The 57,671-nt window shown below is 39.3% G+C and carries 54 protein-coding genes (2 of these 54 cut by a window edge); 36 read left to right on the top strand and 18 right to left on the bottom strand.

Annotation, left to right across the window (positions count from 1 at the left end; translation table 11 throughout):
• Together LEP1GSC202_RS15500 and LEP1GSC202_RS15495 are read left to right on the top strand one after the other, a co-directional pair.
• A protein-coding gene (locus LEP1GSC202_RS15500; protein WP_015678599.1) for a tetratricopeptide repeat protein crosses the window boundary here: on the top strand, positions 1–698 show its 3' portion. The gene continues 988 nt to the left of window position 1, outside the view; the window shows 698 of its 1,686 coding nt (coding positions 989–1,686); its start codon lies off the left edge, out of view; it ends in the stop codon at positions 696–698.
• Positions 695–1,864: a tetratricopeptide repeat protein gene (locus tag LEP1GSC202_RS15495; protein WP_015678733.1), complete on the top strand. Its 1,170-nt coding sequence runs from the start codon at positions 695–697 to the stop codon at positions 1,862–1,864. The genes LEP1GSC202_RS15500 and LEP1GSC202_RS15495 overlap by 4 nt, the downstream gene beginning before the upstream one ends.
• On the opposite strand, the gene LEP1GSC202_RS15490 is transcribed toward LEP1GSC202_RS15495, so the two are convergent.
• Positions 1,861–2,835, bottom strand: a complete 975-nt coding sequence (locus LEP1GSC202_RS15490) for an alkaline phosphatase family protein (RefSeq protein ID WP_015678661.1) — start codon at positions 2,833–2,835, stop codon at positions 1,861–1,863. The genes LEP1GSC202_RS15495 and LEP1GSC202_RS15490 overlap by 4 nt on opposite strands.
• 51 nt (positions 2,836–2,886) lie before the next feature.
• Here LEP1GSC202_RS15490 and LEP1GSC202_RS15485 point away from each other — a divergent pair, with 51 nt between their 5' ends.
• From LEP1GSC202_RS15485 to LEP1GSC202_RS15470, 4 genes are read left to right on the top strand one after another with little or no spacing between them, the layout of a single operon-like run.
• Positions 2,887–5,658, top strand: a complete 2,772-nt coding sequence (locus tag LEP1GSC202_RS15485) for a hypothetical protein (RefSeq protein WP_015678631.1) — start codon at positions 2,887–2,889, stop codon at positions 5,656–5,658.
• Positions 5,630–6,238, top strand: a complete 609-nt coding sequence (locus LEP1GSC202_RS15480; protein WP_039929184.1) for a tetratricopeptide repeat protein — start codon at positions 5,630–5,632, stop codon at positions 6,236–6,238. The genes LEP1GSC202_RS15485 and LEP1GSC202_RS15480 overlap by 29 nt, the downstream gene beginning before the upstream one ends.
• Positions 6,238–6,429 (top strand): CopG family transcriptional regulator, encoded by a 192-nt coding sequence (locus LEP1GSC202_RS15475; RefSeq protein ID WP_015678660.1) that lies wholly within the window; start codon positions 6,238–6,240, stop codon positions 6,427–6,429. The genes LEP1GSC202_RS15480 and LEP1GSC202_RS15475 overlap by 1 nt, the downstream gene beginning before the upstream one ends.
• Positions 6,426–6,815 carry a hypothetical protein gene (locus LEP1GSC202_RS15470; RefSeq protein WP_015678655.1) on the top strand — a complete coding sequence of 130 codons (390 nt, stop codon included), beginning with the start codon at positions 6,426–6,428 and terminating at the stop codon, positions 6,813–6,815. Before LEP1GSC202_RS15475 ends, LEP1GSC202_RS15470 begins: the two co-directional genes overlap by 4 nt.
• On the opposite strand, the gene LEP1GSC202_RS15465 is transcribed toward LEP1GSC202_RS15470, so the two are convergent.
• From LEP1GSC202_RS15465 to serC, 4 genes are read right to left on the bottom strand one after another with little or no spacing between them, the layout of a single operon-like run.
• A complete protein-coding gene (locus LEP1GSC202_RS15465) occupies positions 6,777–8,516 on the bottom strand; it encodes a concanavalin A-like lectin/glucanase (RefSeq protein WP_244147745.1) in 1,740 nt (579 codons plus the stop codon). The two genes, LEP1GSC202_RS15470 and LEP1GSC202_RS15465, sit on opposite strands and share 39 nt — an antisense overlap.
• Positions 8,447–8,884 carry a ribose 5-phosphate isomerase B gene (rpiB, locus tag LEP1GSC202_RS15460; RefSeq protein ID WP_015678717.1) on the bottom strand — a complete coding sequence of 146 codons (438 nt, stop codon included), beginning with the start codon at positions 8,882–8,884 and terminating at the stop codon, positions 8,447–8,449. The genes LEP1GSC202_RS15465 and rpiB overlap by 70 nt, the downstream gene beginning before the upstream one ends.
• Positions 8,881–9,519 (bottom strand): hypothetical protein, encoded by a 639-nt coding sequence (locus LEP1GSC202_RS15455; RefSeq protein ID WP_015678639.1) that lies wholly within the window; start codon positions 9,517–9,519, stop codon positions 8,881–8,883. The genes rpiB and LEP1GSC202_RS15455 overlap by 4 nt, the downstream gene beginning before the upstream one ends.
• Complete coding sequence (gene serC, locus LEP1GSC202_RS15450; RefSeq protein WP_083930037.1) at positions 9,512–10,609, bottom strand: 3-phosphoserine/phosphohydroxythreonine transaminase; 1,098 nt, start codon at positions 10,607–10,609, stop codon at positions 9,512–9,514. The genes LEP1GSC202_RS15455 and serC overlap by 8 nt, the downstream gene beginning before the upstream one ends.
• A gap of 123 nt (positions 10,610–10,732) precedes the next feature.
• On the opposite strand from serC, the gene LEP1GSC202_RS15445 reads away from it, so the two are divergent.
• Positions 10,733–12,412: a P83/100 family protein gene (locus LEP1GSC202_RS15445; protein WP_015678725.1), complete on the top strand. Its 1,680-nt coding sequence runs from the start codon at positions 10,733–10,735 to the stop codon at positions 12,410–12,412.
• Positions 12,413–12,476: 64 nt separating this feature from the next.
• On the opposite strand, the gene LEP1GSC202_RS15440 is transcribed toward LEP1GSC202_RS15445, so the two are convergent.
• Positions 12,477–13,583, bottom strand: a complete 1,107-nt coding sequence (locus LEP1GSC202_RS15440; RefSeq protein ID WP_039929210.1) for a tetratricopeptide repeat protein — start codon at positions 13,581–13,583, stop codon at positions 12,477–12,479.
• A gap of 112 nt (positions 13,584–13,695) precedes the next feature.
• Here LEP1GSC202_RS15440 and ilvB point away from each other — a divergent pair, with 112 nt between their 5' ends.
• From ilvB to LEP1GSC202_RS15425, 3 genes are all read left to right on the top strand, one after another.
• Complete coding sequence (gene ilvB / locus LEP1GSC202_RS15435) at positions 13,696–15,402, top strand: biosynthetic-type acetolactate synthase large subunit (protein ID WP_015678611.1); 1,707 nt, start codon at positions 13,696–13,698, stop codon at positions 15,400–15,402.
• Positions 15,399–15,887 (top strand): acetolactate synthase small subunit, encoded by a 489-nt coding sequence (ilvN, locus tag LEP1GSC202_RS15430; protein ID WP_015678648.1) that lies wholly within the window; start codon positions 15,399–15,401, stop codon positions 15,885–15,887. The genes ilvB and ilvN overlap by 4 nt, the downstream gene beginning before the upstream one ends.
• A gap of 62 nt (positions 15,888–15,949) precedes the next feature.
• Positions 15,950–17,686, top strand: coding sequence for a peptidase MA (locus tag LEP1GSC202_RS15425; RefSeq protein WP_039929181.1), 1,737 nt, complete (start codon positions 15,950–15,952; stop codon positions 17,684–17,686).
• 131 nt (positions 17,687–17,817) lie between these two features.
• Here LEP1GSC202_RS15425 and trxB read toward each other — a convergent pair whose 3' ends face one another.
• Together trxB and LEP1GSC202_RS15415 are read right to left on the bottom strand one after the other, a co-directional pair.
• A complete protein-coding gene (gene trxB / locus LEP1GSC202_RS15420) occupies positions 17,818–18,759 on the bottom strand; it encodes a thioredoxin-disulfide reductase (protein ID WP_015678619.1) in 942 nt (313 codons plus the stop codon).
• 60 nt (positions 18,760–18,819) lie between these two features.
• On the bottom strand, positions 18,820–19,341 hold the full coding sequence (locus tag LEP1GSC202_RS15415; protein WP_015678687.1) for a tetratricopeptide repeat protein: 522 nt from the start codon (positions 19,339–19,341) through the stop codon (positions 18,820–18,822).
• A gap of 97 nt (positions 19,342–19,438) precedes the next feature.
• Between LEP1GSC202_RS15415 and xerD the strand changes: the two genes are divergently transcribed.
• From xerD to hslU, 4 genes are read left to right on the top strand one after another with little or no spacing between them, the layout of a single operon-like run.
• Positions 19,439–20,347 carry a site-specific tyrosine recombinase XerD gene (gene xerD, locus LEP1GSC202_RS15410; protein WP_015678684.1) on the top strand — a complete coding sequence of 303 codons (909 nt, stop codon included), beginning with the start codon at positions 19,439–19,441 and terminating at the stop codon, positions 20,345–20,347.
• Positions 20,347–20,778: an ATP-binding protein gene (locus LEP1GSC202_RS15405; RefSeq protein ID WP_039929179.1), complete on the top strand. Its 432-nt coding sequence runs from the start codon at positions 20,347–20,349 to the stop codon at positions 20,776–20,778. The genes xerD and LEP1GSC202_RS15405 overlap by 1 nt, the downstream gene beginning before the upstream one ends.
• A gap of 46 nt (positions 20,779–20,824) precedes the next feature.
• Positions 20,825–21,358 carry an ATP-dependent protease subunit HslV gene (hslV, locus tag LEP1GSC202_RS15400; protein ID WP_015678681.1) on the top strand — a complete coding sequence of 178 codons (534 nt, stop codon included), beginning with the start codon at positions 20,825–20,827 and terminating at the stop codon, positions 21,356–21,358.
• Between the two features lies 1 nt (position 21,359).
• Complete coding sequence (hslU, locus tag LEP1GSC202_RS15395; RefSeq protein WP_015678707.1) at positions 21,360–22,778, top strand: ATP-dependent protease ATPase subunit HslU; 1,419 nt, start codon at positions 21,360–21,362, stop codon at positions 22,776–22,778.
• Here the strand turns inward: hslU and LEP1GSC202_RS15390 are convergent.
• Both LEP1GSC202_RS15390 and LEP1GSC202_RS15385 read right to left on the bottom strand, forming a co-directional pair.
• On the bottom strand, positions 22,768–24,633 hold the full coding sequence (locus LEP1GSC202_RS15390) for a bifunctional chorismate-binding protein/class IV aminotransferase (RefSeq protein ID WP_015678710.1): 1,866 nt from the start codon (positions 24,631–24,633) through the stop codon (positions 22,768–22,770). The genes hslU and LEP1GSC202_RS15390 overlap by 11 nt on opposite strands.
• The gene (locus LEP1GSC202_RS15385) at positions 24,630–25,466 is read right to left on the bottom strand and encodes a hypothetical protein (RefSeq protein ID WP_015678649.1); all 837 of its coding nucleotides are present in this window, start codon (positions 25,464–25,466) and stop codon (positions 24,630–24,632) included. The genes LEP1GSC202_RS15390 and LEP1GSC202_RS15385 overlap by 4 nt, the downstream gene beginning before the upstream one ends.
• An 89-nt stretch (positions 25,467–25,555) precedes the next feature.
• On the opposite strand from LEP1GSC202_RS15385, the gene LEP1GSC202_RS15380 reads away from it, so the two are divergent.
• The 5 genes from LEP1GSC202_RS15380 to LEP1GSC202_RS15360 all read left to right on the top strand — a co-directional run bounded on the left by LEP1GSC202_RS15380 (position 25,556) and on the right by LEP1GSC202_RS15360 (position 28,965).
• A complete protein-coding gene (locus LEP1GSC202_RS15380; RefSeq protein WP_015678591.1) occupies positions 25,556–25,798 on the top strand; it encodes a biotin/lipoyl-containing protein in 243 nt (80 codons plus the stop codon).
• The gene (locus LEP1GSC202_RS15375; RefSeq protein WP_015678722.1) at positions 25,795–26,658 is read left to right on the top strand and encodes a metallophosphoesterase family protein; all 864 of its coding nucleotides are present in this window, start codon (positions 25,795–25,797) and stop codon (positions 26,656–26,658) included. Before LEP1GSC202_RS15380 ends, LEP1GSC202_RS15375 begins: the two co-directional genes overlap by 4 nt.
• 10 nt (positions 26,659–26,668) lie before the next feature.
• Positions 26,669–27,721 carry an Mrp/NBP35 family ATP-binding protein gene (locus LEP1GSC202_RS15370; protein ID WP_015678667.1) on the top strand — a complete coding sequence of 351 codons (1,053 nt, stop codon included), beginning with the start codon at positions 26,669–26,671 and terminating at the stop codon, positions 27,719–27,721.
• Positions 27,722–27,768: 47 nt separating this feature from the next.
• Positions 27,769–28,461, top strand: a complete 693-nt coding sequence (locus LEP1GSC202_RS15365) for a hypothetical protein (protein WP_015678727.1) — start codon at positions 27,769–27,771, stop codon at positions 28,459–28,461.
• Positions 28,462–28,578: 117 nt separating this feature from the next.
• Positions 28,579–28,965: a peptide chain release factor family protein gene (locus LEP1GSC202_RS15360; protein ID WP_015678737.1), complete on the top strand. Its 387-nt coding sequence runs from the start codon at positions 28,579–28,581 to the stop codon at positions 28,963–28,965.
• Positions 28,966–28,979: 14 nt separating this feature from the next.
• Here LEP1GSC202_RS15360 and LEP1GSC202_RS15355 read toward each other — a convergent pair whose 3' ends face one another.
• The 4 genes from LEP1GSC202_RS15355 to LEP1GSC202_RS15340 form a co-directional block, all read right to left on the bottom strand.
• The gene (locus LEP1GSC202_RS15355; protein WP_039929174.1) at positions 28,980–29,159 is read right to left on the bottom strand and encodes a hypothetical protein; all 180 of its coding nucleotides are present in this window, start codon (positions 29,157–29,159) and stop codon (positions 28,980–28,982) included.
• A 29-nt stretch (positions 29,160–29,188) separates the two neighbouring features.
• The gene (groL, locus tag LEP1GSC202_RS15350) at positions 29,189–30,838 is read right to left on the bottom strand and encodes a chaperonin GroEL (RefSeq protein WP_015678656.1); all 1,650 of its coding nucleotides are present in this window, start codon (positions 30,836–30,838) and stop codon (positions 29,189–29,191) included.
• 18 nt (positions 30,839–30,856) lie between these two features.
• Positions 30,857–31,147, bottom strand: coding sequence for a co-chaperone GroES (gene groES, locus LEP1GSC202_RS15345; RefSeq protein ID WP_015678658.1), 291 nt, complete (start codon positions 31,145–31,147; stop codon positions 30,857–30,859).
• A 138-nt stretch (positions 31,148–31,285) separates the two neighbouring features.
• Entirely contained in the window at positions 31,286–32,869 is a 1,584-nt protein-coding gene (locus LEP1GSC202_RS15340; RefSeq protein ID WP_015678601.1) for a helicase HerA-like domain-containing protein, read from the bottom strand.
• Between the two features lie 180 nt (positions 32,870–33,049).
• Between LEP1GSC202_RS15340 and LEP1GSC202_RS15335 the strand changes: the two genes are divergently transcribed.
• Positions 33,050–35,461 (top strand): hybrid sensor histidine kinase/response regulator, encoded by a 2,412-nt coding sequence (locus LEP1GSC202_RS15335; protein ID WP_015678650.1) that lies wholly within the window; start codon positions 33,050–33,052, stop codon positions 35,459–35,461.
• 3 nt (positions 35,462–35,464) lie between these two features.
• Here the strand turns inward: LEP1GSC202_RS15335 and LEP1GSC202_RS15330 are convergent, their stop codons facing one another.
• Positions 35,465–36,085 (bottom strand): response regulator transcription factor, encoded by a 621-nt coding sequence (locus LEP1GSC202_RS15330; RefSeq protein ID WP_015678622.1) that lies wholly within the window; start codon positions 36,083–36,085, stop codon positions 35,465–35,467.
• Between the two features lie 189 nt (positions 36,086–36,274).
• Here LEP1GSC202_RS15330 and LEP1GSC202_RS15325 point away from each other — a divergent pair, with 189 nt between their 5' ends.
• From LEP1GSC202_RS15325 to greA, 5 genes are all read left to right on the top strand, one after another.
• Positions 36,275–36,745, top strand: coding sequence for a cyclic nucleotide-binding domain-containing protein (locus tag LEP1GSC202_RS15325; RefSeq protein ID WP_015678718.1), 471 nt, complete (start codon positions 36,275–36,277; stop codon positions 36,743–36,745).
• A 154-nt stretch (positions 36,746–36,899) separates the two neighbouring features.
• Positions 36,900–37,136 (top strand): PurA ssDNA and RNA-binding domain protein, encoded by a 237-nt coding sequence (locus LEP1GSC202_RS15320; RefSeq protein ID WP_015678642.1) that lies wholly within the window; start codon positions 36,900–36,902, stop codon positions 37,134–37,136.
• A gap of 11 nt (positions 37,137–37,147) precedes the next feature.
• A complete protein-coding gene (flaA2, locus tag LEP1GSC202_RS15315) occupies positions 37,148–37,864 on the top strand; it encodes a flagellar filament outer layer protein FlaA2 (protein WP_015678734.1) in 717 nt (238 codons plus the stop codon).
• Positions 37,865–37,880: 16 nt separating this feature from the next.
• Positions 37,881–38,867: a flagellar filament outer layer protein FlaA1 gene (gene flaA1, locus LEP1GSC202_RS15310; protein WP_015678654.1), complete on the top strand. Its 987-nt coding sequence runs from the start codon at positions 37,881–37,883 to the stop codon at positions 38,865–38,867.
• A 204-nt stretch (positions 38,868–39,071) separates the two neighbouring features.
• The gene (gene greA / locus LEP1GSC202_RS15305; RefSeq protein ID WP_015678677.1) at positions 39,072–41,837 is read left to right on the top strand and encodes a transcription elongation factor GreA; all 2,766 of its coding nucleotides are present in this window, start codon (positions 39,072–39,074) and stop codon (positions 41,835–41,837) included.
• Here the strand turns inward: greA and LEP1GSC202_RS15300 are convergent.
• Positions 41,810–43,624 carry a M23 family metallopeptidase gene (locus LEP1GSC202_RS15300; protein ID WP_015678668.1) on the bottom strand — a complete coding sequence of 605 codons (1,815 nt, stop codon included), beginning with the start codon at positions 43,622–43,624 and terminating at the stop codon, positions 41,810–41,812. The two genes, greA and LEP1GSC202_RS15300, sit on opposite strands and share 28 nt — an antisense overlap.
• A 124-nt stretch (positions 43,625–43,748) precedes the next feature.
• Here LEP1GSC202_RS15300 and LEP1GSC202_RS15295 point away from each other — a divergent pair, with 124 nt between their 5' ends.
• From LEP1GSC202_RS15295 to LEP1GSC202_RS15265, 7 genes are all read left to right on the top strand, one after another.
• Entirely contained in the window at positions 43,749–44,300 is a 552-nt protein-coding gene (locus LEP1GSC202_RS15295) for an LPS assembly lipoprotein LptE (protein ID WP_015678671.1), read from the top strand.
• A 64-nt stretch (positions 44,301–44,364) separates the two neighbouring features.
• Positions 44,365–44,802 (top strand): Fur family transcriptional regulator, encoded by a 438-nt coding sequence (locus tag LEP1GSC202_RS15290; protein WP_238761753.1) that lies wholly within the window; start codon positions 44,365–44,367, stop codon positions 44,800–44,802.
• Positions 44,802–45,917: a tRNA guanosine(34) transglycosylase Tgt gene (tgt, locus tag LEP1GSC202_RS15285; RefSeq protein WP_015678736.1), complete on the top strand. Its 1,116-nt coding sequence runs from the start codon at positions 44,802–44,804 to the stop codon at positions 45,915–45,917. Before LEP1GSC202_RS15290 ends, tgt begins: the two co-directional genes overlap by 1 nt.
• Before the next feature lie 93 nt (positions 45,918–46,010).
• Positions 46,011–46,346: an STAS domain-containing protein gene (locus LEP1GSC202_RS15280; protein WP_002975418.1), complete on the top strand. Its 336-nt coding sequence runs from the start codon at positions 46,011–46,013 to the stop codon at positions 46,344–46,346.
• Positions 46,347–46,409: 63 nt separating this feature from the next.
• Entirely contained in the window at positions 46,410–47,813 is a 1,404-nt protein-coding gene (locus LEP1GSC202_RS15275; RefSeq protein WP_015678673.1) for a lipoprotein LipL71, read from the top strand.
• Positions 47,814–47,884: 71 nt separating this feature from the next.
• Positions 47,885–48,748 (top strand): carboxylating nicotinate-nucleotide diphosphorylase, encoded by an 864-nt coding sequence (nadC, locus tag LEP1GSC202_RS15270; protein ID WP_015678592.1) that lies wholly within the window; start codon positions 47,885–47,887, stop codon positions 48,746–48,748.
• Positions 48,748–50,802 carry a RelA/SpoT family protein gene (locus tag LEP1GSC202_RS15265; RefSeq protein WP_015678702.1) on the top strand — a complete coding sequence of 685 codons (2,055 nt, stop codon included), beginning with the start codon at positions 48,748–48,750 and terminating at the stop codon, positions 50,800–50,802. The genes nadC and LEP1GSC202_RS15265 overlap by 1 nt, the downstream gene beginning before the upstream one ends.
• Here the strand turns inward: LEP1GSC202_RS15265 and LEP1GSC202_RS15260 are convergent.
• Positions 50,792–52,087, bottom strand: coding sequence for an alpha-amylase family protein (locus LEP1GSC202_RS15260; protein ID WP_244147743.1), 1,296 nt, complete (start codon positions 52,085–52,087; stop codon positions 50,792–50,794). The genes LEP1GSC202_RS15265 and LEP1GSC202_RS15260 overlap by 11 nt on opposite strands.
• A gap of 87 nt (positions 52,088–52,174) precedes the next feature.
• On the opposite strand from LEP1GSC202_RS15260, the gene LEP1GSC202_RS15255 reads away from it, so the two are divergent.
• The 4 genes from LEP1GSC202_RS15255 to LEP1GSC202_RS15240 are packed head-to-tail and all read left to right on the top strand — an operon-like array spanning position 52,175 to position 57,421.
• The gene (locus LEP1GSC202_RS15255) at positions 52,175–54,022 is read left to right on the top strand and encodes an extracellular solute-binding protein (protein ID WP_015678662.1); all 1,848 of its coding nucleotides are present in this window, start codon (positions 52,175–52,177) and stop codon (positions 54,020–54,022) included.
• 30 nt (positions 54,023–54,052) lie between these two features.
• Positions 54,053–55,114 (top strand): hypothetical protein, encoded by a 1,062-nt coding sequence (locus tag LEP1GSC202_RS15250; protein ID WP_244147748.1) that lies wholly within the window; start codon positions 54,053–54,055, stop codon positions 55,112–55,114.
• 7 nt (positions 55,115–55,121) lie between these two features.
• Positions 55,122–56,690 (top strand): hypothetical protein, encoded by a 1,569-nt coding sequence (locus LEP1GSC202_RS15245; RefSeq protein WP_015678698.1) that lies wholly within the window; start codon positions 55,122–55,124, stop codon positions 56,688–56,690.
• Positions 56,687–57,421 (top strand): purine nucleoside phosphorylase YfiH/LACC1 family protein, encoded by a 735-nt coding sequence (locus LEP1GSC202_RS15240; RefSeq protein WP_015678637.1) that lies wholly within the window; start codon positions 56,687–56,689, stop codon positions 57,419–57,421. Before LEP1GSC202_RS15245 ends, LEP1GSC202_RS15240 begins: the two co-directional genes overlap by 4 nt.
• Here LEP1GSC202_RS15240 and LEP1GSC202_RS15235 read toward each other — a convergent pair.
• Positions 57,402–57,671, bottom strand: the 3' portion of a protein-coding gene (locus LEP1GSC202_RS15235; protein WP_012389278.1) for a response regulator. The gene runs 141 nt beyond the window's last position; the window shows 270 of its 411 coding nt (coding positions 142–411); its start codon lies beyond the right edge, outside the window — the gene reads right to left on this strand; its stop codon occupies positions 57,402–57,404. The two genes, LEP1GSC202_RS15240 and LEP1GSC202_RS15235, sit on opposite strands and share 20 nt — an antisense overlap.

Here is a 57,671-nt window from a genome sequence, read left to right as displayed (position 1 = left end):
CTACTATTTATTCTTTATATGCATCGATCAAACCGTTAAACCAAGGGGCTTCTTCATTTAACCAAGGTACGGTGGTAAAGGTTGCAACTGTTGTACATCCTAAAACTAACTTTTTTATCAAAGAATTAAAAGAAATTGATGAACTTTACTTTGGTGTGACTGCCAAATCTAGCTCAGTTCCTGAGGACTATAATCTGAAGGAAAATGTTTCCTATTTTAAATATGATTTTACAAAGGATAATCTTCCCAAAGAAGAAACAAATATTGTCGCAGAATCAAAACCACAAAAAGAACCAGAAAAACCAGAAATTTATAAAAATGAACATGTGGTGACGCCAACAGAAATTGCACCTCCAAAAGAAAACAATGAACCAGTGAATGATTTTAAAGAAGAACATTCTGCTACTGTGACTTATGATTTGGGGCAAACGGAACTGAATCGTATCATCAAAGAAACAGTGATCCAAAAAAAATTTGAAACGGCAGTCTATCGGTTGGAAGAATATTTGAAGTATGAATCTAATTCATACTTAAGAGGAAAGGCTATGTTTTTCTTAGGTGTTAGTGCCTTAAAAACCGGTGACACAAAAAAAGCCTTAAAATGTTTTTTAAAAAAGGAAACCAAATCCTATTCTCCATCAAGAGTTGAATTTTGGACGAATCAAACCCTAAATCAAGTGGGTAGAGGTACTATATGAGTCGAGTGATCGTTTCCTTAGCAGGTTTGTTATTCATTGTAGCAGGCCTCTCCACTGCTTATTACCAAACCAATATTTCTGCAAAAGAAGACCAATCGCAATTGGTATTGGAAAGAATAGCAGAAGGTGAAGAGTATTTAAAACAAACAAACCCACATAGCAAAGAGAAAGCAATTGCCATCTTTTCTGAATTGGCTGGGAAACGTGGTTTGGAGAAATACGAGTTTCAAATTAAATACAACCAAGCAAGAGCCCTTGAAAAAAACTCCGATTTTTATCCAGCACTTGATATTTACAAAGACCTTAAAAAAAATTCCAATTGGAAACCTGAAGAAAAAGATAAACTCAGTTATTCTCTTGGAAACTTGTTATTAAAAATTGGAAACGAAGCAGAAGGTAAGGCACATATAGAAACTGTTTTACAATCAAGCTCAGATAACAAACTCAGATCTAAGTCATTTATGGCTTTAGGTGATCATTATTATAAAATTGGTCAGTATGAATCTGCACGCAAAAATTATGTATTGGCCTTACAAGAAGATCCTAACCATACCGAATCTAGAATCGGTTGGGGAAGATCATTACGAAAATTAGGAAAGGACTGGGCATCCTTTGATGTATTTGATGAGTACATTGAAACCCAAGACGGACTCGCTGGTGCTGATGAAAAAGTTGTGGGAGAATACAAGGATTCCGTATTCAAGGAAGCAAAAGAAAGTTACACTAAAAAACAATACTTTCGGTCAATTGAACTATTTCAAAAATCTTTATCGGTGAATCCTTCTCCTAAAAAAGAAGAAGAAGCATTGTATTACATTGCTTTAGCGTATGATGCATTAGGAAAACAAACCGAATCACTTACTTACATAAATAAAGTGTTGAATAATAGTGATTATTCACTCGACCAGGCATCCCTATATAAAAAGGGCACCATTTATTTCAGACAAGGTAAATTTGAAAAAGCAGCAGGTATATTCCAGACAATTGTAGATAAATACCCTAAAAACCAGATTACCGACAAGGCGATTGCATGGAAAAAAGAATCTCTCGATCAGTTTACTGACCACAATGATTTAGAAGATTCTGATGTATCGTCGGATTCTAATTCTAATAAACCGAATTCGTTTTCACAAAAACCAGATTCGGGGAATGACTTAGAATTTTAGTTGGTTTCCATTAGAAACTCATTCGTGTGGGTATTGTGTAGAGCTTCTTCTAACCCAAAAGTTTTATAAACTTCTGGTACAATATCAGCTAACGAGTGTATATTTTCTGCGAAGCGGTCAGCATCCTTTCCATACAGGATGGTGGCCGCCGGGTTTTCCGTATGATTTTTTTGGCTAAGATCTTCCATATTCCCATGATCACTGGAAACGATCAGCAAATCCTTTTTTGGATCCATAGTTGTTAATAACCCTTTAAAAAATAACTCTAAGTTATGAATTACTTTCTCTGCTTTCTCCCAGTCCATGGCATGACCTACTTTATCTGTTAAAAAGTATTCATACAATGTGAGTTGGTAATGAGAAAATCTCTGAAAACATTTGGTGCCAAGGAGATACGGATCTCTTTTTTCAAGTAATGGATCTCCAGATTTTAACATATCAATCCCGAGAGTTCCCATGATTTCATGAGTTAGGTCCATATACAGTCCTCGTTCTCCGCGAAGGTCTTCAAAGTTTTTGAGAGGTCTACCGCTGGCTAATTGAACGAGAGTGGATGCAGAAACAAGTTTTGGTTTTTCCTCCACATGTTTTAGGTAAGGTGGGGAAAAACAGTTTAAAAAATCACTTAAGATCCCATTTTCATTTAGCACCTTGATCATGGAATACTTGGCAATGATCTTGCGTAAGGTAATGGTGGGAAAACCGCTGACATGGCGTCCAAGGACTTTGGGACCAGGGATTCCCGTCCATAGTGCGGTTTGTCCAGTGGCCGATTGGGGGAGTCCCGGTACTCCCATATGAGCATCCGTTTTTAGGTAATGGATGTTTGAGGCAGCAATGGGTAAGTCCAAATCTTCTTTGGAAATCCCACCCAGGGGTGCTAAAAATCCTTTGGCATACCGGCTAAAGGGATTGGTGTTTGGGTCATAATTTGTGATCCCAACCCCATCCAAAAATACATAAAAAATCATTCCTTTCCTTAGACCGATTGGTTTTTGCCTTATGGCAACCCGATAATAAGAATGATGAAACGAAATTTCGGAAACCTGTCTATTCTTTTTGGTCTCATTTCCGTTTCATTACTTGTCACCTTTGTTTTGTTTAGTTATTTCCAATGGATTCGGCCGGAAAAACAAAAAGCCAATTTGATCACTGCATTAGAACGGTACGATGAAAACAGAACAAATGAGTATTTGAATACAATTGAATTTTTTTTACGAAATTCTGCCTTACCATTCCGAGCCGACCAAGTTTCCATTCAAATCCAAAAGACTCTGCAATTGGAATCTGTGAAATTATATGATGATTCGCTTCGGCTCATCCATAGTACAAAGGAAAATGCAGAAGTGTTTCACGAAGAATTGAGACAAGACCCTTCTGGACTTCTTGCAGGCAAAGTGAAAGTATTGGCAAATGGAGATTTCGTATACCGAGACCTCTCAGGAAAGTTTTTTGTTATCTTTCCCAAATACAATCAAACGATAAGTTCAATACAAAATCCTAATTTAGAATATGGTTATTTGTATTGGGTATTCCAACCGAGTGTTCAAAAAATCATTTATACAAATGATGATTCCATTTTGTCAGGAGACCGCGAGGGTAGTGAGTTACTTAGTTTTCTACAAGGCAAAGAAGGAAGTGAACTTACATGGCAATTGGACGGAGAGTTTTCAAAATTACAATTGGAAACAAAAGACCGATTTTCGATTTACCTTTTAAAACAAACGGATTCAGAAGTTGAAGAAATTCGATTTGGTTGTTTTTTACTTTTTCTTTTTACATTCACTGGACTTTTTTACATTCGATTTGTTTGGATGATCCTCCATCATGATGGTTTCCATTTCAAACGAAGGATCGTATTTCCAATCATTGTATATATTCTTTTACTTTTCTTTTACCAAAAATCATGGGAACTCTTTCCCGATTACCGTTATTACCAACCTTGGACAAAACATAGATTAAACCAAATCGAAGAAAATTTAAATGGTTTAGAAAAAAATCTGAAGTCCACTTACCAAAAAAATGCAAATGGATTTGCACTTGATGAAACATTGGTAACGGAAATCTACGAATGGAAAAGTGGTTTGTCCAATCAAACCATCCAAAATCGATTTGGAACAGAGATATTCAATATCTTAGAAAAAATGAAAGAGAGTCCAAAATCGATTTTGATTGAATCTGAATTGGATTTGGTCTATCTTATCCCAATCCAGAATTCAAATTTAGAGTTTGATACTATTTTACTCACAGTGATCAATCCAAATTTATTATATGCTAAGAAAGAAAAAGATAAGGATGAGTTCTATTTTCCATATGTTGCGACAAAACTTTCGGACAATAAAAGTAAAGAACAAGTTTTGTTTAATCCAAGACATTGGAATGAATCTCATCTGACAAAATTACGCCATACGGATGCGAATAAAGAATCAGTTGGCTTTTTGCACCACAAGTTTCATTCGTATTCATTGGAAAAAGAAAAAGGGATTCCCGGTAAACTTGCTGGCTTAACGGTGTATCGTTATTCCTCATTTCCTCCTTATCTTTTGAGTTTTGGATTATGTTTTATTTTGCCTTGGGTCTTTTTTGTGTTTTGGGTCCAACTTAAGCGGAAATGGACGACTACAAGTATGTTAGGGGAATCCCCTTTGGTTCCTTGGGAGAAACACGAACCAGAAGTTGTGATAAAAAATTTAGAAATGCCAAAAGAAGGAATTGAAACAAAAACAGAACCCATTATAAAGAATCAAATTCCTGTGAAAAAAACGAGTTTTAAAATATTACCTCCTGCTACTTGGAAACGTGTTGCCATTTTGGATGCAGTCCAAAAGAAACGGGAAACCATTTTTAATCCTGAGTTGGAAAAATTAGTTTCCACTGTTACGAAAAGGGAAGTGGAGAAATCAACTAACAAACCTTTTGTGGCGGAAAATGTTTTTACTTCAGTCCCAGAAGAAAAACGATTTGAATACAGTTTGCTCGATAAAATATACAGAGAAAATGAAATATCCTATGATGGAATTGTTGGATACACAAAAAATTTTATATCAAGATTGGGTTCTCCTCGTTTTTCCTACTTGTTCTTAAATGATTCATTGGGTTCTTTTCATAACCAAATTTCTACTGGTCTTGACTATAATACCCGTTCCAATTTGATTTTTTTGCATCACGATCCCTATTTACAATTTGATGAACATGGGTTTGCCTCGTTGGAAGTGGATGAATCTGTTCGATTGGATCGATTCATAGCGAAAAAATTTTCTTGGGAAATCTTATTGCAAACAGAAACAATCATTGCCTTTCATATGGAAACACTTGGTTTCCCAGGAATTTTCCTCGTTCTTTTGAATAAAGAAGAGAGGGGTAAGTTTTTAGAATCCCACAAACGGATGATCCAGGAAAAATTGAAACAAGTGATTCCCGCATTGCATGTGTTGGTTGACAAAGAAGAACGAAAACCTGAGTTTTTAAAAGATAGTTTGTCTTGGATGATTCGTTCCTTTATGCAAGCTACATTTGGTGGAAAACGATCTGCTTCTGTTTTGCGAATCCATTGGCCGGAATACCACCCCTCACCTGAATGGGAACGAAGTAAAAAACACTTTTTGGATTCCATTCAAACCTATTTAGAAAGTAAAGACCGTCTCATAGAAACCTCACCCAATTCTTTGATGGTGGTTTCGGCAAAAGATTTGTATTTAACCGTTGTCCAAAAACTACAAGAATTACCTTTTTCTCACGAACTTAAATCCATGAAGTTTCCAGAAGATGGACAAAATTATTATTTGTATTTCTAAATTCTGTTTCCTTTTTATGTTTATCGCTTTACCATTGTTTGGTGGTGGAAGTAAAAAAAAAGAAGAAACGATTGCCTTAAAAAAACAAATTTACGGTTTGCACAAGGTTGACGATGAAACTACTTCCATTCCTTATTTAGAAAGGTATTTAGAACTAAGTCAAAATGAATTGTATTTTAAATTATTGTATGCAAAGGCTCTTTTGTATCGAAATGATATGTCGGTTCCAAAACCAGAAGAGCCTGCCGAAGATCGAATCAACAAAGCCAAAATCATTCAAAAAAATTATAATTTAGCATCAAAGATTTTTCAAGAAAATGTATTACATTTGGAAAAGGTGAGGCCAAGAGATCCCAATTTAGGTCGTTGGTATTACCTTTGGGCATTCAGCGAATGGTTCTCTGATAATAAAGAAAAATCAATAAAACTTTTTTTGAAGGCAGTGAAACTTGATTATCGATTAACAGAATCGTATTATAATGTTGCATCTTTATATGAATCACTTGGTCAATGGAAGGACGCAAGTTTGTATTGGCGAAAGTATGAAAAGGCCGAAAAGGAATTGGAAGAAGAAGATTAATGGCAAAGATTGACAAACGTTTTCAAATTTTACTTTCTGAAGAAGAACAAATTTTATTAAAAAATGAAGCGACAAGAAGAGGGATTTCGCAAGGTGAACTCATTCGTTTGGCATTAAAGAATGAAATCATTCAGAAGTCGGAACTGCTTCGAAGGAAAGCGATTCAAAATTTATCGGAGATCCTTTCTTGAAACTTTATTTAGATGCTTCCTTTTTAGAAGCCCTCATTCGGTCTGAAACAAAAGAAAACATACAACAAATTCTACTAGGGGAAATGGATTCTCATACGCGTTTTTTTACATCTGCTTATTCCATACACCTACTATTTGTATCCTTAGGATCCACAACAGTGGAACAAAAAAGAATGATCCTTCGTAACATTGAAGATCTTACTGATGGAATCTTTTCAATTTCTATGGATGAAATTCGTTCGGAATTATTACTTGAGCAAGGGCTTGGCTTAGAGCAAGTAATTGCCCTTAGCCAAGGAATGGATGTGTTTTATGAGTATTCAAATCAAAAAAAGACAACTCATCCTTTACTTAAGGTGAGAAACTTCTTTGGGGAAACTAAATGAAATTGGTGCTGAAAGAGCACTCCTTTGGTCTTTCGAATCCCATTCATTCAAATAACGGTTGTATGCCGAAATTCTAAAATAATAGGTAAGTCCAGGTTGGAACAAATGCCCACGTTTTTCCTTTCTGGAAATATCAACTTGGTCACTTAAGTGTCTAAATTCTTCTGATTCAAGTTGTCCTTCTGGAATATAAATATTGGTAATCAATGTTTCTTCATCGATACAAAAACGTTTGTTACGAAAACCAGAATTTTCTTCCTGTCCATCAATTTTAGTCAATTCATTCTGTTTGTCTTTTTTCACAAAAACAGAACCAATCATTCGATTGGGAAGTAGTCCAAAATGGATGATGTATCCGCCACCATTTTGTACCTCTTTTTCATGATTCGAATTCCATAAAAAACAAACTGCATTGTTTTTTTGTTTAGATGGATTAGGATCCAAACGAAAGAGAGTTGGGACATCTGGAGGAGACTGTTCCATATAATCGAAGCTAAGCGATTGAACGCTCGGAACCGTTTTTCCCATGGGATCTGGCCGAAACCATACTTTCCATTGGTAAAATTTGAATTTTTGTTTTGGCAAATCGGAAACAAGTGAACGAATCCTCGTCCATTCAAGGGAACTTGATTCATTAAATTTTTGATTGGAACCTCGAAAGTACAATTCAAGAATTGTATCTTTTGGTTTGTCTATATTCCAAGTGATTTGTTGTAAACTGGAGTTACTATATTTGGTTTCTAAAACAGGAGAAATAGCATAATTTCCTTCCATATTAGCAATTTTTGAATCATCATCATAGCGAACTGATTCAAATTTTGTGTAAATAATTTCTGGTTCACCTTTGTGGATATGAAACCCATCTAAATTCCCGTAAAATGATTTTCCTAAAATTAAAGGAGTAGGGTCATTTTCTGGAAATCCAAAGCCAATGGTATCACTTGTTTTATTTTCATATTCTGCAGTTTCGATCCCGTTTTGGTATAACACATAACGGTGATTTAACGTATCAAAATAGATGGAAATAACTTCCCAAGTTTGGCGTTTTAGTTTTTGCGAAGATTCTAAAACAAAACTAATGGTTCTCGATTCTGTTTTTTGTAATAGGTTATTTACATATAATGTTGGTCGGCCTTCGTTTAACTCAAGTGAGATGCCATATTTTTTCCCTTTTACATACACTGTGCGGTCAAGGATCACTGATCCTGTTCCTTGTTCTCCCATCCGAAGTGGAATTGAGATGCTAAATGGATCGGGGTGGGTTCCAAACAGAGGGTTACCGGAAACAGAAAGATGGATTTGGTTTCGTCTACCTGAAAAATAAGCAGATTTCCTTCCAAAAAAATGGGTATTTTTGTCTTCGAGGTAAGACGATGCGGTGACTGAAATGGATTTAGATGGAAACAAATGCCCTGATTCGGTGAGGGAAGGTTCGTTAGGTTCCCCTTCAAAATCAAAAAACAATTCTCCGCGTTGGGGGATGTTCTCTTTGGGTTTTAAGCTATTTTTTTTGCCAGGTTCTTTGTGTTCAACAACACCTATTTTTTTCCATAGGTTTAGGTTGACGGTCTCCTTTTTGGGGACTTCCCAAGAGAATAGGGAACTTCCACCAAAAAGGAAAGTAAGGGATATTAAGACTGCTCTTCGATAAGACCCAATCGTTTTTGGTGCCTTCCACCTTCGAACTCTGTTTCGATCCATTTTTTCACAATTCTCAGAGCTAAATCTGTTCCGAGAACTCTTCCCCCTAAAACCAATACATTGGCATTGTTATGGCGTTTGGACATTTCCGCCGTAAACTCATCATGGCAAAGGGCCGCTCGAATGCCTTTCAGTCGGTTTGCAGCAATGGATGCTCCAATGCCCGTTCCACAAAGGGCGATGAGTCTTGGGACTTCATTTGAAAGTACCTTTCGGCAGGCCTCTCCAATGATGGTTGGATAGTCAACGGACTCTTCGCTCTTAGTACCGTAATCGACCATTTCATAGGTTTCCTCGAGACTTTTCCTGAGGAATTCTTTGAGAGCAAATCCTCCATGATCAGAGGCGATTCCAATTTTTTCTTTCATTCGGATGTTTCCTTTCTTTGTTTTAGGGCTTCGGTGTAAGATGTATAACTTTCAATGGATAAGGAGAGTAAAAACTTATCTCTTTCTCGTAACAAACTTCCATAATAACCTGTGAATAAATCCAAATACCGATCCCGTTTGGATTTTGGATTTTTTTCCGAAAGGTATTCTATGGTGAGATTAAAAATTTCACGTTTGATTTCTTTATGTGATTCCAACCATTGTTTGGCTAAAGATAGTTCACTTGGAGTTAACGGATAAGGTCGATTTTCAGAAAGTAGGATCCTCCATTCCGATTGGAAAAAAAGATCTTCCAATTGAAATCCTGATTGGAGGGAAGGGGTTAAGATTTCCCCAATTCGCATTTCAGATTCTGTTTGTTTTATGTTTTCTAATATACAATCCAAAGAACTCAAACGTAATTCTGCAGACTCTTTTGCATAAACCGCCATCTTTGCCCGGTCCAAATTTTGGATGTTGGGGCTAATGGCTTTTGTGATCGTTTCACTGCTGAGTGGTTTGTAACAGTCCCTTGAAACTTCAAATCCAAAGTTCCCTTCCGGTATCCAAACAGAATGGGAATACACCTCACAAACGATCGTGAGGGTAAATAATAGGATCGTAAACTTAACCATTGGTCCTTTCAAATTCTTTGATAAAAGAAATTAGGGCATCTACACCTTCTTCAGGCATCGCATTGTAGATACTGGCTCGAAATCCTCCTACATCACGGTAACCTTTTAGTCCAGCAAACCCTTGTTCTTCGGCGAGTTTTAGGAATTTAGGATCCAAACTATCGTTATGACTTCGGAAAACTACATTCATCGCTGACCGGAAGGCTTCTGGTACGGGAGCATAAAAAAGAGAAGAAGAGTCGATCGCTTCATATAACTTCTTTGCTTTCCTTTCATTCGTTTCTTCCATAACTGCAAGTCCACCCTTTCGTTTTAGATACTTAAAAACAAGACCTGCAATGTAGATCGAGTAAGTTGGAGGAGTGTTGTACAATGATCCATTTTTTTCCATTAAGGAAAAATTCATTAGATTGGGAATGGGGTGGGAAAGTTGGGGCAGATTGTCTTTGTCATAAATGACAAGAGTAAGTCCGGAAGGACCTATGTTTTTTTGTGCTCCTGCAAAGAGAACGGAAAAGTCTTCTATATTGAGTTTACGGCTGAGTAGTTCACTCGTCATGTCTGCGATGAGAGGAGCTTTTTTTAATTTAGGAAATGTTTTGTAACGAGTTCCATAAATCGTATTATTGGAAGTGATGTAAACATATTTGGCACCATCATTCACAGATGCATCGGTGATGGTAGGAAGTTCCATGTATTTGGAATCAGCACCATTAAAGATGGACTTAACATTCGGATAGAATTTTTTCGCCTCTTCAAAGGCTTTTTTTGCCCAAACACCAGTTAATGCAAAATCTGCTGATTCCCCGGAAGATAAATAATTGAAAGGAATGGCAGAAAATTGTAAAGTTGCGCCACCAGGAAAGTAAACGACCGCATAACGAGATGGAATATTCAAAAGTTCACGTAAATCGGCAATCGACTCGTCGAGGATGGTTTGGAAATGTTTCTCTCGGTGGCTCATTTCCATGACGGACATGCCAGTGCCTTTGAAATTTAGGAATTCGGACTTGGCTTCCTCCATGACTTCTGTGGGGAGCATGGCGGGACCCGCATTGAAATTGTAGATTCTATGAGTAAATGTAGGCATTCTCCCACAGAATTTTGAATTCCACCCCCCTGGTAAATAGATTTTTATTCTAAAACTTGCTTTGCAGAATCGGAAAGGTTGTTAATCTTGTGGGCATCTGAAACCTAATTTCGTGAGGAAACAATGAGAATCTCTCGTTCCATCATTTTATGCCTAATTGTTGTCGGTTTTTCTCTGACAGCCCAATCCAAAGCCCCACTCGGTGAATCCGAAATCAAGGGTTCCAAAAAAATTGAATTCATCAACCGTTCCTTACGAAAGGCTTCTGATGACATCATCCAAGAAAATACAGAAACGGGTAAAAAACTCGCAGAAACACTGTCCAAAGAAGATACGGCAAATGTTGACGGTGTGAAAATCCAAAGGATCCTTCCAGGCCCTGATGGAAAATTGGGAGCAGATATCCTTTCCATTTCAGAAACCCAAAGTTTTGATCACGTAAATTCGATTGCACGTATCCTTGCATCCTACATCGAAAAGTCTTTCCAATACAAAACAAGTAACGCCGAAACTCTCGCACAGTACATTTTGTACTACAATGCCACACATCGAAAGGATGCAAAGTTTTTTGGGAAAAAATACACTGCTGCTGTAACAGCTGCTACATCCCCTGATAAATTAGGAATTGATACGGTTTATAAAAATTGGCCAGGAAAAACGCAGATCATCATTCCCATCGAAGGGAACATCTTAAAAGACAGTGGAAAAGATGTGACCACGGATGAATTGGAAAAAGATGTAAACAAAACGGTAAAGGACAAAGAAAAAGATCCTGCTACCAAACAGAAAATGGAAGACGAAGCCAAAAAAATGGACAAGTTGCAAACCGATAAACTAAAAGAAGAAAAAAAGGTATTGCAAGATAAAAAAGACGAAGTGTCCAAGGAAGGAAAAGAACTCCAAGACAAAAAAGATGCTCTTAAAAAACAGGAAGCAGAAGCAGTTGCGAGTCTTAACGAATTAAAAAAAGATCCAGTGAAAAACAAAACTGAGATCGAGAAAAAAACAGAAGAAATCAAAAAGATCGAACAAGAAAAAAAAGATACGGATCAAAAAACACAAGCTGTTGAGGCAAAAAAAGAAGAGTTAAGTAAAAAAGAAGAACAAATTGCCAAAAAGGAAGAAGCAAGGACTGGAACCACCACTTCAGGTGACGGTGCTAAAAAAGAAGACGCTGTCCAAAAGGTCGAAGCGAAAGTTGAAGAATTAAAATCGGAACTAGCGCAAACGAAAGAAGAACTTAAGAAAAAAGAAGAACAAAGTGATAATGTTGTGAACAACAAAATCCTTTTTATGAAGTTCATCAAGTACGATACGGATGGCCACTATTCCAACGAACTTTGGGCGATTGATCCAGCCAAAGACGATGCTCTTTTCAAAAGCCCTTACAATAATATTTGTTCAAAAGAGTTTAAGGAAATCGCAAACCAAGGAGTTTTAGTCCTAGGATATGACGGTGAAAAAGTAGAAACTCGTAAACACAAACTCGTGTTACTTGATCCAGATAAGTTGGGTGTGAAAAAAACCAGTGAATCTGCTGATATTTTTTGGCGAACACCAATGATCAACCGTGAAGATAAAATTTACGTCATCGAAAAGGTGAAAGATAAATACCATGTATCACGATTTAAATCAGACCTAACGTTTGAAAAGAGAACCGAAGAACCTGTGGAAGAAAATTCCGAACTCACATTCTTTGGTGATAAAATTTACGTCACAGGAAAACCAAAAGAAGGCGACAAAACCACAATCAAAGTGTTCAAAAAAGAAGACTTGAGTTTGTTAAAAACCATTGCTCCGTAAGGGGCTGTGGTTTCATCCAAACCATTGCTCTGTAAGGGGCGTGGTTGGAAGGTGTACTTGGAATTTAATCCTTTAGGTATTCAATCCTTTCACGTATCGCTTCATTCGATGGATTTTTCTTTGCCAAATCTTCCAGAAGTTTGATGGCTTGTGGTTTTTTCCCCATAATGTCCCAAAGGTCAGATAGTTCAAGAGCTGGCCTTGGATCATTTGGAGACTTAGAAAGTAATCCTAAATAAATCTCTTCTGCTTTTTCCAAATCACCAATCAGGCGTAATGCTGCTGCTTTTCCAAGAAGTGCAAAGTAGTCATCACCACTCGCTAGAATTTTATTAAAACATTCAAGTGCTTTGTCATAATTGCCAAGGCCTCTGGGAGAGTCCGCATAACGGTTGATAATGAGTTTGTTGTCTGGATCCGATTCGAGGATTTTTTCCCAATACGTAATGGCAGTTTTAAAATCCTTTTTTCCGCGATAGGATTCTGCAAGTCCGTAGAGTGCAAAAAAGTTTTTTGGATCGAGTTCTTTTGCCCTTTCATAATAAAGAACTGCTTTGTCAAAATCTTTGATTTTTCGGTAACTGTTTCCAATTTCAGTGAGAATTTTAATATTGTTTGGTTGGCTCCCGAGGAGTTTTTCCCACCAAAGAATGGCATCTGCATACCTTTGGCAGGCAAAATACAAATGGCCAAGACCCACGATCACATATTGGTCATTGGGATTGATCTGAAGTGCTTCCATATAATACACTTCTGATTCTTTGAAGTTTTTTAACTTTCTATGTGCATCAGCAACACGTGATAAAATACTCGCGTCTGTTATGGTTATGTGATGGAACTCTTCAGCTACTTCAATGATTCGTTTCAAACTATTGAGATCGCGGTATGCATTCATCAGTCCCATAAGGGAAAACTTATTTGTGGAATCTCCACTCAAACATTTGCGATAGTATTGGATGGCTTGTTCTGGTTGTTTTGTTTTGGCATAATAATCGCCAAGGCCAACAAGCCCATAAGTATTGGAAGGATCTTCATCAAGTAATATGTCTAATCGTTCTTTTGCTTCTTTAAAGCGACCTTGATCGAGAAAACGATACGCTTCTTTTGCAAGAGCTTTTATTTTTGTGAATTTTTCATCTTCTTGTGTTTTTTCAATCTCGGCGTTTTCCATATTAGGTTCCATTTTTCAGCATTCCTTTTTAGACAGTAAAAATCGACTCAAAAACGTGAGAACATTGACAACAGGCTCTTTTTTGCAGAAATGACAATGAGGGGGGAAAGGAATGACATCTACAACCGAAGCGATTACAGGCGGCCGGCTCATGGTCGAATTATTGGAAGAAGCGGGTGTGGAAATTGTTTTTGGATACCCAGGTGGTGCCATTCTCCCTTTTTACGACGAACTCTATCATAGCAAAAAAATCAAACACATCCTTGTCCGTCATGAACAAGGTGCCATTCATATGGCGGAAGGTTATGCTCGTTCCACAGGTAAGTTAGGTGTTTGTATTGCTACCTCTGGCCCTGGTGCCACGAACCTGATCACAGGGCTTACCGATGCCAAAATGGATTCAGTCCCCATCCTTGCGATCACAGGCCAGGTAGCAACGGATGCCATAGGCACTGACGCTTTCCAGGAAGCTGATATCTTTGGGATCACGATCCCGATTACCAAATACAATGCTCTCATTAAAAAAGCCGACGACCTTGCCCGTCACTTTGAAGAAGCCATCAAAATTGCCATGGGTGGTAGACCTGGTCCCGTACTCCTTGATTTTCCAAAGGATGTCCAATTGGGTAAAACAACAGTTAGGAAAGCTCAAACGCTAAAAATTGCTCCCCACCATTACGAGAGACCAAAGGTGAAAGGGGACCCACAAGAATTTGCAGAAGCATTGAATGCAGCCAAACGCCCGTTACTCTACGTAGGTGGTGGTGCCATCAACTCTTTTGCCTCTGCAGAAATTAAGGCACTTGCTGAGAAAGCAAATGCTCCTGTGACCACAACTCTTATGGGTCTTGGTGCTTTTCCTGGAACCCATCCACTGTCTGTGGGAATGCTTGGAATGCATGGAACGGCATACGCCAACAAAGCAGTGTTAGAATGTGATTATATTTTAAATTTAGGTGCCAGGTTTGATGACCGTGTTGCCAAATACCAAGACTTTGCTCCGAATGCGGTTCGTGCCCATATTGATATAGATGCAGCTGAGTTTAACAAACGAATCAATGTGGACTATATTTTGCATGGTGATTTAAAAGATGCCATTCGTGAAATCCTTCCTTTTGTAAAAGGAGGAGATCGTGGTGAGTGGATCCAGAATATCCAAACACTCAAACAAAACCACCCACTTGATTATGACAACAGTGGGGAAAGTATCAAACCCCAAGACTTTTTACATCGAGTGTACACAAAAACGAAAGGGGAAGCCATCGTTTCAACTGATGTAGGCCAACACCAAATGTGGGCAGCACAGTATTATCTATTTGATAAACCAAACACATGGCTCACATCCGGTGGACTCGGTACAATGGGGTATGGACTACCTGCTGCCATTGGTGCAAAATTTGGAAACCCAGACAAAACTGTGATTTGTGTGACAGGGGATGGTTCTTTCCAAATGTGTATCCAAGAACTTGCAACAATCGCACAGTCAAAGTTAGGTGTGAAGATTTTACTTTTTAATAATAACTTCCTTGGTATGGTGCGTCAGTGGCAGGAACTCTTTTATGAAGAAAGGTTTAGTGAGTCACAATGGACTTACAATCCAAACTTTGTAAAACTTGCCGAAGCCTATGGCATCCCAGCGATGCGAATCGAAAAAAAGTCTGAGATCGACAAGGGAGTTGAATTTTTCTTAAAAGATAGTGGTGCTGCTCTCATTGAAGTGATGATCCCTGCGGAAGAAAAAGTATTTCCAATGATCCCTGCTGGAAAATCACAACAAGACCTCATCGAATTCAAAGACTTGGGGAAGTTGAAAAAATGAAACATACACTGAGTATTTTAGTCAATAACCATCCAGGTGTGATGAGCCATGTCTCTGGTCTCTTTACTAGGCGTGGATATAACATTGATTCGATTGCAGTTGGAGTCACTGACAACGTGGAAGTTTCTTCTATGACAATTGTTCTCAACGGGGATGATTTTGTTGTGGGACAAGTGAAAAACCAACTCCTCAAACTCCCGGATGTCCTAAAAGTGCAAGATATGGCATATGCAAGTTCTGTACAAAGGGAACTTGTTTTAGTTTCTTTTTCCATTACGGAAAGCAATCGAAGTGAAGCTCTTACAATTTGTAATGGTTTTGATGTAAAAATTTTAGAGATGACGGAAGATTCCCTTCTGATTGAATTTTCAGGCAATTCTCGTCAGGTAACAAATATCATCACAGTTTTGAAACCATTTGGGATTCGTGAGATCTCTCGCACCGGCCAAATTGCCATCGCCTATCGCAACCAAAACGTTGTTTAGAATCCTCTTGACAGTGGTCTAAAAACAAACGATACTTGGGGACAAAACATTGTTTGGTTCCCATGAAACGTTTCCTTCTTACCACATCTTTTTTATTACTTTCCTCCTTCGTTTACTCTGATGCAGAAAGAAAACCTGTTCCTTTAAAACGAGGGAGCAGTGCGGAAGTTTTGTATTTTGATTTTGGGGAAACCGCGCCAAAAAGTTTTTTCCAATCAGAAAAACTCCAAGAACCAAAATTAGAAGATTTAAAATTAGGATTTTTAGATGCAGCTCCTGGGTATTATGCAGGTCCGGATGGGGGAGAAGTGTACCAATGGGCCAAAAACCATTACCAATGGAAACGTGCTGATGGTAGTGTTTTTACCGAATGGCCAACTGGGATTTTTAAATTGGATTTTCCAACAGGAATCGGTTTCGTTTATGCTCCTGCTCCACCTAACTGTAACGGATGTTCGCCGACACTAGTATGGAACTATCCTGACCATACTAAAATTACAAAGTATTGGATCGCCAATCGAAAAGAATACGATACCATTTTTCAAAAACCAATCGATTTTCAAAATTTCCTATTAGTAAATGAATCCAAATTTGGAAAACCAAAGTTAGAAGTGGAAAATCTAGTCTTTTATGGTTCTGAGAAATGGAATGAGTTTTTACGTGTTTTTGGTGATGAAGGTAAAACAACATTCTTATTCACCTACCTTCAATATGAATTTGGCTTAACAAATCGCGGAAAAGTTCCAGTTCTACTTTTTGATGAATACCAATCTGCGAAAGAATATGTTGGGTTTGACCTCCCAGGTGCCAACCAAACGGAATTGGGCCTTGGTGGCAAAGATGCGATTGTTTTGTGTTGTGGCGACCAGATGCCAGAAAAAACAGGGAATCCAAAATTTGATGCCGATTCACTCCGTCGCGTTAACTTCAGTATGGTACTCCAAAAACTCACAAGAAATATCGAACAAGTATCTTGTTTGAAGGCCATTGCAGAAACAGGAAAATCTCCCACAGAAGAAATCGTGGACCCATGGTTTGAAGAAGGATTTCCTTCTTATGTTGAATCTAGGTTTAGTGATCGCAAAAAAATTTGGATGTATTCGGAAACGGAAAAGCTAATCAGAGAAAACAAAGTCCCCAAAAGTTTTAAATCATTATTAGATGCCAAATACAAAGACAACCTTCCTTATTTGATTGGTGCCATTCTCGTAAAACATTTACATGAAGTATATGGAAAAGAATCGATTATTTCTTATCAAAGGGAAACTTGTTTAGGACTAGATTCCATCCTCGCCTTACAAAAAATAACGGGGAAAAGTCCGGATACACTCTTAAAAGATAGCATCAAAAAATTTGAAACAGATGATATCGGACTCTTAAAATATGCAAAACCACTTTCTCTTATGGGAATGACGGTTATGGAACCAAAATTCCCCAATGAATTCAATGGCTTTTTGGAAAAAGGATTTTCTTTAAAAGAGTCAGCAAAAGAAGTCAAATCCTATGACGAAATTCCTAACTTATCTCGTATCTTTACTGCAAACGTCGAAGATTTTTCTGGAAAACGAGAAGGGGATTTTTTAGGTCCAGGCCGTTCTTATTTTTACCTTTGGAAAAAAGGAAATTACCGTTGGTATGGCGAGGGTTGGGAAGCCAATGTATTCCCTGGGAATCAAATTGTCTATCGGGGTTCCAATTTCACAATTGTGGAATGGGAAAATGGAAAAAAACAATATGTGGCACCAAACGGTGATTCAGTGATCTTCCAAAACAAAGAAACAATGCAATATTCTGATTGAAGTTTGTTGGTTGGATTATGGTTCAATGTAAGGAATGATTCCAAGAGGTCAGAACATTTAAAAAGAAACCAGTCGGTGGATCAAACACCAAACTGATTTCCTAACGAGAGAGTGACGATTTTTTACATTTTCTAATGGCCTTCGAGCCATCGTTCGGCTTCGAGTGCTGCCATACATCCACTACCTGCTGCGGTAATGGCTTGTCTGTACACTTTGTCCTGAACATCACCGGCAGCAAACACTCCTTCTACATTGGTTTGTGTTGTCCCTGGTTTTGTGATGATGTAACCTGTTTCATCTAAATTCAATTGGCCTTTGAAGATTTCCGTATTCGGAACATGGCCAATCGCATAAAAGAGTCCACCCACTTCCAAATCCTTCTGAGATTTGTCCTTTGTGTTTTCGAGGACGATGGATGTAAGACCACCAGCGCCACCTTTTGCTTCGACCACAGTTTGGTTCCAAAGGATTTCGATTTTTGGGTGTTCCAAAGCTCGTTTTTGCATGATTTGGGAAGCACGGAGTTGGTCACGTCTTACCACAAGATACACTTTGGATGCAAATTTGGTTAGGTGGTTTGCTTCTTCCACTGCTGAGTCACCACCACCCACTACCGCCAGGGCTTTGTTTCGGTAAATGGGAAGGGCACCGTCACATACCGCACAAGCAGAAATACCACGTTGCCAAAAAACATCTTCTCCCTTAACAAACATACGTTTGGCGGTAGCACCGGTTGCAATGATAATGGATTCTGCTTTGATTTCTTCATCATCAGACCAAATTGTAAAAGGGCGTTTGGATAAATCCACTTTGGTGATGGTTTGGGTGTGGATGGTTGTGCCATACTTTACCGATTGTTCTCGGAAAAGTTGGGTGAGTTTGGTTCCATCGATCCCTTCTGGGAATCCCGGGAAATTTTCCACTTCGGTTGTGGTTGTGAGCTGTCCCCCCGCGGCGACTCCTCCTGCCATAAATCCTTCATACATCACTGGGTTTAAATTGGCTCTTGCAGCGTAGATGGCTGCTGTGTGTCCTGCAGGCCCTGATCCAATGATGACAACTTTGTGGTTCATAATTTCTCCTATTCTATATCTTGTTCGTTATTTCTTAGACTCGGTCTAAATCAAACTTGTTTATTTTGTTTCGCAAGCCCGTACCCAAGGGGCATAATAGGGGTCCCCGGAAAGTGGGCTTTTTTCTAAACTTTGGAGGTATTCTTTTTGTTTCCCCCCTCTCGTAAGACAGAGATAACTGGCTTCGAAAAATTCCAAGGTTTCTTTTTTCCCTTGGAAACGAATTTCCTCTAAAATTTCCAATGCTTCTTTTTCATACCCTGTGGTAAGATAGAGGCGGAAGAGTTCTCTTTGTACTTCCGTGTCGTCTTTTTTTTGCCTATGGTACTTTTCCAAATAAAAGATGGCTGTGGCAATTGATTCCACACTGTCCGCAAGGAGGAGTCCCATCCGTTTGAGGACAGGATCGTATTCAGGATTTTCACGGAGCGAAAGTTCGTAATAATATAGGGCTTTTGTTTTTTCTCCCACCATTTCCCATTTTTTCCCTTCTTCAAAAAGAGTTCGTTCTTTTCGGCCGCAATTAACGACTAACAGTAGAGAAAGGATGAGTAAAAAAACAGGAGTGATTCGATAAGTCACATCTCCTTTTTTCCTGACATAGCCATTTGTGGCAAAAAAAATAATAAGTCTCTTTAAGCTTTTTGTCCGACTCTTTAAGTAACATAAGAGAGTAAAGATGGGTTCCAAATTGCCAGTTTCTCAAAATCAGCTTTTACAAACATTCCAAGAATACCTGTCCGTAGAAAAAGGACTGAGCGATAATTCTATATATTCCTACGGATACGATCTAAACAAGTTCGCCATCTTCTTGGAAAAAGAACACATCAACTTCTTAGAAGTAAAAGCGAACGACATCATCCGTTTTCTGGAAGAAGAAAGAGAACGTAAAATCTCTGCAAAAACGCTAGCAAGAGAAGTTGTGGCAATCCGTCAGTTTTACAAATACCTAAGAGACGAAAAGCGACTTGATTCCAATCCAACGGAAAAAATTGAAACACCTGAAGTTGCAAGGACGATTCCGGATTACCTCACACAAACTGAAATAGAAGAATTATTTCGTAACATCAAAGAAGACAATTTGTACGAACTTCGTGACAAATGTATCTTTGAACTCCTTTACTCTTCTGGCCTTCGGATCTCGGAAGCCTGTAACTTAAAAATGTCTGACATTGATATGGAAAATATGACCATCACTGTAGAAGGGAAGGGTGGAAGACAACGCCTCGTTCCTTTTGGTGAAAAATCTTTGGAAATTTTAAAACGTTACCTCACAGAAAGTCGAACTGAAATTCTTAAAAAAAGAACCTGTGACTTTGTATTTGTTTCCAAAAAAGGATCGTATATCAACCGTAAGTCGGTTTGGAGACTTTTAAACCACTATATCAAACGAACAAAGATTAAGAAAAAAGTCACTCCTCATACTCTGCGTCACTCGTTTGCAACACATCTTTTGGAAAATCATGCAGATCTCAAATCAGTGCAGGAGCTTCTTGGTCATATCGATATTTCTACGACACAGATTTATACACATATGGCCAATAAAACTCTGAAGGAAGTTCATAAGAAATTCCATCCGAGAGGATAATGTCGAACCCCACGAAACATGCGGACTATGGAAAAGTAGTCCGTATTCAAATTCCTTCTAACCCCCGCTTTGTATCACACACTCGTAATTATTTTTTTAACTTATGTTTAGAACATGGATTCTCACTTTTTGATTCCATGGATTTAAAATTAGTGATCGGAGAAGCGATCACTAACATCATCAGACATGCTTACTCTGGCAGGACAAACAAACCAATTTTCATTGAAATCCAATTTGATAAAGACCGAGTGGAAATCAAACTGCGTGATTACGGAATCAAAGTAGAACCAAAAGACCTTCGTAGTTTTGATGTGAGTGATTACAGAGAACACGGCATCGGTCTTTTTATGATCAGAGAACTCACCGATTATTATTTTTTAGACCAATCCTTCGAGATTGGAAACCAGATGGTCCTCATCAAACGAAAGTAAACTCCATTTTTCTCGACAACGGTTTCCCTTCTGGAAATTTATCCTTATGGAAACAATTCACGCAACCACCATCCTTTCTGTACGTAAAAACGGAAAAATCGCAGTTGGAGGGGATGGCCAAGTTTCGATGGGAAATACCGTCATGAAACATACTGCCAAAAAAGTACGCCGACTTTACAATGGTAAGGTGATCGCTGGTTTTGCGGGAAGTGCAGCAGATGCCTTCACTCTCTTTGAACTCTTTGAAAAAAAATTAATCGAACATGGTGGATCAGTTTCTCGCGCGGCAGTCGAACTTGCACGTGAGTGGCGAATGGACCGGATGTTAAGAAGGCTTGAGGCACTACTGATTGTTTGTGATGCCAATGAATCCTTTCTCATTTCAGGAACTGGGGATGTGATCTCACCTGATGATGGGGTGCTTGCGATTGGTTCGGGTGGTAACTTTGCACTCAGTGCCGCAAGAGCACTTGTTGAAAATACTGATTTAGAACCAAAAGAAATCATCACAAAAGCGATGAAAATTACAGCTGAGATCTGTATTTATACAAACCATAATTTGGTAATAGAGGAATTATAATATGACATTGAAAACTATTTTAGCAGAAGTTGCAACTGTTGGGAATGGAACTGAAGAACTCACTCCACGCCAAATTGTGGAAAGGTTAGATGAACATATCATTGGGCAAACCAAAGCAAAACGTGCTGTCGCAGTTGCCCTTCGCAATCGTTCCAGGCGAAGGAAACTCGATGAATCTTTGAAAGAAGAGATTTACCCCAAAAACATCATCATGATTGGACCCACAGGAGTAGGGAAAACTGAAATTGCTCGTCGTTTGTCAAAGTTATGTGGAGCACCTTTCATCAAAGTAGAAGCAACCAAATACACGGAAGTGGGTTATGTAGGTCGTGATGTGGAATCTATGGTACGTGATTTGGCAATGGGTGCTCTCAATATGGTGAAATCGGAATTTAGAGACCGAGTGAGAGACAAAGCAGAAGAGAGAGCAGAAGAAATCATTTTAGATGCCATCCTTCCTCCGATTTTCCATAAAAAAGAAGAAGATTTAAATCCAGAGGAAAAAGAAAGATTTCAAAGTTATAAAGAATCCAGAGAAAAATTTAGAGATAAGTTGAGAAAAGGGATTTTAAACGAACAAGAAATTGAAATCGATATCCCAAAACCTTCAACCCAAACAGGAATGCCCATGTTGCAAGTGTTTGGTGCTGGTAATATGGAAGAAATGGATAACCAAATCCAAAACCTTCTTGGGGATCTCATGCCAAAAAAATCAGGCAAACGTAAGGTAAAAGTTTCAGATGCACAAAAGATTTTACTCGAATCCGAAGCAGAAAAACTCATCGATTCAGATAAAATCCAATCGGAAGCAGTGCGCCGAGTGGAAGAAATGGGTATCATCTTCTTAGATGAAATTGACAAAATTGCAGGAAGAGAAGGAAGACAAGGGGCAGATGTTTCTAGGGAAGGGGTACAACGAGATTTACTTCCGATCGTAGAAGGTTCCACCGTAAATACAAAACTTGGCCCCATCAAAACCGATCACATTCTTTTCATTGCGGCTGGTGCCTTCCATATGACAAAACCTTCTGATTTAATTCCAGAATTACAAGGAAGGTTTCCCATCCGCGTGGAATTAGAAACCCTTACGGAACAGGATTTTATTAAAATTTTAACCACTCCTAAATCTTCGCTCACCAAACAATACGAAGCCCTACTTGCGACAGAAGGTGTGAAGATTGAATACACCAAGGATGGGATTGCTGAAATTGCAAAACTTGCCTTTCAGATGAATGAAAAAAATGAAAATATTGGAGCGCGAAGGCTCAATACCATCATGGAAAAATTATTAGAGGACACAAGTTTTGATGCACCAGACCTGCCAGATGACAAAAAACATGTGGTGATCAACGAGTCTTATGTTTCCAGCCAATTGAAGGGCATCATCGAAGACAAAGACTTAAGTCGATTCATTCTCTAACAAGGATTACACGTTCAAACCCTCGAACAGAATTGGCAGTAAGGATGTCCGAGGCATGGACCAGGTCATCCTTTGTTGTGACTTTTTCTTTGACCCAATTTTTTCGAAGTAAATACTCTCGAAAAACTCCTGGAAGCCCTCCCGTTTCTAAACTGGGAGTGAACCAGATTCCACTTAGCCTATAAAACAAATTGCGAATGCTTGTTTCAAGGACGTTCCCATCTGTATCAAAAAGAATACAATCATCGACTTTCCTTTCTTTACATAGGTCTGTAAGTTTTTCGTATTCAATGCGATTTGTTGTTTTGTGGTAGAAAAAAATATTTTTAGAATCGATTGCTTCTTTAGCAAAACAAAGTTTGATTGTGGGTCTTTTTGTACGTTTGGGTAAAACAGTGGATTCGAAATGGAATTCTCCTGTTTCATTGAGTAAAAGCCTGACTCTCGACTTCGAGGGAATTTTAGATTCCATCTCTAAAAAGGTTTCCTCCAGTTTTTCTTTCGAAAAAGAAAATCCGAAACGATTTGCCGTTCCTTCCATTCGTTTGGTATGAAGTTCTTTCAAAAAGATTCTGCCATTGCAAACACGTAAGGTTTCTAAGATTGCAAACTTAGGAGGAATGGGATTGGTGAGCACTCTCAGTTTGGATAAACATTCTGCGTATTCTTCATTTGGTTTGGAAAGCACTGTCACTCCACTTCCAATTCCATACACAGCGTGGTGATTGTTCCCTTGGGATTTGATTTCTAAAGTACGGATCGTAACACTTGCTCGGATCAAGGGAACATCATTTTTTTCTTCAGAAGTGAAAAAAGCTCCCGTATAACTCCCTCGATTCATTCCTTCCAAGGTACGTAACAGAGAAAACGACCTTTGTTTCGGGGCACCAATCACGGATCCTGACGGGAACAAAGCGGAAAGCACTGCTTTCCATTGAAATGGTTGGTTTAATTTGGCACGAACTTTTGAAACCATTTGCCAAACGGTGCTCAATCCTTGGATTGAAAACAGTTCCTCTACTTCCACTGTCCCTTGTTTGGCGATTCTTCCCAAATCGTTCCTGTACAAATCGGTAATCATTACATTTTCAGCTTTTTCTTTTTCGGAAGTTTGTAGGTAGTTAAAGTTCTTTTGGTCTTCTTTCTTTGTATTCCCTCTTAGAATAGTACCTTTCATAGGTTCCGTTTTGATTTCGTCACCGTTTACTTCGAAAAATAATTCAGGAGAAACAGAGAGGATGGTTTTGGAATTTTTTTCCATTGGGTAATACACGGAATACTTGGTTTTTTGTTTTGTTTTTAAACCTTGATAAATGGAAAACAAATCCCCTTGTAATTGCAAATGGACTGGAAAACATAAATTCAATTCATAACTTTCCCCAAGTATTAAAAACTCATTAGTTTGTTTCCATTTTTCCATATACTCTGCTTCCAACCATTTTGGTTGTAATTCTGTGATGGAGTGTATAGAAAGTTGGTCTTTATCTGGATTTTTGTATTGGATTCTTCTTTTTTTTTGAAAAAGGGTGATATGGAGTAATTGAGTTCCTTCTTCTAAGTTGGAACTTAAAAGTTCCAATCCTTCGATGAAATGATAACCTAACTCATAGTATAGGATGCCACAAGGGTAGAGTCCTTTTTTTCGTTCTATATCAAGCCTATCAAATAGGGATGAAATCTGTTGTTTTAGATTTTGATGTTTTTCGTAACTCAGACTGATGGTTTCTTTTGCATCATAATAATGATCCGAGATGGTAAAACCAGGATGGGAGAGAGTATCTTCGAAGAGAAGGCCACCGAGTGTTCGGTAGTTCTCTTCAAAGGATGAATACGGTATCGATTCGATAAGAATCAAAACTCCATTTTTTGTAGGGCATCGAGAGGGTAGTTCAAGTACACTGTGGTGGTTTTTTTACTGGTTTGGATGTCAAAACACTCTAATGGATCAAGGCCTAAATTATAAAACCCTTCATCAATCATTGCAATTCCAAAGCCTGCACTTTCTTTTTCATCCAAGAAATCTGGGCGAAAAAATTCAGCACTGTTTCCTTGTTTAGCCAGTTCGGCATGGCGTTCTCTACTTTTACGAATCCGATTTAAATCCATTCCCATAATGGGTGAATCGTTCCGTATCCGAATGTATACGGATGTAGGTCGAATTTCAATTTTCATAGATATCTTCAAATCGTATTTTTTCACTTTTTCCTTAACAATGGTTAGGAAGTCTTTTTCATCCTCTGAAAGATTGTGTTTTTTGGTTCGTTTTTTGTCAGAGAGTGTGAGTATCTTTTGAACTACTTTTTTGATTTTATCGGGCACAATGTAACGTTGCATTGCATCTCGAAGAGGTTCCGTTTCTAGGATGATATCGAGTAACTCTTCTGCTTCCTCTTCAGGGGTTTGGCCTTGGGCTTTGAGTTTATTTAAGAGTTCGTCTTGGAAAATGACAAATCGTGTATTGGCTTTGACTGCATTGAGGAGAGCCTCCATAAGACCACTGAAAAGATGGAAGGAAGTGAGAGGGTTGGCACCCACACGGTTGAGTATCCCTTGCACCACTTCGTTTACAATGTCTCGGGTTGATTTTGTCAGACCTTTTAATTCAAAATGGAAATAATCCTTTTGGATGAGTTGGTCTAAGTTTTGTAGGATTTCGGAGCCTTTGTATTTGATTTTCTCGTTTGCCATTGAGGTTCGCTAAACTTTTATGTTAAAAAAACGGGAAAACATGGTTTTGTAAACCAGTTTTCCGACCGAGTGAGCAGGTTTGTTTGTTTATGAAAGAATTCCTTCTAAAAACTCCTGATTTAGGTGATACGGAAAAAATTGAACTGGTCCGTTGGCTTTGCAAAGAAGGCCAAGACGTAAAAGAAGGGGATGAAGTGATTGAACTTGTCACGGATAAAGCTGCATTTCCAGTGGAATCTCCCTATAGTGGCACCTTAAAAAAAATCCTAAAAGAACAAGGATCGGTAGTGAAAAAAGGAGATATCCTCGGAATCATGGATATTAACGAATGAAAATCCTTCATATCTCCGATTTACATTTCCCGAAGAAACTTTCATTGTTTTCTCTTCGAGGAAAAGCAATTGTCGGATACCTCAATTACCATGTGAGGAGAAAGTCAAAACACCCTGTGGTGCTCATTGCGGCGATGGTGGATACCATCAAAAATTTAGAATATGATGCACTAGTGATTTCTGGTGACCTAACAAACGTTTCACACCCTAGTGAATTCCAAAACGCAAAAGATATCTTAAAACCAATTCTTACGAACAAAACGTTCCTGATCCCAGGGAATCATGACCGATACCAAAAACGTGCCATGGGACCAAATCCTTTGTTTGAAAAAGCATTTGAAGAGTGGATGGGAGAATCCGTTCATCCAAACTTTTACCTCCGAACGAAACGCATTGCGGGTAAACTCTTTGTTGGTTGGGATTCCAATCTTGCCATCCCAAGGATCACTGCCAATGGGTACGTAGCAAAAGAAATTGTAGAAAAAACCGTTGGGATTTCAAAAGATCCTTATGTACTCGTCGGGCACCACCCGCTTTGGAATCCCAACACAGAAGTAGAATCGGCTTCCCACCGAATGTCCAATCGAAAAGAAGTGGTTCTTGGATTACAATCGAACCCACCCGAATTGTACTTACATGGGCATACACATACCAATTGGGTGAAACTTCCTGGCAAAGAAACTCCTTTTACGATTGTGAACTCAGCATCGAGTACAAGGTTATCCGATTCCAAACATGAGTGTGGTTTCCATTTGATTGAACTAGGGAAACAAACTCACTATCGTCGTTTTATCTATTCAGAAAACAAATTCACAGAGACAAATCCCATTCTATACGAAGAGACTGAAGGAGTCGTCTAAAGGACATACCATGGCAAATGATAAAATTGATTTAACTTCCATCCAACGGCAACTCATGCAAGTGAAACACCCAGAACTCAAAAAAGACATTGTGAGTCTTGGTATGGTTGCAAAGGTCACACCTACTGAGGATGGAATCGAAATCCTCATCAAAACTCCGAATGCAGACCGTCGTTTGCAAATTGGTTTGGAAGCACAAACAAGACAGCTCATTTCCAAAATCGAAGGTGCTGGAAAAGTCAAAATCAAATTTGAAGTCGACCAAAACTTAAAAATGGAAGACGGAAACCGAATCTTTGGCGTAAAAAAAGTCATCGCTGTTGGATCGGGAAAAGGTGGTGTTGGAAAATCAACTGTCACTGCAAACCTTGCCAGCACCCTTGCACTTAACGGAAAGAAGGTGGGGATCATGGATGCTGACATCTATGGACCATCTCTTGGTAAAATGTTTGGGATCAATGGCCGTGTTGCCTTAAAGTCTGAAGAAGATAAAATATATCCAATTGAAAAACATGGAATCAAACTCATTTCCTTTTCCTTCCTCGTCACAGAAGACCAACCTGTGGTTTGGCGTGGACCCATGCTTGGAAAGGCCATTGAACAGTTCTTATACGATGTGGTTTGGGGAGAACTCGATTACCTATTCATTGATTTACCTCCAGGAACGGGGGATGTACAATTATCCCTTGCCCAACTCATTGACCTTGATGGAGCTGTGATTGTGACAACTCCACAAGAAGTGGCAGTCCTTGATGCAGGTCGTGCAGCTGCCATGTTCAAACAAGTGAAAGTACCAATCCTTGGGATTGTCGAAAACATGAGTGGTTTTGCATGTCCGAAATGTGGGCATGTCACCGATGTATTTTCGAAAGGGGGAGGGGAGAAACTTTCCAAACAAGTGGGAGTTCCGGAACTGGGAGCAGTCCCTCTCACACTCGATGTGATGAGTTCGGGTGAATCGGGCAAACCGGCCTTACTTGACGCAAAAGACTCTCCTTTGAAAGAGGCGTATTTTAAGATCGCCAAGAATTTAGAAGAACAAATTGCGAATTGGGAAGAGTAAAAATCACTTGTTTCTTCACTGGCTTTTCTTAGTCTAAAGGATACACTATGAATTTTGAACGCGGTTCCAAACCAAATCCAACAGGGAATTTAATCGCATACTGCCATGTATTCGGAGAGAATCCGATTGCACCAGGTGGGAAAATCATAGCCTCCAATGTGGTGGTGAGTTTCTTAAAAATCGGAGACAACTACCCCGTGGTGACATTTCCTCCTGTCGCACTTCCTTCCAAAGAGGAGCTCATGAAAATCCTCTCGGACAATATCCATCTGTATGATGTGGTGCAACTTCCTGACTTCCAAATGCCTGAAAACAAAGAACAAGCGAACCAATACATCCAGGAACGAATGGAGCAGTTCAATTCGATGGTGATGCGGTATGTGGAATTCTGTAAGGCAAAGGAAAAGAAAACGCAAAACCAAAACTTGAGTGACCAACTCGAACCAGTGAGTGAACCATTGGAAACTTTGGCAAACCTCTCCATCGAATTCCGAAACACTTCTGGGATTGCCAGAGAAGCGACAAGACTCAAAATGGAACGCATTGTGGACTACTTCCATAACAACCACCCTACACTTGATATCGATAACTTCAAAAAAGCGTTGTCGGTTCCTGGCAAAGTAGGGGATGAACTGGTAGGCCTTTACATCCAAAAATTCAATGCCATCCAAATCGAAAATTACGAAACGGCTTCTGATTTGCGTAAACGCATTTTGGAAATTGAATCCACTGCCACTTAATCGTTTTGAGTCGAAGATAAATCGATCCAATGCCCTTCGTATAAGGAAGGGTATTTTCCAAAGCTAACCAGCCTAAGACCAAAATACATAACACTACACACGAAAGCTCAAACGAACATGGCGCTTACTTTCCCAGTTTCACCAGAAAAAAATGCCTCCCTGAAAAAACGGATGGAAGTTGTTGGCATCCACGAATCTGATCTCAAAGAACAGTTTGTGAAGGCCAGTGGCAAAGGGGGGCAGAACGTGAATAAGGTGGCAACTGCTGTTGTCTTACTCCATATCCCCTCTGGCAAACAAGTGAAGTGTTCGATGTATCGGACACAAGGACTGAATCGTTACAAAGCGAGAGATATACTCTGTTTGGAAATGGAGAAGGATTTAAAACCGGAAACGTTCCGCCACAAACTCGATGCCATTCGCAAACAAAAATCCAAACAAAAGAAACGGGCAGTGGAGAAATATAAGAAGTCAATTGTAGAGACCCACGAGTCGGAAGATTGAATCCTAGTGAACACTCACAGTTCACTCCAATCGATCAACGGTTTGATCCGTTTTGTTTCAGTCGAGGTGAGATTGGCAATAGGATGAGCGGATGGAACAATCCGTTTTGGGAATGGATTGGCTTTTTCCCATAAAAAAAGGCCTTGGATGTCACTCACAAGGCCTTTTGGTGTTAGGTCTCTTTGGATCACCAAACAGACCTAAGGTGAAATGAGGGGATGATTTACATCATGCCGCCCATTCCTCCCATACCACCCATTCCTCCCATGCCGCCCATTCCAGCACCTGCAGCATCTTTTGGCTCAGGTTTGTCTGTAATGGTCACCTCAGTAGTGAGGATCATGGCTCCGATAGAAGCTGCATTTTGAAGGGCAGATCGAACCACTTTCGCAGGGTCAACCACACCAGCTTTGATAAGGTCTTCCCAAACCATAGTGAGTGCGTTGAATCCTTCGTTTCCTTTACGGGCACGAGCTTGTTCTACGATGACAGATCCTTCAAGACCTGCATTGGAAGTGATCATGCGAATTGGCTCTTCTAATGCACGTAAGATGATGTTAGCACCTGTTTGTTCGTCACCAGAAAGTTTTAATGCTTTCACTGCATCTTGTGCACGGAGCAGTGTGAGTCCACCACCAGGAACAATTCCTTCTTCCACAGCAGCGCGAGTTGCAGAAAGAGCATCTTCTACACGAGCTTTTTTCTCTTTCATTTCGACTTCAGTTGCAGCACCAACATGGATCACCGCCACACCACCAGCAAGTTTTGCAAGGCGTTCTTGGAGTTTTTCACGATCGTAATCAGATGTAGTATCTTCGATTTGTTTTTTGATTTGGTTCACTCGGCCTTGGATGTCTTTAGAAGCACCAGCACCTTCGATGATCGTAGTGTTTTCTTTATCAACCACTACTTTTTTCGCACGACCAAGCATCTTCACATCAGCGTTTTCGAGTTTCATTCCGAGGTCTTCAGAAATCACTTGTCCACCAGTGAGGATGGCGATGTCTTCGAGCATTGCTTTCCTTCTATCACCAAACCCAGGAGCTTTCACAGCCACACATTGGATGGTTTTGCGAAGTGTGTTGACAACGATTGTTGCAAGAGCTTCCCCTTCCACTTCTTCTGCAATGATGACAAGTGGTCTTCCCGCTTGTGCAATTTTTTCAAGCACTGGGAGAAGGTCTTTCATCGAAGCAATTTTTTTGTCGTAAATTAAAATGAATGGATCGTTAAAAGTAGCGATCATTGCTTCTGGATCTGTTACCATGTAAGGTGACACGTATCCACGATCAAATTGCATCCCTTCTACGATATCAAGAGTGGTTTCAATTGATTTTGCTTCATCAACCGTGATAACACCTTCTTTACCAACTTTGTCAAAAGCTTGTGCAATTAGGTTTCCGATTTCAGGATCATTGTTTGCAGAGATCGTAGCAACATTTGCATATTCTGCTTTGCTATTGATTTTGATAGCGTGTTTTTTAATTTCTTCCACAGCTGCAAGAACTGCTTTATCAATCCCATGTTTGAGTGCCATTGGGTTTGCACCTGCAGTTACGTTTTTCAAACCTTCGTTGATGATGGCTTGGGCAAGGATGGTTGCAGTAGTGGTTCCATCACCAGCGATGTCGTTCGTTTTGGTGGAAACTTCCTTCACCATTTGAGCGCCCATGTTTTCAATTGCATCTTCAAGTTCGATTTCTTTTGCAACTGTCACACCGTCTTTTGTGATGGTAGGAGATCCAAATTTTTTGTCGATGACTACGTTACGACCTTTTGGTCCAAGAGTCACTTTCACTGCATTCGCGAGTTTGTTCACTCCGCTAAGAAGTTTTCTACGTGCTGATTCATCAAATTCTATTGTTTTAGCCATGATTCTTTCCTTTTAGATTTAGTTTGTCACAACACCGAGGATGTCGCTTTCACGGATGATGAGTAATTCTTTTCCGCCTTGTTTGATTTCTGTTCCGGAATACTTACCGTAAAGGACTGTGTCCCCCACCTTTACTTCTAAAGGAACGAGTTTCCCGTCTTCGTAACGGCCTTGTCCCACAGCGATGACTTTGCCTTCTTGTGGTTTTTCTTTGGCAGTGTCTGGTACGATGATGGATCCGATTTTTTCTTCTGACTCATTCTTTGGCTCTACGACTACTCGGTCGCCTAAAGGTTTGATTGATGCCATGAGTGACTCCTTGTATGCAATCTACTTAATAATACTAAGTTTAGCACCATTTCAAAAAGAGTGCTAAACTCAAGTACCATAGAATGTTTGTAGGAGAAAGAGGTCAAGCACTTTCAAGTGAAGAGTGCTAAAAAAGAGTTAGAACCCAAATAACCCTGTTTTTTTCCTGCGAGAACCTCGTTTTGGTGTTACCCCAAGCATTCCGAGAAGGCCGCGCGTGACTTCCTTGGCAACTGTCCTTCCGACTTCCCGAGCAAGAGGATTTTTCGAAAGAGTTTCCACGAAACTGGGGTCTTCTTTTTCCTGGGCTCGTTTGGATTTGGGTTTTTTTGATCCGGATTCCTCTTCTGCCGATTCTGTTTCTTCGGCAATGGTTTCCATTTTTTTGGAAAGCATTTCGTGTGCACTTTCACGATCGAGGGTGGTTTCATATTTTTTCACCAGATCCGATTTCCCAATCGAAGTTTGGAGTTCCTTATCGGTAAGAGTTCCCATACGTGATTTTGGTGGAGAGAGTAGGGTATGGACAAGGGGAGTGGGGGAACCTTTGGTTCCGAGTGCCGTGATGAAGGCTTCTCCAATCCCAAGTTCTGTGATCACTTCCTTTGTATCATAAAAATCAGTTTCAGGATAGTTCTCGGCAGCGGTTTTAATCGCCTTGCGGTCGTTTGCTGTAAAGGCACGGAGGGCATGTTGTACTTTCAAACCAAGTTGACCTAAAATTTCTTTTGGCAAATCGGTGGGTGATTGGGTACAAAAGATAATGCCAACTCCTTTCGAACGAATGAGGCGCACCATGGTTTCCAGTTGTTTTAATAAATCACTGGAAGCTTCATCAAATACTAAATGTGCCTCATCGATGAAGAGGACTAGTTTAGGTTTTTCCAAATCACCTTCTTCTGGGAAATTCGCATAAATTTCCGTGAGAAGCGACAACATAAACGTAGAAAAAAGACGTGGTTTGGTTTGGATGTCTGTGAGTCGGACGATGGAAATTTTTCCTTTTTTGGATTCTATATGGAGGAGGTCATTCACATCAAAAGAAGGTTCACCAAAAAAATCCTCACCCCCTTGGCTCTCGAGATCCATTAACTTTCGTAAGATGATGGAAACACTTTGAGAAGATACAGTTCCGTATTCCTTTTCGAGTTCTTCTTTTCCTTCATCATTGATGTATTGGAGTGCTTTTTTGAAATCTTTAAGATCCAGGATAGGCAAACCCAAATCATCACAGTACTTAAAGACAAGGGAGACCACACTGCCTTGCGTTTCATTGAGTTCCAAAATCCGAGAGAGCAAAATGGGTCCAAATTCTGCAACAGTAGCGCGTAATTTGACTCCTGGTTCTTTGGAGATGGATAAAAATTCAACGGGGTAGGATGTGGGTGACCAGTCTCCCCCTAGGATCTTATTTCGTTCTTTTACTTTCTCGTTTTCTTCCCCTTCTGCTGCAAGGCCGGAAAGATCACCTTTAATGTCCATGAGGACAACAGGAACTCCTGCTTCGGAAAGGGATTCTGTGAGGAGTTGTAAGGTTTTGGTTTTCCCTGTTCCTGTGGCACCTGCAATGAGACCGTGGCGGTTCAAAGTAGAAAGCGGGATTTGCACTTTGGCCTCCGGGAAGGTATCCCCATCAAATTTTCCACAACCAAGAAATAACGACCCATCACTTGGGTATCCTTCCTTAATTTTTTTCATAAATGCATCGGATTGTTTGGCCATTGGTTCCCTCGAAACTCCACAAGTTCATTTCGTTTCGTACCCAAGTCAATGTTTTCTGAAAGGGAATGAGGAGGCTAACGTGCCTTGTTCCGTTTTTTCATAGGATTTGGATCGTTTTTCTCTGGAATTTCTCGTAGAACTCCTAATATGATTTGAGTTTTTCCAAAATCTTTTTAAAATTTGGATGTGGAACGGATTCGCACATCGAAAGTCATTTTTGTCCTTTCTGTTTTTTCCATTTTCTTTGATTTCGTAAATTGCAACTGGGGAATCCCCTCACTTGGACAAGCCAAATCCATCCAAAATGGGGTTTTGGACCTTACCAATGAAGATTTAAAAACCTTAGATCCCTTCCCCCTAGCAGGCCAATGGGACGCATTTCCTGGCGAACTCCCAGAAACAGAAGCTGAGTTCAAAGCTCTCGAAGGAAAAACACCAGTCCCCCTTTCTGTTCCTGCCTATTGGGTGAACCAAAACCTACCCGCCCATGGTTTTGTTACCTACCGTTTGAAATTAAAGGTAACCGAACCAATGAATTTGCTGTTGTACTTAAGGGAAGCATCATCCGCGTACAAATTGTACTACCATAACCAGGAACGTGGTCTTGTGTTATTAGGTTCGGCAGGAAAGGTTTCCAGGACCAAAGAAGATTCCATCGGTTATTATTTAGAAACAGGTAGATCCTTTCGTGCGACACCTTCTACTGTTTTGTACTTACAAATTTCCAATTATCTTTATTCGCGTGGTGGCCCTTATTATTCACCTATCTTAGGTGAGGTGGGCAAAATGATCCTTTACATACGATTCAAAGAACGTAAAAAATCTTTTTTCTTCGGTGTTTTTTTAGTCCTAACGATTTCCCATTTGTTTTTGTTCCTCCACCGTCGTAAAGACAAGTCTCCATTGTGGTTTGCCCTTTTGTGTTTTTCTTGGCTTGTAAGGATCCTCCTCTTTGAACGGGTCTCGAGGGATTGGTTTGTGGGAAGTGACTTCCTGGAAATGTTGCAAATCCGTTTGGAATATTTAGCGTTTTGTGGGATCCAACTGTTTAGTTTATTGTTTTTCTTTTATGTCCAACCCCATTTGGCACCTTCGAAACTTAAGAAAATCCTTTTGGTTCCCATAGCCATCGAGATCTTAATCATCCTGACAACTCCATATGCTGTGTACACAAATCTCCTTGTCTTTAGCCAAGTGTACATGGTCATCATATTGATTTTTGCTTTGGTTGCAGCGGTAAGGTCTTCTTTCCAAAGAGAAACTCGTACCATAGGAATTTACATCGCAGTGGGAACTTTGGTGATTCTGTCGGCAACAATTTATGATTCCGTTGTGTTTTTCAAACGATGGGATTTACCTCTCGTGACTGACCTTGGGTTTGCTCTCTTTTGTATGTGCCTTGCCATTGTGATTTCCAAACAAAATGCCCATACCTGGGAAACTGCGGAATACCTAACTCTCAATTTACGGAAAGAGGTAGAGTGGAAAACGTTAGAACTGAAAAAAGAAAAGGAAAAAGCGGAAAAAACAGGGGAATTAAAAGATAAATTTATCTCCATCGTTTCCCATGACATCCGTTCTCCACTATTTGGGATCTCTTCTGTTGTCAATTTACTCACAGAATCACCTCCTTCCCTTTCTCCCGAAAGAGCCAAGCAAGTATTAGGTGAAGCATCCACAGGACTCAAAAATATCTTGAGTATGGTGGAAGAACTCATTAAGTACTCTAGGTTCCAAAATGCTTCCGTTTTCCCTGATTACCAACTTTTTGATTTCCGCCAAATCACAGACCAACTGATGGAACGGATCCAAGAGATGGCAAAACCAAAACACATCAATGTTTTCATTCATATTGATGAGTCTTCCATTGGAATCGGTGACCCCAATCTCATTGAACATTTGTTATGGAACCTTCTCACCAATGCTGTAAAGTTCACAAAAGAATCTGGCACAGTGGAAGTATCTTTAACGGAAGCTGGCAAATACTGGAGTTTAAAAGTAAAAGATACTGGGATCGGAATGCCGAGTTACTGGGCCGAACATGTGTTAGAAGAAGGTTTCCTTTTTGTTCGTAAAGGCACTGCCGATGAAATGGGAGCAGGTGTTGGCCTTGCCTTTTGCCATGAAGTGGCAGACCGCCATGGTGCCAGTTTGGTGGTAGAATCAGAAGAAAACAAAGGAACTTCTGTAGAACTACTCCTACCCAATTTCGAAAAAATTGTCCTCATCTTAGATGACAACCCAGGGTATCGCAAACAAATCCGAAAGGTATTAAAGGACATACCTTGTATCCTTTGGGAAGAGGAATACCCTGACCATGCTTTGTATTCGGTCTCACGCTTAAAACCGGACCTTATCATCGTTGATTTTTCAATGCCCGAAAAAACGGGGATCGATTTTTTGCGTGATTTGTATGCGAATTCAGAAATGGAAGAGATTCGTTCCATTCTGGTATCGAGTTCCCATACCGATCCCAATACCGGTTATAAATTAGAAACAGAAGTGATGGAACTAGGGGGAGATGCTTTTTTAACCAAAACATCTCCCGATGAAAAGATGGTAGAGGTTGTCAAACGACTCCTCGATCTCTGAGGGTTAGATTAACATTTGTTCTTTGGCGCGTCCAATGAGTTCGGCAACCGTTTTCGCATTGAACCGGTCCTTTAGGCGTCCCACATGGTATTCTACCGTACGTTTTGAAAGTCCAATTTCCGTTCCAATCTCTTGGTAGGTTTTTCCATGGCCAAGCAGGGTGAGGATTTGTTTTTCTTTTTTGTTGGCTACTTTTCCGTCTTGGGGTTTGCGATTGAAACTGAGTTTTAGGTTTTTGGAATACACCGTTTTCCCAGCAGCAATTTCATTCAGGTTTTTGGTAAGGCTACTCAAATCATCACTTTTCAAAAGATACCCATCCACTCCAGCTTCGATGGCAGAATGGACGATGGGCTGCTCGTCAAGCATGGTAAGCGTCACCACTTTGAGTTGTGGTTGGTCTTTTTTCCAATCCTTCACCATATTGAGGACGTTTTCCCCTGGGATGCGAAGGTCGAGCAGGACAAAATCAGGTTTTGTTTCGAGGAGTAGGTTTGAGATCTGAGAGGAATGTTCCGCTTCGCCCACCACCTCAAAATCATTCGAAGCATTCACGACATGTTTTACGCCGACCCGGGTCACGGCATGGTCTTCCACGAGTAATACCTTTTTTTTTGATGTCATAAATTTCCCTTTTTTCAGATCTAGGTTTCTTTTTTCTTCCTAGCGTTTCCCCCTAGTAGACGAGGAGAACTGCAAATATTAGTACTATTCCGTTTCATTTGTCCAGAAAAATTCATGGGTCTTTCTACTTAATTTTCTCTTGCAAAATCATGAATTCCCCCCATGTTCAGAAAGATCCTAGGAGAATGAATGAATACTAAAGTAGAGAGTCTCAAAAAAATATATCTCTTCCAAAAGTTAAACCAAGATGAACTATTACATATAGCTGAAAAGATTCGGGAAGTCCACCTGCCTCCTAGAAATGTTTTGTACGACATGGGCGAAGATGCGGAATCCATGTACATTGTGAAGTATGGAACCTTACAAATCTCAACTTCCACAAGCCATGGCGACGACGTAAACCTCATCACCCTTGGAGAAGGGGATCATTTTGGGGAATTGCCTTTTTTTGATGATGAAAAACGGTCGGCCAAAGTTGAGGCCAAAGAAAATTCCGAACTCTACGAACTCCGTTATGCCGACCTACATGAGATGTTTTCGAAAAACAAAGAAATGGAACTCAAATTCTATAAAGAAGTGACCCATTATTACATCAGACGGCTTCGAAAACTAACCCATGATTTAGCGTATGCGCGCGAACTGAGAAAGCGTTTCGCCTAAACCAAGTTTTAGAGACAAAAATTAACCAAATTAGGATTTTTTATCGTAGAGATCCGAAAAAACCTTTTCCATTCCTCAGTTTCTTCCTATTACAGCTAAGGAATGGGTTTCGGAATCCGATACTATTACCGTAGGCAGGGAGAAGGAATGCATGGTGGACCCCGAAATCCTAACCGAGAAGATCGTAACACAAAATAAGACTTTCTTGGTGGATTTGAAGAAAAACCAGGCTGGATTTTACCTGAAAGTATCGGAATGGTCGAATAGCAAAAAATCCTCGATCTTTCTTCCGGCGGAAGGAATCGATCGAATGATCGAAATCTTGCATCAATTTAAAAGCCGGATAGCCGATAATGAGAATACGAAAGACCCGGAGTTAGGAGCCTTTTAGGAGTGAGTTTCATGGGGAAATTAGGAATGACCAAACTGTTGTTAGGCCTCTTCCTTTCAATAGGAATGTTGTACGCACAGGCAGATACTGGCGGACAAAATACAGCTAACACTGCAAATGATGAGGATAGCCCTCTTAGAAAAATCGTTTTAGATGATTTTGAAGAGGCTGAGGATTGGAGAGTCAAAGCAACCACTCCACTCGGAGAAACAAGGACTTTAAAACTTGTGCAACGAGGGCTCATCAAAGATGTATTCGATGAAAAAACCGTACCAGAAGATGGTGGGGACAAAATCGAAAAAAACCATATTTTAGGAGTCAAAACACATTTTGCTGCTAAAGGTTTGGACCGTGTGGAACTTTACCCTCCGCATGAATACATCATCAAAGGAAAAGTAAGACAAATTTCTGTATGGGTTCTTGGAAGAAAGTACAGACATACCTTATTTGCAAAATTCAGAGATTATAAAGACGTAACACATAATATCCGTTTGGGTCGATTGGATTTTTTTGGATGGAGAAAGTTAACCGCAACGGTTCCTGGTTTCATCCCACAAAGCTCACGATTTGCACTATTGGATAAAAACCTTCACTTTGTTTCCCTATTTGTGACATCTGATGTTCACGAAGTAGCAGGGGACTTCTACTTTTATGTAGACGATTTACAAGTGAGAACAGACAGATCCGAAGCAAAATACCCTGGTTCTGAAATTAAGGACAATTGGTAAGCGGGAGAAAGGAACAATGGAAAACAAAAAAACAAAAATCCTAACTTTATTAGCGCTAAGCTCGGTTGCACTTATCGGTTTCGCACAAGCACAATACAAAGTTTCCAATGGGGTGGCAACACCAGTTGGTAACGATATTGGAGCTTTAGAACTCAAAGCCATTACAATCGAATCTTGGGACAATCCAGTTTCTTCTGCACCATATGGATGGGAAGTGTTCACTGACAAAGATGGTGTGAACAAAGATGGATCCGGTGATATGAAGTTTGATGAAAACAATAAGTATTCACCAGTTCTCAACGACCCAGCGAAATCCCCTCTTGTGATGAGAGAGGTGAAACTGGTTCCTGGAAAACCAGGCGATGTGAAAAACGTAGATGCGGGGAATGCAAAAGTTTTGGCAGTGAAATTCCAATTCACATTTCCTGGAAACAACGTAGTCACAGTTCGCCCACCACGTGCTCCTGAATATGAAATCTCAAGGGCTCGTCCTTACATCGATGCTGACAACAAAAAGAAAATGGAAAAAGTTTACGGAATTGAAGCTCCAGGAAACGTAAAAGCCATTTCTGTTTGGGTTCTCGGTCGTGGGAATGAATATGATTTGGAAGGTTGGTTGGAAGACTATAATGGCAATAGCCATATTTTCCCTTTTGGTTCCCTTGACTTTGTTGGATGGAGACCACTCCATATCATCATCCCTCCAGGGATCCCACAGGAAGCGAATGCTTTCCCTGCGACAAGGAACTTGATCTTCAAACAGTTCAAAATCCGATCTCGTACAAACACAGGACCTGAAACGGTTTACCTTTTCTTTGACGAACTCCGCGTTCTTGCGGATACATTCGAAGTTCATTTTGATGGCGCAAACCTAGACTTTGATGAAGAAGATTGCAAAAACAAAGTGAAGCTTGAGCAAATGCTCCAAAAATCCGGAGCCATCTCTACGGGTGCGAAAGTGCGCGATTGTGGTGGAAGTAACGGATCTTCGCAAAACAAATAGTTCCCTTTTCACTCCAAGGGAATCTACTTGGACCAGGAAAACCCAGCCAATCGGCTGGGTTTTTTGGCTTTACAGAATCGAACGGACCTGGAAAATGAACCCTAGGACTGTTCTTTTCGCGGATTCATCGCTAAATTTACCGTAACAACTTTATAGGAACTATGAACACCCTTTATTGGAAATACGAAGAGGGAGATTCTTTTCATGCCTGAGACTATTACCGAAGACAAATCAAACAAAATTGCCGACAACGACAAACTAACACCTCTATTCAATGAGGAAATTTATGTTCGTGCTGATGCAGGAACGGTTCCCGTTTCTAAATTCAAAATCTTTGACGATGTCATTGATGCATATAAGGCAGAAAATCGTTTAGCAGAAGCTAAACAAAAAATTGAAGACCATTTCAAAGAACACCCTGAGTCTATCTCCGCCAAATACATGTTAATGATCATATCTTTCATGGAAGATTCCATGGGTGATGCGAATTTGGTGAAGAACATTTTGGATTCTTTCAAAGCACATGCAAAATGGACTATCATTGAATACATTACTGATTCTATTTTACGTTTTGGGGACCATAGACTAGCACTCCGAGTCAAAGCTGAAGCCCTAGATAAACTCAAGAAAAACAAAGAACTAAAAACAGTACTTGAAAAATTAGCCAAACAAGACCGCAAAAACCCAGAGATCGCTAAGAAGTATGGATTCTCCATTATGGAAGAAGACAAACCTAAAGCGATGTCGTATCTCAAACTTGCAGTTGAGATGTATGCAAAGAACAAAGAATACATTCCGATGGAAGAAATTTGGCCAACCATCGTTCAAAATAATTATGAAGATGTAGCCTTCTTCGATAAAATTGAAAGGATTTTACTCGGCCAAAGAGAAAAAACTCGGTTAGTGGGCCTTCTTTATCCAATCGTCGAACCATTTAAGGCAATGGAAGATTGGGATCATGTGATCTACTTTCTAAAAAAGATTTTAGAACACGAACCCGCATCCCAAAAAGCCAGAAACGAACTCATTCGTTCCTATAAACAAAAATATGTTGCGCACTCTTTATTAGAAGACTTCCTCAAGATGAGTGAGCTTGGTAACAACCGTAAGCCGGTTAAACTTTGTATCACAAACTTTGAAAGAAACATCGTATTTGATACTGGTAACTATGTGATGCATAGAAATTGGGGTGTGGGTAAAATCACCTCCATTTCTCAAACGGGAGATTCCATTTTTGTTGATTTTGAAGAAAAGAAAGACCACAAACTTTCAATCCAAATGGCGATCACTTCTTTGAAACCTCTCAAAAAAGACCATATTTGGGTGCAACACTTCGAAGATAGAAAAGCGATCACTACCATGTTCCAAGAGAACTTGGCAGAGTTTCTAAAACAACTCCTCAAGTCTTACGATAACAAAATGTTAATTTCCGACATGAAGAATGAACTCATTGGTACATTCTTAAAAGCGGATGAGTGGTCGAAGTGGTGGGCGAAAGTAAAATCGGTTCTGAAAAAAGAAGCGAACATTGGAATGAATCCTAAGAAAAAGGATGAAGTGGTTTACCACGAAAAACCAATCACTCACTCAGAAACCCTCACACAAAAATTCCAAGCAACCAATGACGCGAATAAAAAATTGGAAATTGCCATGGAAGCAGTGCGCGATTCTGATGAAGCAGCAGAAGCGGGTGAATTTTTTATCTCTCATTATGTGGAAGAAGAATCAGCACGTGATATCATTCGTAAAATTTCTGCTTACCTTTACTTGGATGAAGCAGGAAAGGCTTGGCCAACGGAAGAATTTTCTCATAAAATCCGTGAACCAGAACTCAAAACCCTGATCCAAACCTTAACCAAAGAAGATGCTCTAAAAATTTCCAAAGCATTGGAAAATACAGATATCAAAAAAGGCTTTAAGGATCTCATTCGTTTGCACCACCCTGAAGCCATCAATATACTCATTGGTCTCCTTTTCGAAGTGCCAGTGAAGGTAAACCGTTCGGTTTTCCAAAACTTGGTAGCGGACGAAAAGTATGCAGAACTCAATTTATTTGTGGAAACAGTTTGCAATAAGTCCAAAGAAAACCCTGAAGTTTTCCTCTGGGTTGCAAAATCGATCCTTTCTCATACTTGGAAATTTGATTGGTTAAAAGTAAGTGAAGAAGACCTCGTTCTTCGTGTGTTCCGTATCTTAAAACCACTTGCTAAAATTGAAGACAAGGGAACCAAACTCAAAAACCAAGCGATGGACATTTTGTTCGGAAAAGACAATAGCCTTCTCCGTGATATTTTAACCAACGCAGACGATGAGTATGTTCGTAAATTATTCGCTCTTTTCAAAGAAGTTCCGTATGTTACGGATTTAGAGAAAGACCAATTGTATGCACTCATCAACGAACTCAAACCAAACATTGTTTGGGATGAATATGACTCAGAAGAAGATGCAGACGATGATCCATTAGCCAATTTACCTCACGATGTGGTGCTTGTCACAAGAAGGGCTTTCAACGCGAAAAAACTCGAGTTTGAACACCTTGTGAATGTGGAAATGGCTGAAAACTCACGTGATATCGGAGAGGCCCAAGAAAAAGGGGACTTACGAGAAAACGCGGAATACAAAGCAGCGATGGAAAAACAAGCTCAGTTGCAAGCGGCCATCAAACGATTGGAAGCAGAACTCAAAAGTGCTCGTATCTTAGATTTAAGTGATGTAAAAACAGAAAAAGTAGGGATCGGAACCACTGTTCGTTTGAAAAATAAACAGTCTGGTGAAGTGGTCACTTACTCGATCTTAGGTGCTTGGGACGCTGATACTGAAAAAAATATCATCTCTTACCAATCACCACTTGCGAAATCCTTACTTGGTAAACACACTGGAAACGAAGCAACACTTGTCTTTGGTTCCACAGAAACGGTTTATGAAGTATTGGATATCGCTCGTTACTCGATGACGGGACAGGAAGCCTGAAGAAGGTCTTCCTTCCATCCATTCGTAGAAATTAAATCGACAAACGGCTCGGAAGTATTTCCAGCAAAATCAGAGGCCTTAACTTCCAAAAGAAGATAAGGCCTTTCTTTTTGTAGGCTTTTCGGAATGAGAACTTTGATCGCACTTCGGTCTGGGTCATATTCATAAGGAAAACTTTGTCCATCTAACAAAAGTTCAACATTTGTCCTAAACCCACTGCCAGTATCGGAGAGTGTATAATACTTTTCTTCCATACAATGATTTCTGACTTCCGGAAGCTCGATGTATCTAGCAATGGATGTCATCGGAAATACAGTGGGAGGAGTTTCATCAGACAAAACCATAAGATAACCTAATTTTGTAAGTTTGAAGCTGAATCCATTTGGTTTTCGTTTTGGTTGGACACCTTGGAATTTTCCAATGGAAACATCATAAAAATACAGAGAATCTTTGATTGAAGGTGTGGATCCAAAATTCATCTCACCGATGCCTTCTCCTTTCCAACTCATACGTTTGGTTTCCACTTGGTAAATTTTACCTTTAAGAGGAAGGCCTTTTGGAATCTTAAATGGGATTTCTTTTTCAGAAATTTCTGTAATGAAAAAATTGCCATCCCCAGATACTTCCGCTTTTGTTAAGTCGATGGTAACAACTCCATCCAATGATTTGTACTTGTTTCCAGTTTTTTTAGGAATTGGTTTTTCGTTTGGGTCTTTCGGTGAATCTTCGTTTAAGATGGTAAAGTTCACGGATGATTTGTTTCCGGTTGCATCCCGTAATGATGCTTGGACTTGGATTTTTTCTTTTTTGGGAAATAAACTTAAGTTGAGTGAGTTTCCTTCTTCTTTAAAAAGTTTAGGTTGTTCATACATATGGTAAAAATAGACAGGGGGAGATAAAGAAGAGCGATTGATATCGTAAAATTGGTGTTTTTGTGATTTTTCTTCAAACGATAAAAAATCGAAATTCCTAGTAAAAACAGTTTTACCATTCACTTCCAAATCCATTCCATACACATTGTTTTTGTTACGTGATCGAATTTTGTCATAACCACTCAATCGAATTCGTACTTTTCCTGTTAGTTGGATAGAAGTAAACAAATCACCTGATTCTGTATAGAGTTCAAATTTACCCTTCCCAATCTCTTTTGCAGAAAGTAAAAGTGGTTTTTCTAATTGATCACTCTCTAAAAAGAGCGAAAGGATGGTTGGAGGTGTGATGTCCTTTTGGTGGATTTCGGAAAAGTAAAGTGGATTGATGGTTCCTTTTTCCGAACGAAATTCTAAATGTAAGTGAGGAGGACCCGAACCTGTTTCCCCCGTTTTTCCGATGGCATTCCCTTTTTTTGTAGAGAACATCCCTGGAGGAAGTTTCAGTTGGAAACCCGAGGGATCTCCCATGAGTAGAAGTGCTCTTCTTAACAGTTCTAATTCGACAAGTGTTCCACCAAAGGAATGTAAGTGGGCGTATTTGGATTTGATTTTATATTTGGGATTGTATAAATTGAGAGATAAACCATAACCTGTTTTGGAATAACTGATTTCTTCCACATATCCATCAAAGGTGGCAAGTATATTGTGGCCGTTTAACCCATATGATTTGAAGTCTGATCCTAAATGTAAATTATGATTTCTGATTTCAGCAAATGTTCCAGAAACAGGTGAAAAATAAGGCAATGGAAAACCCACTTCACTATGGGGAATTTCAGGAATTCTGGAATCCGCAGAAAGGTGGCTAACGAAAAAGAGAAGGGAAAGGATGGAAAAAAAGAACTTTGCCAACTGCATGGGAAAAGTAGAATCCTACTACTTGCTTTGTCATGCCTTTCCTTGAGGTTAGGAGAAAATCCTGACCCTCCGATTCCCTTGACAATCTAGAGTTGGGACCTAGTATGACAGGGAACAAATTCAAATGAGACTAGGTATTGTTTTTATTTTATTCCTTTTCACCTCTGGTTGTGCTTTTTTTTCAAAAGAACCAGGGCGGCCACCTAAGATCGATGGGGTTCCAATCCCTGATTCAAAACGGCTGATCTACATTCAGAATGTGAGAAACAATACCTATTCCCCTGGGATGCACACACGGCTTACCCAGATGATTATGGAAGAAATTGACCGGAGGGGAAGGTTCATCACCACTCGGGAAAAAACTCTCGCGAAATACCGTTTGTATGCAGAGATTGTCCACTACCAACAAGTGGGTGACTTGATGGACTTAGCGGACCAACAAATCACGTCTGAATTATTTGTGGTCACTCGTGTGGAAATCATAGAGGCAGAGACTGGAGTCAAAATCCCGATGGAACGAAGTGAAATCCCAGGAAGGGTGCATTTTTCGACTCAAATCGGATTTCGAGAATCGGAACTCGAAGCGCAGAATCGTTTGTTACGTGTGATGGCACTGAGAATTGCGGAAGAAGCAGAAAGAGCTTGGTATCATTCACTTTCTGGTATATTGAATTAAGATAGTATTTAGGAGATAACCCTTGCAAAACGATCCTATTTCCCAAGAAGACACTAAAAAAGAGATGCTCGCTTTTGAAGAGTATCTCAAAGAAAAAGGTTTAAAGATTACAAACCAACGTTTGTTAGTCGCTCAAAAGATTTTTTCAAGTCATAATCATTTTACTGCGGAAGGTCTACTCGACGAACTCAAAGACAACAAAGACCGCATTTCCAAAGCTACCATTTATCGGATTTTGGCTATCATGGTTGAAGCGGGACTACTCGAAGAACATGATTTTGGAAAGGATTACAAATATTATGAACATATCATTGGCCACGAACACCATGACCATATCATTTGTATGCAATGTGGAAGGATTGTCGAATTCATTGATGAACGAATCGAAGAACTTCAAAACAAAGCCGCATCAGAAAATGGATTTACCATTACGGGTCATAGTTTGAACATTTTCGGCAATTGTTTGAACTTTGCAAATTGCGAACATAAAAACAAAAAATAGTGCCTTCGATATTTAAAGAGGGAACTTACGATCAAGGTTCCTATGCGAGAACAGGAACACTTTCACTCAATGGCATCCAAATCGAAACTCCGATTTTTATGCCAGTGGGAACTCGTGGTAGCGTTAAGTCTCTCACTTCAGAAGATATCAATGAGCTTGGTTACAACTTAATCCTCGCCAACACCTACCACCTTTACTTGAAACCTGGTAAAGAAGTGTTCGATCATTTCCATGGTTTAAAAAACTTCATGTCTTACAAAAAAGCACTTCTCACGGATTCTGGTGGGTTCCAGGTTTTTAGTTTAGCAAGTTTATTCAAATTTGAAGATGATGGTGTGCGTTTCCAATCCCATATCGATGGAAGTTATCATAAGTTCACACCATCCTCAGTCATCGATATGCAGAGGTCCATTGGATCTGATATCATGATGGTGTTAGATGATTGTGCTCCTTATGGAAGTGATACCAAACGTTTAGAACTCGCGTTGGACAGGACCCATCGCTGGGCAAAAGAATCCTATGAGTATTGGATGGAAAATCCAAACGGCCAAAACGTATTTCCCATTGTACAAGGTGGGGTGAACGAGGCGCTGAGGCTTCGCAGTCTCGAGACCTTACAAAAGATTGATTTTCCAGGGATTGCCATTGGGGGCCTGAGTGTTGGCGAACCTAGGCCTGAATACATTCGTATTTTGGAATGTATGGCCCCTCATTTGGACAAATCGAGACCAAGATACCTGATGGGTGTGGGAACGGTTGTGGACATCCTTGAGGGCGTAAAAAACGGTATTGATATGTTTGATTGTGTGCTTCCGACTCGGAATGCACGGAATGGGCAAGTCTTCACTTCAAAAGGCAAAATCAATTTGCGAAATGAGAGCCACAGACTCAGTGAATCGCCGATTGACTCAGAATGTTCATGTAAGGTTTGTCAAACGTATAGTCTTGGATACATTCGCCACTTACATAAGGTGAAGGAATTAACTGCCTTTTCCTTATCTACCTACCATAACTTATTTTTTATGCAGAGCTTCATGGAAAAGATGCGAAAGTCCATAGAAATAGGCAATTTTCAGGCATTTTATGAGCATTGGAAAAATTTGTTTGGTAGCTAAAATTATTAGGTTGACGTACCCATTTTTTTTGAATGTGATTGTACCGTCATTTCTACATTGATTGTAGCTTCATTGAGGAGTCTCTAGACACACATGGAAATCACCAGAAGGGAAAAAGATAAAATCGTAGTACTCGATATTAACGGGGAAATCGACCTTTATAACGCGCCTGAGATCAAGGATGTAATCGCCAAATTGATCGAAGAACAAAAGTATTGCATCGTCATCAATCTCGAGAAGGTATCTTACATCGACTCTTCCGGAATTGGAGCTTTAATTTCAAGTTTGTCCAACCTGAAAAAATACCAAGGTGGATTAAAAATCATCAACGTAGCAGGTTCTGTTCGAAAGGTATTTGAACTCACTAAGCTGACTTCATTTTTTGAAATTTTCGACAGCGAAGACGAAGCAGTTACTGCTTTTAAATAATAGGGGAAGCGTATTTGCGCTTCTCTCTTACAATCCCCCCTACCAAACATTAAGGAGTTTGTTATGTTAAAAAAGAAAAAGACATCTGTCTTTCTCTCCGCTTTGGTATTGTTCTCTGCAGGATTTGTAAACTGCGCACAAGAACTACCACTCAAAGAACTCGCTCTAGCGAAATCCCAAGTGGAACGAGCCGAAAGACTTTCTGCGGAAGAATATGCCCCTGAAGAATTCAGTGAAGCTAAAAAAAGTTTAGTTTCTGCCAATGAATTTGCAGCAGAAGAAAAAGCATCTGATTCGAAAAAGAGTGCAGACTATGCGATTTCAAAAGCATACGATGCCTTAGAGAAAACCTTGCCAAAGTTAGCAGCTAAATCTCGTGAAGAAGCTGTGGCAGCAATTGATGCGGCAGACGAAGCATACGCTTCAGAATACACTCCAGAACAATACAAAAAAGCAGTTGCTGCAAGAGATGCCGGGGAAACAAAATTAGCCCAAGCAGATGCAAGCCTTGCTTCCTACCTCCGCGAAGATAAAGATGAAACAGCAAAAGAAGTAAAACGCACTGTTGCTTTACAAGAATACGAAGATGCTCATAACCAATTCCAAGAAGCATCTAAAATTAGCTCAGAAGCTAAAAAAGTAGCACTTGAAAAATCTGGTGGAGCACTTGTGAAATCTGCTGATGAAGTGGATGCCTTACTTGATAAAGCAGCATCTTATTCAAAAGCTGGTAATCCTGCCATCGATGAAGAAAAAGCTAGGATCGCTTCTGCAAGAGAAGACATCCAAGCCGGAAAACTAAAGTCTGCCGACGAAAAAATCAAAGCAGCCCGATTGGCTTCTGCTACTCTCTTACAAGACTCCATCAAAGACCATGCAAAAAATCGCAATGCACAAGCAAAGGAAGTGGTTGAAGATGCAAATCTTCGGTTTGGCGAACTAAATGCAGAAACTTATCTTAAGTCCAATGCAAAAGAATCATATGCAAGCACACAAGAAAACTTAGGTGCCTCAAATGAATCTTTACAAGCTTCTGGAAACCTTTTAGAACAAGATAAATTTGAAGATTCCATTGCTCAATCTGAAGAAGCGATTCGATTGGCTGAGATCTCCATTGACCAAATTGAAACTCTCAAAGGGAAAACGAATGTTGCGAAAAAAGATCGCACTGCTGTAGATACCGATTCTGATAAAACAAAGGATGCAAAAGACTCAAACCAAACATCCTCTGCACAAGTGGAAGAGTTGTCCGGTGGTTGGAAACGATACACGGTAGAAAAATCAAATCCTGCAGATTGCCTATGGAGAATTGCAGATCGTGAAGATATCTATAGCGATGCAAAACTTTGGCCACGTATTTTTGAAGCGAACCGTAAAACCATTCGCAACAAAAACTTAATTTATCCAAAACAAAAATTGAACATCCCACCAAAAACGGGAAAAATCGGAAAAGCACCTAAGGAATAAACAAGACTTAGGTGAATTGAAAAAAGCTGTCGTAAGGACAGCTTTTTTTTTGTCTAAACCATAGGACCTATATGAACCGAGGATACACAACTCCCGTTACCAAAATTACAGAAACAGACTTTGAACCGCTGGTCCAGTTGGCTTTGGACGAAGATTTGCCTGCGGGTGATATCACAACTGATACTTTGTTTACCCAAGATGATACCTGCACCGCTGTATTGCTCGCAAAAGAAGAAGGCATCCTTTGTGGACTTTCTGTTATCCCTTGCCTCATAGAGAAAACCAATGCTTCCCTTACTTGGTCGAATGCATTAGAAGATGGAGCGATCCTTTCGAAAGGAACGGTGATTGGAGAATTCAAAGGATCTCTGGTAAGTCTTTTGAAGATGGAACGAATTGTACTCAATTTCATCCAATACCTTTCTGGAATCGCTACAAATGCAAACCGAGTGGCAAAAGAATACCCAAACCTCCTCATCCTTGATACAAGAAAAACGCTTCCAGGTTACCGAAAACTGGCAAAGTATGCAGTGTACACAGGTGGTGGTGCCAACCACAGGTTGAACTTATCAGAGATGGCGATGTTAAAGGATAACCATGTTGCAAAAGCTGGTTCCATTCAGTCTGCCGTTCAAACTGTAAGGGATAAAAATCCAGGAAAACAAATAGAGTTGGAAATTGACGGCATCTCACAGTTGAGCGATGCAATTGCTGCAAGTCCAGATATCATCTTACTCGATAATTTTTCCGATTCTGATACCGAAAAAGCAATTCAGTTACTAAAAGAAAAAGCACCTAAGATTCGGATTGAATGTTCTGGAGGGATCACACCCGATAAATTAAAATTTTTGTCAAAATTTGATGGAATCGGTGTGAGTATGGGGTATTTGACTCACACAGTTAAATTTTTGGATATAAGTTTGGATATCAAATAATGGGACTTTACCAAGATATCAAAGACAAACAGGAGTTATTTGATGCCGTCCAAAAAAGACTTGGTCCAGAGAAAGCACAACTCGTCGAAAAAGCCTATCATATAGCCGACAAAATGCATGAAGGCCAAAAACGTCTTTCTGGAGAACCCTATATCATCCATCCCATGAATGTTGCTTCTGTTTTGGATGACTTAGGATTAGATGAACGTGCGATCGCAGCAGGATTGTTACACGATGTTGTGGAAGATACAAGTTATTCAAAAGAAGATATGGCACGTGAATTTGGGGAAGATATCGCGGCACTTGTGGAAGGTGTAACCAAAATTTCCGAAATCAAATCCCAATCAAAAGAAACAGAAGCCGCAGAAAACATTCGTAAAATGTTGTTAGCCACCATCAAAGATGTGCGAGTTATGCTCATCAAACTTGCTGACAAAACCCATAATGTTAGGACATTAAAATTCCAACCGGAAGAAAAACAAAAACGGATCGCAAAGGAAGTATTGTCGTTATATGCCCCTATTGCAGGTCGACTTGGGGTATATAAAGTAAAATTTGAATTGGAAGATTTGGCGTTCCAATCGTTACACCCAGAAGAATATCAGGAAATTAAAAAAAGAGTTTCTGCAAAAAAATCAGAACGAGACGAATACATCGAAAAAATAAAAATCATTCTCAAGCAACGGTTAGCTGAGATCAATATTGATGCCAGAATTGATGGAAGGGCAAAACATTTTTATTCGATTTATCGTAAGATGGTTACGAAGGAAAAGTCATTTTCTGAAATTTTTGACTTACGTGCAGTGCGTATTATTGCAAATGAAATCAAGGATTGTTATGGAGTACTAGGAATCGTCCATACTCTTTGGACTCCGATTCCTGGTAGATTTAAAGACTACATTGCCACACCTAAAACCAATTTGTATCAGTCACTTCACACCACTGTGTTTGGACCTGATGGTCGACCCATGGAAGTACAAATTCGTACAAAAGAAATGAATGCCATTGCGGAGAATGGTGTGGCTGCTCACTGGGCTTACAAAGAGTCCACCAACTTAACAAGGTCCTCAGTCATTTTACAAAACGGAGTAGAGAATGCCTTCCGTATGAAATGGCTAGAGATTCTAAAATCTTGGCAAGATCCAAGTCTTGACTCAAAAGAGTTTATGGAGGAATTACAGTATGACCTCCATGAAGATGAAGTATTTGTATTCACACCAAAAGGTGAAATCATCGAAATGCCAAAAGGGGCAACTGTATTAGATTACGCGTTTCGTATCCATACGGATGTGGGCCTTCATGCACGCGGTGGAAAAGTGAATGGTCGAATGGTGACACTTCGTACGGAGTTAAAATCTGGTGACCAAGTGGAAATCATCACCGAAAAAAATTCCAAACCATCTCCTATTTGGTTAAGGATCGTCAAAACTTCAGGCGCCAGACAGAAGTTACGTGCTTACTTTCGTAAACTGCAAGAAGACTCCCAAAAAGAGACAATTGGATCTGTTTTGGAAGCTTCGAATCCAACCTTTGATGAAAATACCATCAAAGAAATCAAAAAAGTTAAAATCAAAAAACCAACCAAACCAAACCCGAACCAAGAAGAAACCAAAGAATTTGGAATTTCCGTGGCTGGTTGGAATGATGTACCGGTAAGAGTTGCTTCTTGTTGTACTCCAATCCCCGGAGATGAAATCATTGGTTTTATCACAAGAGGCAGAGGGGTGAGTGTTCACAAAAAAGACTGCACCACAGCCACAAAACAATTGGAATGGATGAAAACCATTCCAGTGCGTTGGGAAGGACCTGGGGAACCGATTCCCATTCAAATTGAAGTCAGAGCAAAAGACGTCCAAGGCATCTATTTATCGATGGTGGAATCGATTTCCAGTACAGAAACCAATATTTTGGAAGCTGGAGCTTCTTCCCATCCGAATGGAACACTTACCGCCAAATTTATGTTAGAAGTTGATCATTTGGACCAACTAAAGGAAATTTTGGAAAATTTACGAATGATCCAAGGTGTTGTGTTTGCAGAGAGGGTCAAAAAGTAAACCACTGCAATTCGTTTGGATTTAGAAGGTAATACATACCATCTTCTTTTTTTTCTTGGGAAAAAACATTCCCTGAGACAATATCTTTTAGTTCCTTTTGGTAAATGATTTCGTTTTGGTAGGGAATCCATCCAGAACAAATGTGATCATTCGGATTCCAAATGAAGAGTTCTCTTTGGTTTTCAGAAATGAGTAATCGGCAAAAAATGGATTGGTTATTGAATTCCGAATAAGGGACGTCAATGTAATCCATTTCTTTACTCCTCTTTTGGATCACAGAAAGTGCTCGTTCGTAATAAGAATATGTATCAAAGTGGATGGGTTCTTCATCAGTTCGGATCATTTGTACGGGAATTTTTTTGGAAAGACCCAGTTCTTGTCCGTCGTAGAATAAAATCGTGTTTGGGTAAGCCGAAAGTAAACTGAAATAAGTTTTTCCTCTATCACCAAAACAATGTTTGGCTCTCTCTTCATCATGGTTTTCTAAAAATCGGATTTGGCCTAGATTCGATTGCTTTTGTAATCGGTCCATTGCTCCTCCTAGATTTTGATGTAAAAAAAAATCATATAATTGTTTATCGTAAGTCGCATCAAATCCAAGGGCTAGAAGTCTGGATTCCAACCCCCAATACACTTCTGCATAAAATTTGAAATGAGGGAATTCCTCTTTGATGGTTCTAATTACTTTTTCCCAACGAAACACCGATCGTCTGCCATGTGTCATTTCAAAAACATCAGGTAAAGGTAACATTGCCATATCGCAACGCACACCATCACATTGTTTGGCAATATCTAGTAGAATATTCATTTGTAAATCTTCCACTTCAGGATTAGAAAAATCCCATTGGATGGTATCCGTCCAACCATCGAAGTAAGGATCTTTTCCATAAAAATACCGATTTCCATTGGGATGAACAAAGGTATTTTTAATCTCCAAGGTATCATTTGCCAAAAGGAAAGAGTTTGGGTTTGAGGAAACCATTGGCGAATCAATCGCCATATGATTTGGGACAAAGTCCAATATTAGTTTTTTATTTTTGGACTGGAACCATTCATATATTTCTGTTAGGTTATCTTTTTCGGTTATGATTGGGTCTGGTTTGTATTCGTAGATGGCATAGGGCGAGCCATACACATCTCCTGGTTCGATTTTCGATTTAACGGATTCGTAACCCGGTCGTAATGTGGGCATGGTCTCTGCAATTTTCTTGGAACTGGGACTATTTTTCCAAATTCCCATAAGCCAAATTTCATCAGCCCAACCAAAAGGAGTTTTTTCTTGCATTTCGTTTAAGAGGTTATGAAGCGGTTTCCCTTTTTTTCCACAAAAAAGCCTTGAGCCTATCTCGTACAAATGGATTTGATGGAAGGGATGTTTCATAAATTTGTTCAATACCATATGGTTCGTTCACAAGTAATCAAGTTTGTTTTGGTTGGAATCACCTTTCTTCTCCCGATTCTCCTATTCCAAAATTGTTCTGAAGAAGATACAAAGGATACCACGAATCGAGTGGTAGATGTAAAATGGGAAGGCGATCTGAATTCCATTCCCAAAGTTTTACAGTTCAAAAACCCAGTGGCAGACCCAAAGGCAAAAAAGGGGGGAAGGATTCGCATTTATTCCCACCAGTTTCCGAAGTCCCTCAATTATTACCTAGACCAGTTCACCACTACGGCTCGGATTTTCACAAGTTTATATGAGCCTCTCACAGCATACCATCCGCTCACATTGGAAACAATCCCTCACTTGGCTAGAGAATGGAAAATTTCCCCAGACAAAAAAAAATTCACTTTTTATTTGGATCCTAATGCTCGCTGGTCAGATGGAAAACCCATCACTGCTGACGATGTGATATTTACCTATGACACCATCATGAATCCAAAAAATGGAACTGCAGTATTTCGAATTTCCTTATCTCGATTTTTAAAGCCAGTCAAACTCGATGACCTTACAGTTGTCTTTGAAGCAAAAGAAGTGCATTGGAATAACTTCAATGACATCGCATCTTCAATCTTTATTTTGCCAAAACATCATTTTGAAGGAAAAGACTTTAACAAAGAAAATATGGAGTTCCCTATTGTATCGGGACCCTATAAAATTACAGAAGTTAAAAAAAATCGTTACATCAAATTAGAGCGTAGGGGTGATTGGTGGCAAAGGGCTTATCCTTTTAACGAAGGAAGGAACAATTTTGATCAAATTGTTTACAAAGTTTATAATGAAGAAGCAGTCGCCTTACAAGCATTCAAGAAAGGTGATATCGATATATACCCTGTGTATTCCGCTTTTGTTTGGGTGGAAGAGGCCAAAGGGGAAGCTTTTGATAAAAATTGGATCGCCAAACAAAGAATCTTTAATCTAAAACCGATCGGATTCCAAGGTTGGGCGATGAACTCGAGACGACCGATTTTTTCTGACAAACGAGTGAGGGAAGCCATGAACTTACTTGTAGATCGGAAATTGATGATCGACAAACTCGCATATGGTGAATATGATCCAACAAATAGTTATTATCCTGATTTTTATTTAGGTGGTGAACCAAATCCAAATATTCCCACTAAATTTGATTTGGAACGAGCAAGAAAATTATTGGCAGAAGCTGGTTGGAAACCTAATGCAGAAGGTATTTTGGAAAAAGATGGAAAACCATTCCAATTTTCAATTTTAGACCGAGATAAAAAAACAGAAAAGTATTTTACCGTTTTCCTTGAGAAAGCAAAAGAAGTAGGGATTCGTGCATCTATCGATACACTTGATTTAGCTGCATGGAGTGAACGTGTAGATAAATATGATTTTGATATGACTTGGGCAGCGTGGGGTTCAGGTATCTTTAAAGACCCTGAGTCACAATGGTTGTCAAAATATGCCGATGAAGCAGGCCAACCCAATTTACCTGGACTAAAAATTCCAGAGGTTGACAAACTCATTGAAAAACAAAAAACAGAATTTTCTGTTGCGAAACGAAATGAAATCTTAAAACAAATTGATCGCATCGTTTATAAAGAATACCCATACGTATTACTTTGGCATTTACCTAGCACGAGACTTTTATACTGGCAAAAGTATGGAATGCCGAAGTTGCCTTTAGGAAAGTATGGGGATGAAAGTTTTTCTTCTGATTATTGGTGGTATGATGAAGAGAAAGACAAAAAACTTTCCGAGTCTGTATCCAAAAAGGACACGTTTTTAAATTACGAAGCCATCGTTCGATGGAAATAAATTGATCTAGTGTCGGAAAAACAAGGTCCAATCAAAGGGATCAAAGATAAGATCTCACAATTATGGAACCAATATCCAAATTGGGGAAAAATTCCCCAATTTTTGGAACTATTGGAAAAGGGTCTCGACAAAGAGCTGTTTGTTGACCCAAATAAAAAACAAGAACCGATTCCACTGGAAGATTTACCAGTGGACGAAGTCCTTAGAAAGTCTGGATTCATTCGAAACTTATACGAAAGTTTGTTTCCTGTTTCCCATGTCTTTCGGATGACTTACCGTTACAACCGAGAATTTTTAGATAATTTTATGCCTCTTTCAACAGATGGATACATCGGTCGAGGTTCCTATAAATTTGTTTACAAACTTCCATGGAACCAAGTGGTAAAAATTGGAAAATCAAAATTACCTTCCGATGTGATATTTGGATCTTTATTCAAAGAAGTGGGTCGTGATTTATCACGGTTTTTAAAACCAGAAGAAATTGAACTAAGAGATTTTTTAAAAACACAAACCTTTAGAGATTCCAAAAAAGATGAAATTGATTTTAAATTCAAACGATTGGGTTTAGAACGATTGCATTATTGGAAATTGAAATCACTGATTCCTGATTTGGTTGTACCCACTCGATTTTTTATGGGAATGCGAGTACGTAAAAATCCTTTTGGTATACCCAATATCACTCTCACTCCTTGTGACCAACAGCCTTTACTTGCGGGAAAACATTTAAAAGAGTTTACAATTCGAAATGAAAAACTAGATCAAAACCCAATTTTAGATAAATTATTTCCTAAATGGAAGTTGAATTTTGATTCTCACCGATTTGGCGTGATTTCCAAATCAAAACTCAAAAAAATTGCTGTGGATTTTAATCGTGTGATTGAAGTCACAAAATACTTAGCAGAAGAAGAAAAATTAATTTTTGATATCCACGCAGAAAACATCATCATCACGCTCCCTGACTTTGAATTAAAAATATTCGATTTTCACGTGTTCGATGATTATTTGTATGAACCGTCTTTGGAAAACCCAACACCTGAAATGGATCACATCAAAATCATTGAAGAATTTATAAAGTCTTTTGAATTGGACTGAAAAGATTATGTTGGATATAAAACGAAATTTTGTATCATTTTATGTTTTGTCGATATTCTTTATTGTTTATGCTTTTTATCAGGCATTTAGTTTACGATGGATATGTGATGATGCCTATATTAGTTTTGTGTATGCAAAAAATTTTTGGGAAGGACACGGACTCGTTTTTAATATTGAGGAAAGAGTAGAAGGTTATACGAATTTCCTTTGGACAATTTATTTATCCTTTGGATATTTACTAGGAATTTTGCCTCAAACTCTTTCTGTATACACAGGATTGTTTTTTTACATTATATTACTTTGTTTGTTTTTTTATGAAGAGAACAAGCGAACCTTGGGGAATTTTTATCCATTGTACCTCGTCCATTTATCAATGTTTTACCACTTGTTTGTGTTTGCTAGTTCTGGTTTAGAAACATCAATATTTACTTTTTTTGTAAGTTTTGGATTTCTTCTATGGGAAAAAAGAAATCAATCCGCATTTATAAGTTTCCTATTGGCAAGCTTGATACGCCCGGAAGGAGCATTGTTTTTATTTTTTATCTGTCTGGATTGGATTCGAACGAAGCGATTTAGAATTCCAATTTTATATGGTTTTTTATTTTTAAGTTTTCTTGTTTTTCGTTATTTATATTACCAAGATTTTTTTCCGAATACTTTTTATGCAAAAGGCAATAAAGGTAGTTACCTTTCCCAAGGGATTTATTACTTTTTGTATTTGATTCGATCCTATCCTTTGTATCTTTTTGTAATTTTACTTTCTGGAATTCAGATCTACCGGTCCTATACAAATGAAAAAGAAAATCGAATTCTCCTTCTCACTTTGTTACTCTACATTCTCTATGTTTTGTATGTAGGTGGGGATTTTATGGGGAATCGATTTTGGATTCCTATCCTTCCGTATGTTTCCTTTTTAGCTTTCAAACAATTACAAGTTTGGTCCTTGGAATCACAAATTGGATCCAATCACCAGAAGTTCGTATATAGGTTTTATTCTAAAAATGCGATTTTATTTTCTCTTATATTTATATTGTCCTCTGCGATTTATATGGATCCATTAAAATCCACTGAAGGTCGTATTGCCGATTGGCATGGCATTGTAGAGGAACGAGTCTTTTATGAAAATCATTTAATGGATGTAAGTGGGTATGATACCGGGGCATTAGAGGGCTTACGAGTTGCGTTTTTCGGAGCGCAAGCCCATTTTATTTATTATTTAAATCCAAGTTTTGCTTTTGAGGCAGAATCTGGGTTAACTGATAAAACATTTGCTAGAAAACCAATACTGGTCCGAGGTAGGATTGGCCATGAAGCAAAACTTACCTATGAAGATTTGTCATCACGAAATATTGATTTGGTTTTAGACAACCGATTCCCAGAGTTGGAGCTTCCGTTTATCACATATACATGGCGTAAGATTCCCATTCGGTTTTATATTTGGAATTACGAACCTTTAAAACTCAATCGATTATGCGAGAGGAAAGATTGGAATTGTGAAGAGTTAAAGTTTAGGTTCCAAAAGGAAAACTTGGACCTAAACTCAGAGAAGTTTTTTGGGAAGACTCGTTCCTTATGAAAAAAGAAATCCCACTCACGTATGGAAAAATTACCTTTGGTACTTTGGCTAAACTTGAATCTGCCAAGTATTGGAACGAACCAAATCACTTTCCAAAATCTCCTAGTGAATGGCACACATTCACTAAAAACGTAATATTAAGTATAAATCGTTTTAATGGTTACGATGTGTTTTGTTTAAACCAAGTCCATGGTGATGCCATTGAAAAAGTGGATGGATTTTCAAATGGATCGGATTCCTTTGAGCCAAAAGAAGGTGATGGCCTTTGGAGTGTGCACAAAAACAAAATCTTAGTAGTTAGGACGGCAGATTGTGTCCCAGTTTTTCTTTATTCCACAAAACGGCCGTTTGTTTCCATTCTTCATTCCGGATGGAAAGGTACGATGTTAGGAATCACAGAAAAGATGATAAAGGAGTTACTAAACAAAGGATTCCAATTGGATGAATTGGTTTTAGAACTTGGTCCCTATATCCAAAAGCAAAATTATGAAGTGGGCGAAGATGTAGCCAATATTTTCGAAGAACTAGGTAAGGAAGTGTGTTTACCGAAAGGGAAAGGTAAATTTCTTTTGGATGTCGGCATTGCGATAGAAAAGAGGGTCAAACGTATGTTTGGTGACAACATTCAGATCGTTAACGAACAGATAGAAGTTTTCCAAAGCCCTCAATTCTTTAGCCACAGAGCCAAAGAAGAGGGGAGGAATTTAAATTTTATACTTTGGGAATCTTGATGAGAGTTTCTTTGATTTTTTCTAAGATTTTTTCCCGTTTGATCGGTTTTACGATATAATCCATCGCACCATTCTCTAACAAGGCTTTGATGACGGAAGGTGTATTTTCTTCTGAGATAAAAAGAATCCTTGGTAAAACCCCCATCTCTTTCATATCCCAAAACGCAGCAAACCCATCCACTTCTGGTAAAAAGATTTCGATGGTGACAAGGTCAATTTGTTGGCGATTTTCCTTGTACATCTTTAGGAG

Source organism: Leptospira yanagawae serovar Saopaulo str. Sao Paulo = ATCC 700523 (assembly GCF_000332475.2).
Taxonomy (GTDB): Bacteria; Spirochaetota; Leptospiria; order Leptospirales; family Leptospiraceae; genus Leptospira_A; species Leptospira_A yanagawae.
Note: the sequence above shows the minus strand (reverse complement) of the source record. Positions and strands in the feature narration are given on the sequence as shown.

Bases quoted from the DNA above. Each gene is read 5' to 3' on its own strand.
- LEP1GSC202_RS15280 (WP_002975418.1), top strand. From the start codon at position 46,011: ATGGAAATCACCAGAAGGGAAAAAGATAAAATCGTAGTACTCGATATT.
- LEP1GSC202_RS15370 (WP_015678667.1), top strand. From the start codon at position 26,669: ATGGCAAATGATAAAATTGATTTAACTTCCATCCAACGGCAACTCATG.
- nadC (WP_015678592.1), top strand. From the start codon at position 47,885: ATGAACCGAGGATACACAACTCCCGTTACCAAAATTACAGAAACAGAC.
- LEP1GSC202_RS15495 (WP_015678733.1), top strand. From the start codon at position 695: ATGAGTCGAGTGATCGTTTCCTTAGCAGGTTTGTTATTCATTGTAGCA.
- LEP1GSC202_RS15275 (WP_015678673.1), top strand. From the start codon at position 46,410: ATGTTAAAAAAGAAAAAGACATCTGTCTTTCTCTCCGCTTTGGTATTG.
- LEP1GSC202_RS15295 (WP_015678671.1), top strand. From the start codon at position 43,749: ATGAGACTAGGTATTGTTTTTATTTTATTCCTTTTCACCTCTGGTTGT.
- LEP1GSC202_RS15445 (WP_015678725.1), top strand. From the start codon at position 10,733: ATGAGAATCTCTCGTTCCATCATTTTATGCCTAATTGTTGTCGGTTTT.
- LEP1GSC202_RS15480 (WP_039929184.1), top strand. From the start codon at position 5,630: ATGGACAAAATTATTATTTGTATTTCTAAATTCTGTTTCCTTTTTATG.
- LEP1GSC202_RS15490 (WP_015678661.1), bottom strand. From the start codon at position 2,835: ATGATTTTTTATGTATTTTTGGATGGGGTTGGGATCACAAATTATGAC.
- LEP1GSC202_RS15405 (WP_039929179.1), top strand. From the start codon at position 20,347: ATGTCGAACCCCACGAAACATGCGGACTATGGAAAAGTAGTCCGTATT.
- LEP1GSC202_RS15330 (WP_015678622.1), bottom strand. From the start codon at position 36,085: ATGACATCAAAAAAAAAGGTATTACTCGTGGAAGACCATGCCGTGACC.
- LEP1GSC202_RS15425 (WP_039929181.1), top strand. From the start codon at position 15,950: ATGAAACGTTTCCTTCTTACCACATCTTTTTTATTACTTTCCTCCTTC.
- LEP1GSC202_RS15245 (WP_015678698.1), top strand. From the start codon at position 55,122: ATGTTGGATATAAAACGAAATTTTGTATCATTTTATGTTTTGTCGATA.
- greA (WP_015678677.1), top strand. From the start codon at position 39,072: ATGCCTGAGACTATTACCGAAGACAAATCAAACAAAATTGCCGACAAC.
- LEP1GSC202_RS15240 (WP_015678637.1), top strand. From the start codon at position 56,687: ATGAAAAAAGAAATCCCACTCACGTATGGAAAAATTACCTTTGGTACT.
- groL (WP_015678656.1), bottom strand. From the start codon at position 30,838: ATGGCTAAAACAATAGAATTTGATGAATCAGCACGTAGAAAACTTCTT.
- rpiB (WP_015678717.1), bottom strand. From the start codon at position 8,884: ATGAAAGAAAAAATTGGAATCGCCTCTGATCATGGAGGATTTGCTCTC.
- LEP1GSC202_RS15260 (WP_244147743.1), bottom strand. From the start codon at position 52,087: ATGCAAGAAAAAACTCCTTTTGGTTGGGCTGATGAAATTTGGCTTATG.
- LEP1GSC202_RS15465 (WP_244147745.1), bottom strand. From the start codon at position 8,516: ATGGATCGAAACAGAGTTCGAAGGTGGAAGGCACCAAAAACGATTGGG.
- LEP1GSC202_RS15375 (WP_015678722.1), top strand. From the start codon at position 25,795: ATGAAAATCCTTCATATCTCCGATTTACATTTCCCGAAGAAACTTTCA.
- LEP1GSC202_RS15290 (WP_238761753.1), top strand. From the start codon at position 44,365: ATGCTCGCTTTTGAAGAGTATCTCAAAGAAAAAGGTTTAAAGATTACA.
- hslU (WP_015678707.1), top strand. From the start codon at position 21,360: ATGACATTGAAAACTATTTTAGCAGAAGTTGCAACTGTTGGGAATGGA.
- LEP1GSC202_RS15265 (WP_015678702.1), top strand. From the start codon at position 48,748: ATGGGACTTTACCAAGATATCAAAGACAAACAGGAGTTATTTGATGCC.
- flaA1 (WP_015678654.1), top strand. From the start codon at position 37,881: ATGGAAAACAAAAAAACAAAAATCCTAACTTTATTAGCGCTAAGCTCG.
- LEP1GSC202_RS15300 (WP_015678668.1), bottom strand. From the start codon at position 43,624: ATGCAGTTGGCAAAGTTCTTTTTTTCCATCCTTTCCCTTCTCTTTTTC.
- LEP1GSC202_RS15440 (WP_039929210.1), bottom strand. From the start codon at position 13,583: ATGGAAAACGCCGAGATTGAAAAAACACAAGAAGATGAAAAATTCACA.
- LEP1GSC202_RS15385 (WP_015678649.1), bottom strand. From the start codon at position 25,466: ATGGCAAACGAGAAAATCAAATACAAAGGCTCCGAAATCCTACAAAAC.
- flaA2 (WP_015678734.1), top strand. From the start codon at position 37,148: ATGGGGAAATTAGGAATGACCAAACTGTTGTTAGGCCTCTTCCTTTCA.
- ilvN (WP_015678648.1), top strand. From the start codon at position 15,399: ATGAAACATACACTGAGTATTTTAGTCAATAACCATCCAGGTGTGATG.
- LEP1GSC202_RS15380 (WP_015678591.1), top strand. From the start codon at position 25,556: ATGAAAGAATTCCTTCTAAAAACTCCTGATTTAGGTGATACGGAAAAA.
- LEP1GSC202_RS15455 (WP_015678639.1), bottom strand. From the start codon at position 9,519: ATGGTTAAGTTTACGATCCTATTATTTACCCTCACGATCGTTTGTGAG.
- serC (WP_083930037.1), bottom strand. From the start codon at position 10,609: ATGCCTACATTTACTCATAGAATCTACAATTTCAATGCGGGTCCCGCC.
- hslV (WP_015678681.1), top strand. From the start codon at position 20,825: ATGGAAACAATTCACGCAACCACCATCCTTTCTGTACGTAAAAACGGA.
- ilvB (WP_015678611.1), top strand. From the start codon at position 13,696: ATGACATCTACAACCGAAGCGATTACAGGCGGCCGGCTCATGGTCGAA.
- LEP1GSC202_RS15325 (WP_015678718.1), top strand. From the start codon at position 36,275: ATGAATACTAAAGTAGAGAGTCTCAAAAAAATATATCTCTTCCAAAAG.
- LEP1GSC202_RS15365 (WP_015678727.1), top strand. From the start codon at position 27,769: ATGAATTTTGAACGCGGTTCCAAACCAAATCCAACAGGGAATTTAATC.
- LEP1GSC202_RS15340 (WP_015678601.1), bottom strand. From the start codon at position 32,869: ATGGCCAAACAATCCGATGCATTTATGAAAAAAATTAAGGAAGGATAC.
- LEP1GSC202_RS15475 (WP_015678660.1), top strand. From the start codon at position 6,238: ATGGCAAAGATTGACAAACGTTTTCAAATTTTACTTTCTGAAGAAGAA.
- LEP1GSC202_RS15485 (WP_015678631.1), top strand. From the start codon at position 2,887: ATGATGAAACGAAATTTCGGAAACCTGTCTATTCTTTTTGGTCTCATT.
- trxB (WP_015678619.1), bottom strand. From the start codon at position 18,759: ATGAACCACAAAGTTGTCATCATTGGATCAGGGCCTGCAGGACACACA.
- groES (WP_015678658.1), bottom strand. From the start codon at position 31,147: ATGGCATCAATCAAACCTTTAGGCGACCGAGTAGTCGTAGAGCCAAAG.
- LEP1GSC202_RS15360 (WP_015678737.1), top strand. From the start codon at position 28,579: ATGGCGCTTACTTTCCCAGTTTCACCAGAAAAAAATGCCTCCCTGAAA.
- LEP1GSC202_RS15255 (WP_015678662.1), top strand. From the start codon at position 52,175: ATGTTTCATAAATTTGTTCAATACCATATGGTTCGTTCACAAGTAATC.
- xerD (WP_015678684.1), top strand. From the start codon at position 19,439: ATGGGTTCCAAATTGCCAGTTTCTCAAAATCAGCTTTTACAAACATTC.